The 57671-nt window shown below is 37.8% G+C and carries 45 protein-coding genes, 1 tRNA gene and 5 pseudogenes (1 of these 51 running past the window's edge); 26 read left to right on the top strand and 25 right to left on the bottom strand.

The window, feature by feature from the left end; all coding sequences use genetic code 11:
* The 4 genes from A6E06_RS14285 to aspT form a co-directional block, all read right to left on the bottom strand.
* On the bottom strand, positions 1-635 hold the 5' portion of the coding sequence (locus tag A6E06_RS14285) for a BamA/TamA family outer membrane protein (RefSeq protein ID WP_065591073.1). The gene continues 541 nt to the left of window position 1, outside the view; the window shows 635 of its 1176 coding nt (coding positions 1-635); its start codon is at positions 633-635; the stop codon falls past the left edge of the window.
* A gap of 230 nt (positions 636-865) precedes the next feature.
* A complete protein-coding gene (locus A6E06_RS14290) occupies positions 866-1780 on the bottom strand; it encodes a LysR family transcriptional regulator (RefSeq protein WP_065591318.1) in 915 nt (304 codons plus the stop codon).
* A gap of 137 nt (positions 1781-1917) precedes the next feature.
* On the bottom strand, positions 1918-3102 hold the full coding sequence (locus tag A6E06_RS14295) for a patatin-like phospholipase family protein (protein ID WP_065591072.1): 1185 nt from the start codon (positions 3100-3102) through the stop codon (positions 1918-1920).
* A gap of 41 nt (positions 3103-3143) precedes the next feature.
* Positions 3144-4859 (bottom strand): aspartate-alanine antiporter, encoded by a 1716-nt coding sequence (gene aspT / locus A6E06_RS14300; protein WP_065591071.1) that lies wholly within the window; start codon positions 4857-4859, stop codon positions 3144-3146.
* Positions 4860-5255: 396 nt separating this feature from the next.
* Between aspT and A6E06_RS14305 the strand changes: the two genes are divergently transcribed.
* From A6E06_RS14305 to A6E06_RS14335, 7 genes are all read left to right on the top strand, one after another.
* Positions 5256-5468, top strand: a complete 213-nt coding sequence (locus tag A6E06_RS14305) for a DUF1656 domain-containing protein (protein WP_083190343.1) — start codon at positions 5256-5258, stop codon at positions 5466-5468.
* A gap of 10 nt (positions 5469-5478) precedes the next feature.
* Entirely contained in the window at positions 5479-6357 is an 879-nt protein-coding gene (locus A6E06_RS14310; protein WP_065591070.1) for an HlyD family secretion protein, read from the top strand.
* 10 nt (positions 6358-6367) lie between these two features.
* Positions 6368-7735: an FUSC family protein gene (locus tag A6E06_RS14315; RefSeq protein WP_065591069.1), complete on the top strand. Its 1368-nt coding sequence runs from the start codon at positions 6368-6370 to the stop codon at positions 7733-7735.
* Positions 7736-7868: 133 nt separating this feature from the next.
* Positions 7869-9515 carry a porin family protein gene (locus tag A6E06_RS14320; protein WP_255312100.1) on the top strand — a complete coding sequence of 549 codons (1647 nt, stop codon included), beginning with the start codon at positions 7869-7871 and terminating at the stop codon, positions 9513-9515.
* A gap of 724 nt (positions 9516-10239) precedes the next feature.
* The gene (locus tag A6E06_RS14325) at positions 10240-11634 is read left to right on the top strand and encodes a glutamate decarboxylase (protein WP_065591068.1); all 1395 of its coding nucleotides are present in this window, start codon (positions 10240-10242) and stop codon (positions 11632-11634) included.
* Between the two features lie 241 nt (positions 11635-11875).
* Positions 11876-13600, top strand: a complete 1725-nt coding sequence (locus tag A6E06_RS14330; protein WP_369688358.1) for an aspartate:alanine exchanger family transporter — start codon at positions 11876-11878, stop codon at positions 13598-13600.
* Positions 13601-13664: 64 nt separating this feature from the next.
* Entirely contained in the window at positions 13665-14303 is a 639-nt protein-coding gene (locus tag A6E06_RS14335; RefSeq protein WP_065591066.1) for a hypothetical protein, read from the top strand.
* A gap of 502 nt (positions 14304-14805) precedes the next feature.
* Here A6E06_RS14335 and A6E06_RS14340 read toward each other — a convergent pair.
* The 8 genes and pseudogenes from A6E06_RS14340 to A6E06_RS14370 all read right to left on the bottom strand — a co-directional run bounded on the left by A6E06_RS14340 (position 14806) and on the right by A6E06_RS14370 (position 26449).
* A complete protein-coding gene (locus A6E06_RS14340) occupies positions 14806-15468 on the bottom strand; it encodes a DUF3299 domain-containing protein (protein WP_065591065.1) in 663 nt (220 codons plus the stop codon).
* 9 nt (positions 15469-15477) lie between these two features.
* A complete protein-coding gene (locus A6E06_RS14345; RefSeq protein WP_065591064.1) occupies positions 15478-16821 on the bottom strand; it encodes an FtsX-like permease family protein in 1344 nt (447 codons plus the stop codon).
* A gap of 2 nt (positions 16822-16823) precedes the next feature.
* A complete protein-coding gene (locus A6E06_RS14350; protein ID WP_065591063.1) occupies positions 16824-17513 on the bottom strand; it encodes an ABC transporter ATP-binding protein in 690 nt (229 codons plus the stop codon).
* A gap of 540 nt (positions 17514-18053) precedes the next feature.
* Positions 18054-18230, bottom strand: a pseudogene (locus A6E06_RS20150) (integrase arm-type DNA-binding domain-containing protein); the annotation flags it as partial.
* 698 nt (positions 18231-18928) lie between these two features.
* Positions 18929-20731: a hypothetical protein gene (locus A6E06_RS14355; RefSeq protein ID WP_065591062.1), complete on the bottom strand. Its 1803-nt coding sequence runs from the start codon at positions 20729-20731 to the stop codon at positions 18929-18931.
* Complete coding sequence (locus tag A6E06_RS14360) at positions 20721-23090, bottom strand: polysaccharide lyase 8 family protein (protein ID WP_083190344.1); 2370 nt, start codon at positions 23088-23090, stop codon at positions 20721-20723. Before A6E06_RS14360 ends, A6E06_RS14355 begins: the two co-directional genes overlap by 11 nt.
* A 5-nt stretch (positions 23091-23095) precedes the next feature.
* Positions 23096-25483: a polysaccharide lyase 8 family protein gene (locus A6E06_RS14365; protein ID WP_065591060.1), complete on the bottom strand. Its 2388-nt coding sequence runs from the start codon at positions 25481-25483 to the stop codon at positions 23096-23098.
* Between the two features lie 9 nt (positions 25484-25492).
* Positions 25493-26449, bottom strand: a complete 957-nt coding sequence (locus A6E06_RS14370; RefSeq protein WP_065591059.1) for a hypothetical protein — start codon at positions 26447-26449, stop codon at positions 25493-25495.
* Positions 26450-26871: 422 nt separating this feature from the next.
* Between A6E06_RS14370 and A6E06_RS14375 the strand changes: the two genes are divergently transcribed.
* The 12 genes and pseudogenes from A6E06_RS14375 to A6E06_RS14430 all read left to right on the top strand — a co-directional run bounded on the left by A6E06_RS14375 (position 26872) and on the right by A6E06_RS14430 (position 36516).
* Positions 26872-27669, top strand: coding sequence for a DeoR/GlpR family DNA-binding transcription regulator (locus A6E06_RS14375; RefSeq protein WP_065591058.1), 798 nt, complete (start codon positions 26872-26874; stop codon positions 27667-27669).
* A gap of 20 nt (positions 27670-27689) precedes the next feature.
* On the top strand, positions 27690-28178 hold the full coding sequence (locus A6E06_RS14380) for a PTS sugar transporter subunit IIB (protein ID WP_065591057.1): 489 nt from the start codon (positions 27690-27692) through the stop codon (positions 28176-28178).
* An 11-nt stretch (positions 28179-28189) separates the two neighbouring features.
* The gene (gene agaW, locus A6E06_RS14385) at positions 28190-28960 is read left to right on the top strand and encodes a PTS N-acetylgalactosamine transporter subunit IIC (RefSeq protein ID WP_065591056.1); all 771 of its coding nucleotides are present in this window, start codon (positions 28190-28192) and stop codon (positions 28958-28960) included.
* The gene (locus A6E06_RS14390) at positions 28950-29852 is read left to right on the top strand and encodes a PTS system mannose/fructose/sorbose family transporter subunit IID (protein WP_065591055.1); all 903 of its coding nucleotides are present in this window, start codon (positions 28950-28952) and stop codon (positions 29850-29852) included. The genes agaW and A6E06_RS14390 overlap by 11 nt, the downstream gene beginning before the upstream one ends.
* A gap of 9 nt (positions 29853-29861) precedes the next feature.
* Entirely contained in the window at positions 29862-30302 is a 441-nt protein-coding gene (gene agaF, locus A6E06_RS14395; RefSeq protein WP_065591054.1) for a PTS galactosamine/N-acetylgalactosamine transporter subunit IIA, read from the top strand.
* A gap of 17 nt (positions 30303-30319) precedes the next feature.
* Complete coding sequence (locus A6E06_RS14400) at positions 30320-31360, top strand: glycoside hydrolase family 105 protein (RefSeq protein WP_065591053.1); 1041 nt, start codon at positions 30320-30322, stop codon at positions 31358-31360.
* 9 nt (positions 31361-31369) lie between these two features.
* Positions 31370-32131 (top strand): 2-dehydro-3-deoxy-D-gluconate 5-dehydrogenase KduD, encoded by a 762-nt coding sequence (gene kduD / locus A6E06_RS14405; protein WP_065591052.1) that lies wholly within the window; start codon positions 31370-31372, stop codon positions 32129-32131.
* Positions 32131-32666: pseudogene (locus tag A6E06_RS14410) on the top strand (YgjV family protein). Before kduD ends, A6E06_RS14410 begins: the two are co-directional and overlap by 1 nt.
* On the top strand, positions 32663-33307 hold the full coding sequence (locus A6E06_RS14415) for an RpiB/LacA/LacB family sugar-phosphate isomerase (RefSeq protein ID WP_065591051.1): 645 nt from the start codon (positions 32663-32665) through the stop codon (positions 33305-33307). The pseudogene A6E06_RS14410 and the gene A6E06_RS14415 overlap by 4 nt, the downstream one beginning before the upstream one ends.
* Before the next feature lie 59 nt (positions 33308-33366).
* Positions 33367-34290 carry a sugar kinase gene (locus tag A6E06_RS14420; protein ID WP_065591050.1) on the top strand — a complete coding sequence of 308 codons (924 nt, stop codon included), beginning with the start codon at positions 33367-33369 and terminating at the stop codon, positions 34288-34290.
* 8 nt (positions 34291-34298) lie between these two features.
* A complete protein-coding gene (eda, locus tag A6E06_RS14425; protein ID WP_065591049.1) occupies positions 34299-34913 on the top strand; it encodes a bifunctional 4-hydroxy-2-oxoglutarate aldolase/2-dehydro-3-deoxy-phosphogluconate aldolase in 615 nt (204 codons plus the stop codon).
* 85 nt (positions 34914-34998) lie between these two features.
* Positions 34999-36516 carry a DUF2264 domain-containing protein gene (locus tag A6E06_RS14430; RefSeq protein ID WP_065591048.1) on the top strand — a complete coding sequence of 506 codons (1518 nt, stop codon included), beginning with the start codon at positions 34999-35001 and terminating at the stop codon, positions 36514-36516.
* Between the two features lie 136 nt (positions 36517-36652).
* Here the strand turns inward: A6E06_RS14430 and A6E06_RS14435 are convergent, their stop codons facing one another.
* The 4 genes from A6E06_RS14435 to A6E06_RS14450 are packed head-to-tail and all read right to left on the bottom strand — an operon-like array spanning position 36653 to position 43090.
* Positions 36653-37498: a hypothetical protein gene (locus tag A6E06_RS14435; RefSeq protein ID WP_065591047.1), complete on the bottom strand. Its 846-nt coding sequence runs from the start codon at positions 37496-37498 to the stop codon at positions 36653-36655.
* Positions 37495-38793, bottom strand: coding sequence for a hypothetical protein (locus A6E06_RS14440; RefSeq protein ID WP_065591046.1), 1299 nt, complete (start codon positions 38791-38793; stop codon positions 37495-37497). The genes A6E06_RS14435 and A6E06_RS14440 overlap by 4 nt, the downstream gene beginning before the upstream one ends.
* Complete coding sequence (locus A6E06_RS14445; protein ID WP_065591045.1) at positions 38793-39431, bottom strand: hypothetical protein; 639 nt, start codon at positions 39429-39431, stop codon at positions 38793-38795. The genes A6E06_RS14440 and A6E06_RS14445 overlap by 1 nt, the downstream gene beginning before the upstream one ends.
* Positions 39428-43090 carry an ATP-binding protein gene (locus A6E06_RS14450; protein WP_065591044.1) on the bottom strand — a complete coding sequence of 1221 codons (3663 nt, stop codon included), beginning with the start codon at positions 43088-43090 and terminating at the stop codon, positions 39428-39430. Before A6E06_RS14450 ends, A6E06_RS14445 begins: the two co-directional genes overlap by 4 nt.
* Before the next feature lie 218 nt (positions 43091-43308).
* On the opposite strand from A6E06_RS14450, the gene A6E06_RS14455 reads away from it, so the two are divergent.
* Positions 43309-44160 (top strand): WYL domain-containing protein, encoded by an 852-nt coding sequence (locus A6E06_RS14455; RefSeq protein WP_065591043.1) that lies wholly within the window; start codon positions 43309-43311, stop codon positions 44158-44160.
* Between the two features lie 116 nt (positions 44161-44276).
* Here A6E06_RS14455 and A6E06_RS14460 read toward each other — a convergent pair whose 3' ends face one another.
* The 3 genes and pseudogenes from A6E06_RS14460 to pnuC form a co-directional block, all read right to left on the bottom strand.
* On the bottom strand, positions 44277-44960 hold the full coding sequence (locus tag A6E06_RS14460) for a Crp/Fnr family transcriptional regulator (RefSeq protein ID WP_065591042.1): 684 nt from the start codon (positions 44958-44960) through the stop codon (positions 44277-44279).
* A gap of 130 nt (positions 44961-45090) precedes the next feature.
* A pseudogene (locus tag A6E06_RS20230) lies at positions 45091-45372 on the bottom strand (nucleoside phosphorylase); the annotation flags it as partial.
* A gap of 9 nt (positions 45373-45381) precedes the next feature.
* A pseudogene (gene pnuC / locus A6E06_RS20235) lies at positions 45382-45717 on the bottom strand (nicotinamide riboside transporter PnuC); the annotation flags it as partial.
* A 251-nt stretch (positions 45718-45968) separates the two neighbouring features.
* Between pnuC and A6E06_RS20005 the strand changes: the two are divergent.
* Both A6E06_RS20005 and A6E06_RS19650 read left to right on the top strand, forming a co-directional pair.
* Positions 45969-46115 (top strand): JAB domain-containing protein, encoded by a 147-nt coding sequence (locus A6E06_RS20005; RefSeq protein WP_176703501.1) that lies wholly within the window; start codon positions 45969-45971, stop codon positions 46113-46115.
* Positions 46115-46417: a DUF2787 family protein gene (locus tag A6E06_RS19650; RefSeq protein WP_083190346.1), complete on the top strand. Its 303-nt coding sequence runs from the start codon at positions 46115-46117 to the stop codon at positions 46415-46417. Before A6E06_RS20005 ends, A6E06_RS19650 begins: the two co-directional genes overlap by 1 nt.
* On the opposite strand, the pseudogene A6E06_RS14470 reads toward A6E06_RS19650, so the two are convergent.
* Positions 46345-47291 (bottom strand): annotated as a pseudogene (locus tag A6E06_RS14470) (tyrosine-type recombinase/integrase). The gene A6E06_RS19650 and the pseudogene A6E06_RS14470 sit on opposite strands and share 73 nt — an antisense overlap.
* 173 nt (positions 47292-47464) lie before the next feature.
* Positions 47465-47541 (bottom strand) — tRNA-Val (locus A6E06_RS14475).
* Between the two features lie 198 nt (positions 47542-47739).
* On the opposite strand from A6E06_RS14475, the gene A6E06_RS14480 reads away from it, so the two are divergent.
* A complete protein-coding gene (locus A6E06_RS14480; RefSeq protein ID WP_065591041.1) occupies positions 47740-49293 on the top strand; it encodes a diguanylate cyclase in 1554 nt (517 codons plus the stop codon).
* A 167-nt stretch (positions 49294-49460) separates the two neighbouring features.
* Here the strand turns inward: A6E06_RS14480 and A6E06_RS14485 are convergent, their stop codons facing one another.
* Entirely contained in the window at positions 49461-50309 is an 849-nt protein-coding gene (locus tag A6E06_RS14485) for a S1 RNA-binding domain-containing protein (protein ID WP_065591040.1), read from the bottom strand.
* 89 nt (positions 50310-50398) lie between these two features.
* On the opposite strand from A6E06_RS14485, the gene A6E06_RS14490 reads away from it, so the two are divergent.
* Positions 50399-51754: a hypothetical protein gene (locus tag A6E06_RS14490; protein WP_065591039.1), complete on the top strand. Its 1356-nt coding sequence runs from the start codon at positions 50399-50401 to the stop codon at positions 51752-51754.
* 95 nt (positions 51755-51849) lie between these two features.
* On the opposite strand, the gene A6E06_RS14495 is transcribed toward A6E06_RS14490, so the two are convergent.
* The gene (locus A6E06_RS14495; RefSeq protein ID WP_065591038.1) at positions 51850-52734 is read right to left on the bottom strand and encodes a putative PEP-binding protein; all 885 of its coding nucleotides are present in this window, start codon (positions 52732-52734) and stop codon (positions 51850-51852) included.
* 208 nt (positions 52735-52942) lie between these two features.
* Here A6E06_RS14495 and A6E06_RS14500 point away from each other — a divergent pair, with 208 nt between their 5' ends.
* Both A6E06_RS14500 and A6E06_RS14505 read left to right on the top strand, forming a co-directional pair.
* Complete coding sequence (locus A6E06_RS14500) at positions 52943-53995, top strand: 3-deoxy-7-phosphoheptulonate synthase (RefSeq protein ID WP_065591037.1); 1053 nt, start codon at positions 52943-52945, stop codon at positions 53993-53995.
* A gap of 16 nt (positions 53996-54011) precedes the next feature.
* Positions 54012-54494, top strand: coding sequence for a YajQ family cyclic di-GMP-binding protein (locus A6E06_RS14505; RefSeq protein ID WP_065591036.1), 483 nt, complete (start codon positions 54012-54014; stop codon positions 54492-54494).
* Between the two features lie 170 nt (positions 54495-54664).
* On the opposite strand, the gene A6E06_RS14510 is transcribed toward A6E06_RS14505, so the two are convergent.
* Both A6E06_RS14510 and A6E06_RS14515 read right to left on the bottom strand, forming a co-directional pair.
* On the bottom strand, positions 54665-56446 hold the full coding sequence (locus A6E06_RS14510) for a M3 family oligoendopeptidase (RefSeq protein ID WP_065591035.1): 1782 nt from the start codon (positions 56444-56446) through the stop codon (positions 54665-54667).
* Between the two features lie 87 nt (positions 56447-56533).
* Positions 56534-57538: a succinylglutamate desuccinylase gene (locus A6E06_RS14515; protein ID WP_065591034.1), complete on the bottom strand. Its 1005-nt coding sequence runs from the start codon at positions 57536-57538 to the stop codon at positions 56534-56536.
* Between the last annotated feature and the right edge of the window lie 133 nt (positions 57539-57671).

Below are 57671 nucleotides of genomic sequence, written 5' to 3' on the forward strand. Positions count from 1 at the left end.
GTAAGAGAATCGTTTCCCAAGGTAAGTCCCATTAGTTTATCAACCCATTTCTTATCTGAATGTACCGAGCTCTTCATTGCGACTTGTTTTATGCCTAGCATTAAAGGTGTACGTGCGATCCTAAATTGTAGTTTTTGCAACATACCAATACCCTTTGTTTCTGTACCGAACTGCAACGTTTGTCTAGCCCCTCCCAATGAGAACTCTTTATATATTGCTAAATTAGCCTGACCTAAGCCGATGCCACCGGTATAACGAATGGAATCGCTTAGCCAAGAATGCCGGTGTCCAGCAAAGGCAAGCCACGTACCATTTTGGGTTCCCGCAGCCCCCACCAGTGTAATAGCAGCGGGCATTAGCTGGGCCCCACCATCGAGGGAGTTCATCGCGAGTGTTTTACGCTTCTCTTTTTCTTCTTCTGTTTCATGCATAAACATCCCCATCAACCCACCACCGATACCAACCGCAGGCTCTGTTATCAAAATAGGAACAGGTAAAAAACCAAAACTATTCTCAGCAATATAATGCCCCATATCAAAGCGCAAATCCGTTGGGTCTGAAAATGAAGCGTAAGTGGGTGCATTCCATGCCAGCGTTAGCACAGCAAGGGAGTTTAATAACGTATTTTTTCTCATTGAGCACTCTTTAAAAGTAAGTGTTAATGCAATACATGAGCGACACTTAGTAAAAAAGAGGCTCAATCATGAATAACACTGATTTTAAAGGAGCGAGAGAAAAAGCTTAACTCACAGAAAGAGGACTGAACCCTACCAATCATGCAAAGGTAGTGGAGTAAGGAGTATAAAAAACGATAATAAAAAGAAAGCAATAAATATACCTGTATTTATTGCTTTGAAGGTGCGGATTAATGAGGGTTTTGAATGGTGTCCAAATGTGCAATGTAGCGCTCAATTGCTTCTACAATCGAATTTTTAATCGTTTTAATCTGTTTTGAGTGTGGGCACCATAATGCGATACCAAACTTTACCCCTCTTTTCATTTCATCCGCAAACAGTGGCTCCACGTCACTCGCGGTGTATTCTGATTCGGTAAGGACTTTAGGCAATAACGCCCAGCCCAATCCTTCTTGTACTAATTTGATGACCAGAGTAAGTTGATCGATGACTTCATGGTTAGGCGAAAAGACTATTTTCTCGCTTAGTCCCTCATCAATAAATGACTTTAATACAAATTGACGCGATGTTTTCAACGCAGCAAATACCTCATCCGCTGGTAGTTCAGCCAAGTCAGATCCCTTTTTCACAAAAGGTAGAAACTCCAAATTGCCCAAAAAAGTGGCATCAAAGCTATGCATAGCACTACTTTCATGGATATTCACCAAACCAAAATGATAAATATTATCCATGATCCCCTGCTTTATCTCGGCTTTATTTCGCACTAAAAAGTTAACGCGCATCATGGGAAAATCATTCGCAAGTTGAATACGTATTTGAGATAGCATGCGTTGGGGCAAAATACTCGGGTAGGCTATGGTAATATTTTCTAACCCACCATAGGATAAACTCAATGCTGCTTTATCGAAAACACGTGCCTGCTCTATGGTTTGTCTCGCATAGTGATACAAAAATTTACCGTCGTCTGTTACGTTAACAGTACGGCCAACACGTTCAAAAAGTTCGACAGCTAATTGGTCTTCTAAATTAGTGATAACTTGACCAATCGTTGTGCGGTGCTTATTTAATTTAACCGCAGCTTTACTGAAAGAAAGCTGTTCATATACAGCAACAAAAGCTTGAAGTTGTTCGAGGCTAAACTGCATATTCTCATGTTCTTTTAATATAAAGTTATACATCAAAGTATATCATTAAGAATCTAAAAAACTAGTTCACTTATCCAGCGTGTACATTGTTCACTTATCAATGCACCGCATTCATTCTGCGAACGTTGAATGACTGATTAGCGTGGGTATATGCTCTGAGAGCCTTCTTTCCATACATTACCCCTGATTGCTTTCGCATAACCATACTCATACAAGGCATTCATATAGTGTAAATCGAACATATCCTGAGTCGATTTTTTTCCTTGAAAATCCTCTTCTATTTGAGTAAAAAAGAGATCTAGATGTTCTACTTCACTAAAATATAACATCCTATATAAATCACCCATACTTTGCTGAACCACCATTGAATCGACACTTCTTTTTAACAGTTCAACACCTTTATCTTGCGTTGAATGGTATCGCGCAGTAAAGACACCATTACGTATCACATCTACCCTAGGCGTGGTCGTTAATCCCAATGCAATATTGATTTTACTGTAATCAAGATGGCCTGGCTTAAAGAAAACTTGTGCCGACATACCACCATCAACATGCAACTCTTCGAATGTATCACCTTGATAATTCACATCAATAAATTGCGGTGGAAACACCCCTGGAATAGATGCACTTGCCGTCAGAACTTGATGAATCAAGTGTACTTTATTAGGGAGGTCGCTTTGTGCAATGGCACCGATATTCCAAATAACTAATTCATCAGAATCAAAATGCGATGTGCCAATAAATAAACGTCGACCTGCACGGTGTTCTACAGCCATTTTTTCAATTATTTGCTCAGTATAAACCTGCTCAATAAAACGGAACATATCATTACCGTCGCTGAATGCATCCTTAATCAAGGCATTTATAATATTGCCACTACCAAGCACCATACTGTCATCCATTCCTAAAGTGACGGCTTTTAAGTGAGATATTTCATCTCCCCCTATAAATACAAATGGCGCCATCAATGCCCCTGCACTGATACCCGTTACTACCGTGTATTCATTGAGCCGGCCACTATCATGCAAGCCATTTATAATGCCCGCGCCATACGCACCATTAGCACCGCCACCCGATAACGCTAAAATATTAAACCTATCCCCTTTGACCTTTAACGGGGTCGAGTTATCTTCCTTAGATAGTAAAAAATCGACACCTCCATCTGGCCATATTCGAAACGGTTCTGCTTTCTTGTCTTGTTGAGTCTCAATAGAGACCGCTCTGTAATTTTCTTTTGTCACACGTTTTTCAAGTGTATGCGTAGAACTACACGCCGTTAGCAATAGCGCTAAAATAGTAATGCCATAATGTTTACTTTCCATAAATTTCTCTTTTTATGCCCAATAACTAATAAAGTAGCTCGTTACATAGTCGCATTAACAGTAATAACAGCGACGATAATAGGCCCTAATAATGTGAGTAAAATGGTGGACACCGCATAGGTAGCGGTGAATGAAAATACCGGTGTTGCATTACCGGCTTTTTCCATCAGAGCAGCAAAACCAGGATTTGCACTGCGTCCACCGACGATACAACCTAATGCTTCGATTGGGTTTTTAATGTTCAATACATAATATGAGAAGAAGAAAGAGAGAATTTGTGGAATAAGCGTAACCATAGCCCCTAAAAACAACAGTGAGGTACCATGCGCTTTGATGCTAGCAAGTGCTTGAGGGCCGGCTTCAAGACCAACAATACCTACAAACATAGCAAGGCCAAAATCACGAATGAAGTTAGATGCCACCATCGGAAATGCACCAATGTTGAAATGGTGGTGGCGAAGCCATCCGAGCACTAAGCCGACTATCAAACACCCAGGGCCCGTGCCTATCGAGACGGGAATGCCTGCAATACTAAAATTAATAAGACCAATGAATAACCCTAACGACATCCCTAAACCAAAGATAAAAAAATCGGTGGTCAAAGCGGAATCCAACCGTTTACCAATGTTTTTTTCAACACGGTTAATATCTTCAGCTGAGCCCGTTAACGCGATAACATCATTTTTTTTAAAAATTAAGTGCGGGGAAACTTCAACAGGCGTGCCTTCGCGTAAGTAATCCGTGATGTAAATACCACGGTAAGTACCTTCATTAGAAAAATCTTTTATTTGCTGTAGTGATTGTCCAATAAATTGACGATGACTAGCAATTAACTGGCGAGTCTCTTCTATACCCACAAACCCCTCAGGGATAGCGACTTCACTTCCAAATATATTATCTTCTAATTGGTACACCGCATCTTGATGACCGGTGATGATAATCACATCACCCTTCTCAAGACGTTGGCGACCATCACTTACTGGCACTTTGCCAACACGTTCAATCAATTCAATACGTACATCAATAGTAGGTTTGTTAATTTCATCGAGTGACTTACCAAGTGCAATACTTTTTGAATTCACTTCGTAAGCACGCGAAACCAAATTAATGACGGCATTAACCTCACCTGGTGCAAGCTCTGCTTTACCGTTCGACACTTTACCAGCAAGCTTAATTGCTTCAGCACGGATATCCCATTTCATGAAAGCCGGAATAATCCAAGTCACCATAAAAATAGGGCCCAATGCACCAAACACATAAGTGACCGCATAACCGACCGCCATATGAGTTTGCATCAACTGCTTTGCCTCTGTAGTTAACCCGTCAAGCTGACTTATCGCATCGCCCGCAGTACCAATGATGGCAGATTGGCTTAGCCCACCAGCGGCAAGTCCAGCAGCGGTGCCTTGATCAAGATCAAATAACCAAGCAACCGCAATAACACACACTAAACCAGTGACTGTCATGACAACCGCTGACAGGAGAATATTGATGGTTTTAACATTGAAAGCGTTAAAGAAATGTGCACCTCCTTGATACCCCACCGCATAAATAAACAGTGCAAAGAAGAGGCTTTTCATACCAGGATCGAAACTGACACCAAATTGCCCAATAATCACGCCTATTAATAATGTGCCCGCAACCCCACCAAGAACAAAGCGCCCAATGGTAATTTTGCCGACTAAGTAGCCGAGTGAAAGCGTAATAAATAGTGCAATAAAGGGGGACACACTAAATAGTTGATGAACAATATCCATAGTTTTATCACTTCAAAATTTTAATTAATCTTTTATTCACAACAAAATGGCGACGGAAAAGTACGTTTTGTCACGCCTCTTAACTTAATCATTTCATCAAGTTACCTTAAAAAATGGGACTAAATAGTATTAACCCATCATCAGAAAGTAACGCCATCATAGTGGGATAAAGCAATAATCATAAATCACATATGATGGATCGAACCCTCATTGCAATAAGCAAATTAACTATCAGTTTCATACTTTGTAAAATATTTGATGAAATGAAGTACAGAAAAGAACAACACTCCCTTAAGTATCTATCAAGGCTTGATGGATAAGATCCATCATAAGCGATTTCCGACATCGCTTATCCTTCTATATTGTGACGGCACAATAATGACTAGGTAAAATATAGTGACTAACTCTATCCCCCACGAACTCATATTTGGTGAGATTTATATCCCCCCCTTATTACTGGTGGTCGCGTTAGCTTACCTGCTGACCAGTATTGTTAGTGCAATTAGTGTCAGGTTTGATTTCTACAAATATATTGCCGTTCCTGCGATTGCAGAATTGAGTTTACTTATTATTTTCACAGGCCTCATTGGCCGCTTAATTATTATTTAAAGGACAAAAAATGCGCAGACGTTACTTAAACACATTCATTCTTGTTTTACTCGCAGGGGGATCGTTGTACTCCTTCTATCAAAACGACAACATCAATCCCTGGACTCGGGATGCACAAGTACGCGCGTCAATTGTAAAAATAACCCCGCGTGTTACAGGTCAAGTATCAGCCATCCATATCGATGACAATTCACACGTAAAACAAGGCGAATTATTATTTGAAATTGATGACAGAATGTATAGAGCAAATTTAAACCAAGCCATCGCAGCTGTAAATCAAACCAACGCATTGGTCGCTAAGGCTAAAAATGAACAAACAAGAGCAGTACGCTTAGAAAAATTAACACCCGGAGCAGTACCAGCATTAACACTCAATAACTTAGCAGTTGCCGTAGAAACAGCTACAGCAAACCGAGATGCAGCCACCGCAAATCAACAAGCCGTCGAATTAAACTTAGATTTTACAAAAGTGTATGCACCTGTAGATGGCTACATTACTAATTTAAATTTACGTATTGGTGCTCAAGTCATCGCAAATCAACCCGTTGTTGCTTTAATTGATGAGAATAGTTTTTGGATTGAAGGCTTCTTTAAAGAAAATGATCTACAGGGGGTTGCTGCGAATGATAAAGCGTATGTGACGCTGTTGATGAACGACAAATACACACTATCTGGTAAGGTTCTCAGCATTGGTTTTGGTATTGCTAAACTAGATGGAAGCACAGGCAACGACCTGCTTCCGACTGTAAATCCAAACTTTCAATGGATCCGTTTAGCACAGAGAATCCCAGTAAAAATCAAACTCAATAATGTGCCCAAAGAGATCCAATTACGTGTTGGTATGACGGCGTCAGTGCAAATTACCAAACAACAAAAAACGTTTAATTAAGGCTATCATTATGTTGCATCAATCGACTAAAGAAGCAATTAAGGTTGGGTTAGCAGTCGCACTGTCCATTACAGCTGCATTTTGGTTGGGGTGGGATAAAGCCTATTGGGCAGTTATTACCGTGTTTATGATAGCAGCAACAGAGAGTTATTCTCATGCAATAGCTAAAAGCAGAAACCGTATTCTCGGCACTTTAGTGGGTAGTGTTTATGCGATATTCTTGCTAGGCAGTTTTGCACAAAATTATATTTTATTTATTACTTTCTACACTCTTTTTTTGGCGTTTTGTGTTTTTATGTCGTCACACAAAAAGTTTGGATATGCCTTTACCATGGCATTTACAGTAAATGTTATCGTCGCTTGTTCTGGAGGATTTAATGGCGATTATTCCTTTAGTTTAGCAATATTACGCATTCAAGAAACACTGCTTGGCGTGCTTTCCTACAGTTTTATTTTCCGTTTTATCTGGCCAATAAAGACCGAAGATATCTTTTTTGACCTATTTTCAAGCGTTACTCACAAGATAAAAAAGACAATAGCACTTCAAGGCAATAATTCTGAAGAACAAGACACTTTGGTAGTAGATCAAAACCCTGAACTCTTAGAGCAATTACAAAAGTTACATGAAATGTTAAATCTTCCTTTGCTCGATAGCCCAAGGCTTGCGCATGAAAGAAAGTATTGGAGATTCTCACTTAATAGCATAGAAAAACTTAATTCATTATTGCAGGATAAAACACAAGGTAAAAATATAGATGAATCAGATCTTGATAAAGGCGTATCCTTATTTTCAGAAAGCTTGCTATCTCCCAAAAGTAGTTACACTGAACTACAGCAATGGTACACCTATGAAAACAAGAAGGATCATGTAACATTAAATGTGCAAAACCACTTTAATATACCGTTAAGACAACGTCTAAAGAATGTGTTTAAAGCAGTAAGCGTTCTCGTGACATGTTTAATCATGTGGATATATTTCCCAATACCGGGTGGCTATATTATGCCATTGATTGCCTCTATTTATGCGAATGTATTGGCAGAACATTCAAATAAGGTTGTCAATCTTTCTGCGTTAGCCATGGTAGCTGGATGTATAATATTTACTGCACAATATGTATTCTTGATGCCTACACTCACTGAAATATGGCAACTTGCAGGGCTCTACGCACTTAACGCCTTTTTTATATGGAAAGGCTGTAGCACACCATCATTAGCACCACTTCGATTATTAGGTGGTAACTTCCTCGTGATATTAACCATGGGGGCACTGCAACTCACCCCAAGTTACCAAGTTGAAAGCTCTTTACTTATGATCCCACTATTTTATATTTGTTTAGCAGTGACCTACTTTTACAACAAACTCTATCAAGTAAACTAATCAGCACCTGTTTAAATAATTGAGGATGCCATCCATCATAAGCGATTAACCCAATCCCCTTTTTCTCAATAAAATTCACTCATTACATAAATCAAAGACGTTATTAAGATTGACTAAGTGAGTGAAATAAAAAATGAAAAACTTTACCGCACAAATAAAGAAAGGAGTTAAACCGTCAGTTCATATTGGGTTCCTATTGGTCATCGCAATGTTTAATCATGCGATGGCGGCTTCAGTCACAGAGGGCGAGGCTATTTTTATACAGCACGGTATTAATGACGATATCCCAAGGCTTGGCTTAAGCTCTTTAACCAAAGGAGAGCAATTAGTTGAGCATGTCAATCGTCGCATTCAAGTAGGCAATGAAGTACGTGAATCAGAGATATTTATTATTCAAACGACAGATACGAAAGGTAATATAAATTTACGCATTAAGTATGATGAAGCTAAGCTTGCTGAAAGTGAAGATGTCATCACCGAAATTGAAAAGATTACCCGTACTGAATATCAACTGCGCGATTACGCACAAAGCTATGACCCTACTTCGGTCGAAGCCAAAAAGCTTGATGCAGAGCATACTGAAATCAGTTTCAATTATTCTAAATATGGACTACCGCAAGAGATCGCTTATTTTCGTTTTATGAATGTAAAGATCATCGTAAAAGATAAACAGCCGGTCAGCATGGTAATCAGTAACTCACAACCATTTAAATATGGCGATTATAACGTTGACCATTATCAGCAAAAAATAACCTTCAAAACATTGCAAACAGGCAAAATAATCACGGAAAAAAAACACATTGAGGCCAAAGGAAAATTTAAGCGAACATCAGATTTTACGTTAGCAATGACAATAACACCTATCTCTTATTATGATGAAGATGGTGAAATCAACGTACTTAATGAAGCTTATTTAAAGCAAGTATCTGACCCTCGAATGCGAGACAAACAAGTCACTGTGCATGATTTCTTCCCGATAATGGGTGATATGGTGCGTCGTAAAGGGATTGATATTCCTAAAGCTTATGGTATTTCAATCGCCTCTCGTAGCCAAAATATGAATTTTGGATTTACAGACTTTAATGTCATGGGGGCAGACTTAAATGCCATATTTAATGCAGCGGGTTCAACTGCGTCGGTGACCGCAGAAAGTTTAACAGTGCGTGGCGACCTTAATATTCTACCGTTTTGGAATGTCTATGCGTTACTTGGAAAAATTAATGTTGATGCAAATATCGATGCCCAATATACCGGATCTATTGGCCAAGGTATTAAAGACAAACTTAACGATAAATTGACTGGATTAGGGGATGCTTTTTGCGATGAAATTTCAGCCTTGTGTAATCAAACAAAAATCGGAGTACCGATTCATCTCGAGTATGATGTGTTAGGGCTTGGCACTACCCTTTCCGTCGGTTATCAAGAATACTTTGCATCCGTCTCCGCCACATATTCTCAAACGAGACTAAAAGGCACGAATACTTGGGGTGATGGCATTTTATCAATCCAACCCATGTTAGGGTATCAACTAGTTAATTACCGTACACAATTATTCATTGGTGCAGAGTACCAAGGCTTAAAACCGCGATTTACAGGTGAGCTGGAAGGCATCGACATTAACGGTGAAACCTTTTCTTATGATGTGGGTGTAAACCTTAATAAATGGGCATTTCTAGTGGGTTTCAACAAACAAATTGGCAAAAGTTACAATGCGACTTTACTGCTGAATAAAGGTGAAACACGAAGCTCTGCCACCTTAAATTTAGGCTACCGTTTCTAATACTCTATTATTACGAATTAAGCTCGGAACCATTATAAACTGATTTTTTAGTACTCTTTAAAAGGAGGGGAAACGATTAAAAGAATGTTTCCCAAAATGCAGGTATTAGTCTAAATCCGATAAACAGAATATTTAAAAATAAAGAGAACGTTTTATCAACTTTGTAGACAAATTTCTTGAATAAACTGAGGGGATAATAATTGAAAAGTATAAAACCCTCAGTTTTAAGCTCTTCAACGCGTAGCGATTTAATCATAAAAATAGCCAGCCCTTTATCTAATCTTTATTAAAATAACACCTCAGAAATCCTTATTCTGTCGTTATAAAAAACATTCATCAATGAACAATTAGCTACCAGTATATATCACCGAATTAATAAGCCCTCCCACATAATAACACTCATAACAAACAACGAAAAACTAGTGTATTCATCAACCTAAAACAGCATAAATCCTTTAGTTGTAAGTATCTGAGATAGCGCTCGACTGTGCCTCAGATGGCTGATTCAAATAGGTTATAACCCCAACCTATTTGAAGGGTTAGATCCTTCTTAAGCGATTAACGCCCTACGGTTTTCATTGATAATATTCACAACATGTTCAGACAGCAAGATAACGACAACCTTTATCAACAGATACATACAACAAACTATTCATTATATAACGATTAATCTTTTTATTATGAATGATTAAACAATACAATTTTCATTAAACTGGAGTAATACATGCCTCTTCATTCCAAAAATACAGTACGCGATAATATGCTAGACGATGTTTACGCATCAGAAGACTTATCACTATCAATGCCTAAATATAAAATGCCTGAAAATGAGCATGAACCACGCCATGCTTACCAAGTAGTGCACGATGAATTAATGATGGATGGTAACTCTCGTCAAAATTTAGCTACCTTTTGCCAAACATGGGTTGAAGATGAAATTCATCAATTAATGGATGAATGTCTAGATAAAAATATGATCGACAAAGATGAGTACCCACAAACTGCTGAAATAGAAGCGCGCTGTACACACATACTTGCAGATCTTTGGAATTCACCAGATGCTGAAAATACACTAGGCTGTTCAACAACGGGCTCTAGTGAAGCTGCAATGTTAGGTGGTATGGCACTTAAATGGGCTTGGCGCGAAAAAATGAAAGCACTAGGTAAACCAACTGATAAACCTAACATGGTTTGTGGTCCAGTTCAGGTATGTTGGCATAAATTTGCACGCTACTGGGATATTGAATTACGTGAAATCCCAATGGAAGGCGATCGTCTGATCATGACAGCTGAAGAAGTGATTAAACGTTGTGATGAAAACACCATTGGCGTAGTACCAACACTGGGTGTGACTTTTACTTGTCAATATGAACCAGTAAAAGAAGTTCATGATGCACTTGACCAACTTCAAAAAGACACTGGACTTGATATTCCAATGCATATCGATGGCGCAAGTGGTGCATTCCTAGCCCCATTCTGTGAACCAGAACTTGAGTGGGATTTCCGTTTACCACGTGTTAAATCGATTAATGCTTCAGGTCATAAATTTGGTTTAGCTCCTTTGGGTGTGGGTTGGATTGTTTGGCGTGATGCGAGTGCTCTACATGAAGATCTAATCTTTAATGTTAATTACTTAGGTGGTGATATGCCATGTTTCGCATTGAACTTCTCACGTCCTGGTGGACAGATTGTTGCACAATATTATAACTTTTTACGCCTAGGTAAAGAAGGCTACCGTAAAATCCACAATGCCTGTTACGACACTGCACGTTACTTATCTGATGAGATAGAAAAGCTAGGCCTATTCGATATTATTTACAATGGTCGTGGTGGTATTCCAGCATTAAGTTGGTCTCTAAAAGAAGATATTGACCCAGGCTTTAACCTGTTTGATTTATCGGATCGTATTCGTTCACGTGGTTGGCAAATTGCGGCTTACACAATGCCGCCTAAACGAGAAGATCTCGCTATTATGCGAATCCTAGTACGTCATGGTTTCAGCCGTGACCAAGCAGATTTATTAGTTGAAGATTTAAAACGTTGCATCGATTTCTTTGCTAAGAACCCTATTGTTCACAATAGTAATGCTATTGAATCTGCTGGCTTTAACCACGGTTAACCCCCCTCTTTTTTATCAAGTATTGAGAGTAGGTTGATATTCAACCGACTCTCACATCAAACATATTTCTATCCCGGAGATAATTATGAAAATCACAAAATCGGAGAGCATCTTTACCCCCCTTGCTTCTCTGAAAAACAAATTTGGCTTAAGCCTCCTTATTTTTGTATTAATGGCACTGTTATCTGCTGGTGTAATCGCAGCAGATAGCAGTGCAATTACACAGGACGTCAGTGGCCCAATTGCCTTCCTTTTTACCTATGTTGCAAATAATTCTTTTGTCTTTCTATTTCTATCAATAGCGATCGGTTATCCCTTAGGACAAATCACCATCAAAGGCGTTAATTTAGGCTCTACGGCGGGTACATTGTTAGTCGGTATTGCTATCGCGCTAACCGCATTTTCAGTTTACGGGTTAAATATTGATGCGCCTGGACTTGTGTCAGACATTTTCCTAATGATGTTTATGTACGCTATTGGCATGAAAGTAGGCCCTCAATTTTTCTCAGGGCTAAAAAGCGGTGGTATCGACTTCATCGTTATTGGTCTTATTGTTGTCTTTAGTAACTTCTTAATTGTATTTTTTGGTGCAAAATTACTCGACATGGCACCAGGTTATGCAGCCGGTATTATTTCAGGTAGTTACACCGTAACTGCTGTAATGGGCGTTGCGCAATCGGCACTGTCATCAGGTGCTGTTAACTTACCAGACGGTATGACCATAGACCAAGTTAGCGCAAATATGGCAGCGGGTTATGCAATCACTTATATCTTATCAAGCATATTTATCATCTTACTTATTAAATACTTGCCAGCAATGTCAGGCCGAGATCCTGTAAAAGCGGGTAAAGAAGCGGAAGCTATGTTTGGCGGTGGTGATAGTTCAGAACCCTTACCAGGCACCAGCGGTTTCTCTAATACAGGTCGACTGCCTTTAGATATCCGTGCCTATAACGTAGAACACAAAGAACTGATTGGTAAAAGTGTCATCGACCTATTTCATCAATTTCCACATGCGGCGATCTTAAAAGTAGTGCGTGGTGATGAAGTGATCGATGCTTCGGATAACCCAACATTAAAAATGGGTGACGTTATTGGTGTTCGTGGTAATTATCATGTCCTTATCGAAGGTGGTGATGAAACGGTTGGTACTGAAGTTGATGAGCCTAGAGCGCGTAATGTTGACCTTGAAGTTGCAGATATTCACATTGGTAAATCAGACTATATCGGAAAAACAATTGAAGAAGCGAGTAAAGAAATCGGATTTGGAGTACATCTTAAAGCACTCTTTAGACAGGGTACTCAAATTGCAACACTACCAAAAACAGTACTAGAAACAGGTGATGTACTTCGTTTAGCTGGCTCTGATTGGTGTATTAAGCAAACTGCAACAAAACTTAATAGTGTACCGATTGTTGAAAGTACGGTAACAGAAACAATGTACCTTGCAATCTCACTGCTCATCGGTTTTGTTTGTGGGCATGCAAGTGTTAACTTAGGCGGTATTCCTTTCGCACTAGGTACATCAGCAGGTTGTATGCTAACTGGTATCTTATTCTCTTACTTTAGAACACGTAACCCAAGCTTTGGTGGGCCAATGAGTGAAGGCGCTCGTAGTTTCTTACAAGACATTGGTTTAAGTTTATTTGTTGCAGTATTAGCCGCTTCCGTTGGCCCTAAAATATTATCCTCGTTCCAAGGTACTGTTGTTATCAAAATAGCAGGGCTAGGTCTGTTGGCAGCATTATTACCGCCATTACTTGCTTGGATATATGGTTTAGTGTTCCGCAGAATGAACCCCGCAATTCTAGCTGGCGCTTGTGCTGGAGCACGTAATAGTACACCTGCAATGAAAGGAGCTCAGGATGCATGTCAAAGTGACTTACCAGCTGTCGGATACCCTGTTCCTTATGCTCTAACCTCAATGATTGTATTGATATTAGGCTACCTAAGTATGGTGCTATAACTGATGAAAGCCTTAGATGAAGTGTAAACAATTACATCAATAAGATAGTAATAAGGAATATAAAATGACACCATCTAAGCGCGTCCATTCCATTAACATAGCGGTCAACGTGATGCGTTCACGTTTGACCGTTATTGGTTTTAACATTGCCGTTGCCTCTTTCCAAATAAATCGCCTTTACGGTACATCAAAAGGCATCGATGTAGCACAACAAGCAAGTCCACATATTTCCCTCTTATTAGCTATCGCCCTCTCTATGGCGGCGATGGTTAGTTATATCTATTCTAGTGAATACGATCAAGCTGGCACCTGCACTTCCTGGCATCTTATTGCAGGTGATTTATTAATGTATTGCGGGCTTGCATCCACTTTATCTGGTTTTTTTATCCCAATTGAGCTTATTTTAAGCGTAATGGCAGAGGAAAAACAGGCGTTATCGATACACTTTTCGTCCTTGAAAAATTTAATGTTATTTGTCGGCAGTATCAGCTGGTTTTTAGCCACTTACATAGGACCACTGCATGCAATATCTCATTCACCTTTTCCGAAGAGAACCAATATGGCACTCGCTTTCGGTTATTTTATACTGTTAAGTAGCTTAGGTGTTATTACTGCAACGGCGATGGCAATTGATATGAATGATGCAACAAGCATTTCTATCAACCAGTGGTTAATTGAGTTTTTACAACCAATACGCTGGTAAATATATTTCTTATATTTGTTTATATATCAGCACATCCAGAGAGACTCCTAGGTCGTTAACAGTAACGGCATCCAGAAAGGTATAACTTAATTCGATTGCAAACAACAAAAATATTACAATATTACAATATTATCAATTACTTAACTAGGTGTTGATAAATAAGATTAGCTACAGTATTTGCTACAACCGTTAGAAAGTTACCTTCAAAAAAATTGGCAGAGGTTGCATTAAAATTTTCGACGTATACATGGATTTATGGAGATAATAATATTAAGAGGATATCAACGACGGAAGTCTTACTATTTTCAAAGGTATTAACGAATGATGAAGGGTTATTCAATAAAGAGCACGGGAATAAAAGCAATAAACGCATACACAAATTAAAAAAGCCCTCACTAGCGAGTAGTGAAGGCGATCATAGAAAGGTATTTAACTTTTTTGCGAAAAGGCGATTAGTTGATGCTACTTCACACTCCCTTTCAAACAGCCAACAATCAGGCCGTTAATATTTACTCACATAAGGCTCAACGATTGTATCTTCTAAGCTATATGCCATTTCAATTTGTTTCTGACCATCAACCAAATATAGGTCCTTTTCTTGTGACGTTAAGCGTAATGTTCCGGTAACGCTGACCGCTTCATAAGGCGCTCCGACTGCAAACGGTGTCTTAGTTTTAACTAAGATAATTTGATTTGCATCGGGTACCCCTTCATGCGAACAAGCTCCAAACGTTGGCACTAACAAAAATTCTGAAACCAATCCATCTTCGTAAGTAAGTGCAAGCATATAACCAGCCATTTTAATTGTCTGATCAGCAAATAATCCATTCGTTGAACTCATCGCTTGTTGGCGTTTTTCCATAATAACTAAACGCTGTTCAAAGAGATATTCGATATCAATACTATCTGCTACAAGGCTTTCTTTTGCATCATCAGCTATTTTTAACCTAGCTTCAGACACTTTTTCTGGCGACTCTTTCTGCATCTCTATCACACGCGCAAGCACCGATAAATTATAAATTTGATCCTCTGTTAACGCTTTAAAAGGATCACTATAAGGTTCAACAACTCCTTGTAAATCTTTCCAAGTCACCGCGATAGGCGATGCCGCTTGTACAGCAGAAACGCTGCATAATAAAAATAAACTTAATAATAATTTTTTCATGTGGATACCTTAAAATTTAATACTCATACCATCAGATAATGACGTCTTGTAAATTAACAAACCAGGAATGATTGCAATGACAATTGCACTCACCTGAACACTTAACAGAATCAAACCATCATTTAAATTAAGCCCAGAAATGTCTAAATAAAATCCGAAGTGATTTGCAAGTGGTGCCTGTAATAAAAATAACAAACCGTATAGAAGAATGATGCCAAGTAAAATACCCGATAAACAAACGACTGCGGCTTCTCCTATAATTAGGGAGAAGATATGAACTGGTCTTGCCCCCATTGAACGTAAAATGGCCATTTCACGACGTCGCTCATTAAGGCTCATTAAAATGATGCTTAACATGCCTAATAAGCCAACTAACACAACAAACCCAGAAACAATATTTAAAGCAACTTCCGCTATTGAGAAAAATGCCCACAACTCTTGCAATGCAACTGTCGGGATAATTGCCGATAAAGGTTCTCCGTCATAGTTGTTCACATAATTTTGCATTCCTAATACAACATGTTTCGACTTAAGCCCAACGAAAACAGCATTGATATTCTCTGGTTTAATTTCCATCAAACGTGCAACGCGTTGCTCTTGTGACTCATGGTGCTGATGTCCTTCATGCTCTGCATGTTCATGGTCACTTTCTGAGTGCTGTTCAGCACGAGTATCGATACTATTTTCTGAACTAAGTACACCAAAGTGGCCATCGCTATCAGCATGCATCGCTTCCATCGCTTCCAATGAAATAACTAGCGTTTGATCAATGGCGGTAAACGAAGGAGCAAGCACAGCACCAATATGGAAAGTTATGTTGTCATGATCGTGGCCTTCTATTTCACCGCCACCGTGTGTCATGATTATTTCATCACCAACTTGGTACCCAAGCTTATTAGCGACATCAGAGCCAATGACAGCAGAAAACATATCATTTGAAATATTCCCCGACTGAACGACTAATGACTGTTTATTCGCATAGCTAAAATGCTCAAAGAAAGACAATTCAGTTCCTAATACGGTATAACCTTTGTGAGAATCACCCATCGAAATTGGCACCGCCCACTCAACAGCAGAAGATTTTCTAATATCTTCGAACGAATCGTATTTAATGGTGTTGGTTGTATTACCAATATGAAAAACGGTACTCAATAAAAGTGGCGAAGAAGCCCCTCTTGCACCAACAATTAAATCAGTGCCTGAAATGCTTTTCATAAAACTTATTTTTGTTTCATCTTTTAATGTCTGCACGCCTAGAATCAACGTAATGCTAATGGCAATCGAAAACAGGGTGATTAAAAAAGTTAATTTACGATTGAATAAGCTTTTAAGCGCTAAAGAAAAGATAGCCATAATTACTTCTCCTGCTTAATCTGGTTAATGTCGGTTAAGTTAATGTGATTAAAAAAATGCTTTTTTAGGCTGGTATCATGACTGACAAATATCAGCGTAATATTTTCTTTCTCACATTCATTGAATAAAGTATTAATAAACGCATCTCGATGCCCTGAATCTAATGCTGATGTCGGCTCATCAGCAATGATAATTTCAGGTGAGCCTAACATCGCGCGAGCGGCTGCCACACGCTGTTGCTGACCAACACTTAACTCATTGACGCTACGCTGAAACAGCGCTTGATCGTTTAAACCTAAGGCCTTCAATAGACGTATAGCCTCAATATTCAAGTTTCCACTACGCTGTAATGCTTTTTGTTTTCTTATCGCAGAGAATGAACAAGGTAATATGATGTTATCAATGACGCTTAAGTAGGGAATTAAATTAAATTGCTGGAAAATAAAACCGATATGATCGGCTCTAAAACTGTCCTTTTGACTCGGAGAAAGATCCCTTAAATTCTGCCCAAGGATATTAATATCGCCTTTTTTCGGGCATAACACACCAGCAAATAAATTTAATAACGTACTTTTCCCACTGCCACTTGGACCTTCAATAAATAGATGCTGTCCAGCTTGAATATTTAAACGAAGCCCTTCAATAACATAACTTTTTTCCCAATAAAAACAGAGGTTGTTAATTTCTATCATTAATATCTACCTTAACGTTTTTTAGGTGTTTAAGAACGGCTTAATAAGTCGCGTTGTTAATCGCGTTTACATCTAATAGCAATTCCTTGATGTGGCAGATATTAAAGGTAAAATGCTAAAGCGTTAACTCTCTTAAAGAGGACGAAACCCTTCACAATCTAGCAACTATCATTTTTGTTTTTTATTAGATTATTCTTCAATTACAATACGCAATCCTTCTTCTAAAAAAGCGCCTGCTAGCACAACAGAGTCTTCACCAATAACGATAGCGTTTACAAAGATATAAGGGATACCTGTAGATAATGTTTAGGCTATTCTATTGCTGAGTACCCGTCACTATTTAAGGCTAAAATGGCGATGTATGAATGTATGAATGTATGAATACTACAGAATGAACTTAAATATAAAACCAGTGTAAAGTAAGAGTTCTAGTGGCTAAGCGGTTCTTGCCATGCTTTCTAAGTCAGTTTGTGCCCGAAGCGCCCTAGAAACTATAAATTAATAGCCAATATTACGTAGTCACAACACTACCGTTTCTAACTTACCTTGAGTAAGATTAGCTCGCTTCTTAGTGATTGGTCGCTGGTAATTAAATATCCAAAACTTACTACCGATTGGCTTTACTCGAAGTGCAAGACCATTACCATCACTTAAGTTATATTCTTAATCTTTTAGTTTAACTTGAGCTGCCGTTAAGAACTGTGCTTTTATAGCCATTTGAGCCTCTGAAGTAACCTCGAAAATACGTGATTGAAAAAAGGTTACGAACCGTGTTACTTCAAATCATAGATGTTACAAAACAGAAATAGACAAAAAGCAGCTAGATAATAGATTAGACAGGAATTACAGGCACAAAAAAGCCCACACTAGGTGGGCTCTTTCGTATAATGTGGTCGCTACTGGACTCGATTGTATAACCTATCCATTTGATTTGAAAATAATTATTTAAAGTAGACTTTAAAAGTGTTACTTAGATAAGTTTGTAGTTAATATTAGAAACATTAGTAACGCTACACTATAACTAATTCTATGATTATGATTATGATTATGATTATGATTATGATTGGAATTTATACCAGATCTTCATGATAATCAGCTTTCGGATATCACTTTTTCAATTAACTTTGAAATCCCTTTCTGTACTTCAAGCATGCTTTTTGCTGTCATATAAGCTGGTATTGTTCCTACTTTATTTATATCATACCAAATAATATCTTAAGCCATACTGGACTCAACTATACAACCTATCAATTTAACTACTAACAAATTTAAATCCGCTATTGCTTAATTAGTTCACTATTACATGATACTTATATCATTAACTAAATATTTTAATTCACTCAGATCTAACACTAGGTTTAACGTCAATAGAAATGAGTAAGTTGTACTTCCTAAGAAAGAAGTACAACCCGCAACTATTTCCAACCAATCGCAATATTTTTAAAGCGAATAATCTGATTTTCTTTACCACCAACAGTATGGCGGTAAGAATCAAAGTTAGTAGTAAAACTAACAGTATCTACAAGTTCAGGCTCGACAAGTTGATGCAATACGGTATTAAATTCTTCTCCGTTAAACTTGTTAGGATCCGTTCTAAAATACGTATTATCAGCTAGAACATAATCAATATTACCCAACCCATTACCATCAAACGATATAGTTTGAATGGTTGGATGCCAAATCCCTTTACTCGTATATGATTTACCAATATCTAACCAACTTAAATCTTTATGTGGTGGGTTGCTAAATTTAGCCGCAAAGCGTTTATATTTACTGGTTGAATAACGATGATCTGAGATGACATCCGTTCCGTTAACTAAGCTAATATTTGGCAAGAAAATTAAGTCATTATTAGTTGATGAATCCTTATCTAAAAACACATCATAAGCAATACAGGCTCCAGAAAGAGAGGTATCCGACATAGGGAATGGAACTTTCAAGCTAGAACCATTTTCTGCATCATTAACTGAACCTTGCCCTGCCATATACGTTACTTCAAGAGCTAGTTCTCCACCAAAATCAACAACAGCCATATTACTACGATTCGTATCATAATCAGAAGGTAAACCATTATTATCACCTATCTGCTTTTCAATACCATCAATAAGCGCCTGTCCAGTTAATCCCTTAAGTTTAGAAAGATCTAGATTTCTTGCTTGATTAAATCCTTTCTCAGTACAAGCATTTACTGGTGTGGGTTCAACTGGAACATCTGGCAATGTCACTACTTCATCATTCCAAGCAATAGCTAAATCTTTAATTTGAATAACTTGTTCTTGTAGGGCGCTATCTTGATCTGCACCGTGTTTATAATGACGGTAGAATTCAAATAACGTTGTTAGTTTGTAATTATGAGTGTTATTTATTAAAATCCTATCACTAAACGACCCTGCTTTGGGTGTGATTTGTACTGTGTCGTGCAGAACGGAAATTGACCCATTATCTAATGGCACCCCTGCAAAAAAATCATTCGTTTTAATATTTAATTGAACAATATTCCACGTTTGATTATTGGCTTTTAATGGCTTGCCAAGTTTTTGAAGCTGTTGATTAAATAGATCTTTATTTCCATCCATAAATCTTGTATTCACATAACCATAACGATCAGTAGATAGTTTATAAGTGAATCCACTACCTTCTGCACTTGGCTTGTTTTCAACTAATGGGTCACCACTTGTAAAACCCCCTAAGAAAATATAATCCGGTGATTTAGAAGGACTACCAAAGCCAAGAGATGTACCTAATTTAAACTTATAAGACATTGATGCTTCTTTAACTAAACCATTTGGTAGTTCAATCAGAAAACTAAATCCATTAGTCACTGCATTAGAGCTTGATGGCACACCCACTACACCTTTGTCTATTCTAGTTTCAAGTACATATTTATCACCATTTTGAACTACATTTAAATTTGTTACATCCCATGCATGAGATGTTCCCATCCCCCACTTTGGTGTAATCTTAAACTGACCTGACTTCACGGTTAAGTTAGCATTGAGTTGATCCTCAATTCCTGAAACAAGATCGATTCCACTAAGGCCAGCAAGCTCTTCTAGGTTAGGTACTATTATATTTTTAAAATCACCAATAATTGGTTTGCTACTATCAATCGGAGGTAACGTTGGTATTTTTGGTTTATCTGAACTTTCATTACCGCAACCAGCTAGAGCAAGAGATATACCCATAGCTAAAATATATTTATTCTTATTACTGTTCATTAGTTTTTCCCTTTAATGAAAAAGTATAGGTGTCGCCATATAAATCATTAAGATCAACAGTTAATTTTCTGTCATTTATATAAACGCGATCATGTACATCATCACTTATTACAAATGATGTATTTAACACAAACTTTATTGGTTGCTGCGAGTGCATAGGATCTGAAACTGAAATTTTCATTTCATCTCCTTTTTTCTTTATCATAATAGATAAAGGGGTCAACGCAGTAACCATACCCGCAGAACCTGGTTTCCAAAAATTAGCTGTTAATATATTTAATTTTTTATGATTAACGGCATGTGCAATTGCGTCATTTCGTATAATTTCAATTGCTGATGTCGAACCTTCTTTATTACTAGCGTTTGGAATAATCATATATTGATAACTATCATCGATCATTTCATGATTTATAGATGCAGTCACAAAACAATTAGATAAGGATCCATAACCAGAACCAATATCAGACCAATTACCTTTGTTTTCTTTAATTTCAATTGTTGTGTTATTACTACCTAATACAACATAAGAAATTGGATTAATTTGATTTGTAACTTTTATATCTAAATTTTTAAGTTCTCCTACAAAATTAGGATTGCTAATATAATTAACGTTATTTATTTCAATTTCAGATCCGCATTCTATTTTTCTATTTTCAATAATAGTCCTTGCATTACTGCTACTATTATTTTTAATATTAGACCCTAAGGCAACAATTTCATCATCAAACATAAACCACGATTTTTTAGCTTTTAAAAGATCGCTATAGTTTGTAAAATCAAACCCCGCAACACCGTAACCTTCTAAAGAAGTACCTCCTGACCATTCAATTAGAACTTGTCGTCCATCACGTTGCTCGCTTTTCTGGCCCGAGCAGTTCTCTCTTACCTCTTCAAGAACTGTTGTTCCGGCTAATTGATAGGGGTCTACAACCGCAAAATAACCAGTATAGTGATCACGTTGACCATTATATAAATAGTTCATTCCATCAGATGTATACCACCCCTTTAAATTTTCACCATTAACGCATTCATAGTTACCGACACGGTTTGAGTGCATTGCAATCCCAAATGACCAAGTATCACGATGGTGTACAACCCTATCCATTGCTGGAAATTGATGATGTTCTTTGTGGCGATTCAACAATAAAACGCTATCATCATTCACTATGTTCTGTGCTAATTGATATGTATTAATTGAAGTGACAGAACCAAAATAATCAAGGAAAGTATCATTCAATATTTGAGTTTTAATTAAGGATTTTAGTTTATCTTTATCATTCTCTTTTGCTGATTCAACATACAATAACATTGACTCAATAACAGAATGTCCGATCTTATGATTTTGTCCAGAAACCCTCGATATTGCACGACCGTTAACAAAATCCATCATACGCCCATCAATCATTAAAGGTGAAAATGAATTAAAAATAATAGGATAAATATTATAAAACTTATTAAAAAAAGACATATCGGTCTCTTCAATAGCCCCTAACATCATCCCTAACCCTTTAATTAATTCATTTCCATACGTCCCCGTATATGGAATATCTTTGTGCTGTAAAAATGAATCATCGATATAAAAACCGTCACTATTATCAACGTAATCGATAACAGGAATAATGGCAGCAATAGCAGCTTTAAATTCATTTTCATTATTCTCTAAAACACTACGAATTAATACAACTCGTGCATTATCAATTCTATTTGCTCCAGTTGTTTCAAAAGGTTTTGGACTACTTGAACTTCCAGCCCCCAGTCCTTCACTAAAATGTGTAGGGTTCGGAACAAAATATCGAGTGGCATTAATGTATTGCTTTAATAGTTCATTATTAACATTACTTCCCATTAACAATAAAATATCATTTATATTTTTAGGAATACCAACTTGCCAATTCCACCAATTACCAAACTCTTGTACATCAGTTTTGTAATATTGTTGATTTAATAATTCCAAACTTTCAATAATGATACTATTTAAATCAGCATTTCCTTTAAATTCCCCTCCAGGTAAATTATATACACGAGCCATAGACAACAATCGTTGGTATGTTTTGTGTAATTGATTACCCAATTCATTATTAGGAACATCAAGACGTATATCTGACCACAAACCAGTTCTAGATAAAGTGTGGTCTGCCAACCACACTTTAGTTTGAGAATTAAGCTTGTTAACTACTGTATGTAGCTCGTCATCAAACGGTAGTGATGAATCGCCAATAAAATAACTATTCCACTGTGTACGAAAATCAATAAATTGAATTTCAGATTTTAATGGTTCATTTTTTTCATCTGAACCACCACAACCGGTTAACACACCAACAATTAATGCGATGGTAGTATATTTAAACGATTTCATCATTTATCTTACTTAATGCGTTTTAATGTAAACGTATAACTTGAACCAGCTAAATCAGATAGATCCGCTGAAATTTTATTACTATTTAACGTTATACGACTTTCAATATCAGTCATAATTTCAAACTGACCATCAATAACAAACTTAGTGTTAAACCAACTACGTGTAGGGTCAGATACTGAAATAGTAACTAAACCATTAGTCTCTTTAGTTATAATAGACATGGAAGAGTCCGATTCAATATGACCAGCTTTACCATCATCAAAAAAGTTAGCTGCAAAAATACCCAGTTTGTTATGCATTACTGCTTGAACATCGCTTGTATTAGACACTATGGTTATTGCAGGTATAACTATTGTTTCTTGTTCTGGAATAATTGCATAAGCATATGTACCAAGATCTCCTTTATGCACGATTGTAGCTTCAACAAAACATGCCTCTACAGAACCTTTATTATTACCAATATCAGACCAATCACCAGAACGACATTTTTTAGAAATTGTTATTGGTTGCTCGTCTAAACTCACGTATTGCAGCGGAGCTTTTGAATCACTGTATTTAATTGATAATCGATCTAATTTACCAACAAACTCATTATCTAGGCCTAACACGCTACCATTAACTTTAACGACTGACTCTGAATCAATTTTACGGTTTTCAATCGTAGTAATCGCTTTATTATCGCTTGAATTTTCAATAGCAGACCCTAAAGCAATAATTTCATCATCAAACATGAACCAGGATTTTTTAGCCTTCAGATCACGATTAAAATTAACAAAATCCATACCAGTGACACCGTAACCTTCTAATGCCGCACCACCAGTCCATCCCATTGAACGGTTGCGGCCATCTCGCTGAGTTGAAAGCTGACCAGTACAAATATCTCTTTCAACTAAAAGAGTCGTCGTACCTGCCAACTTATATGGGTCAACTGTTACCCAATAGCCATTTTGATAATGATCTTGCTCATTATACAAATACGTCATTCCATCTGCTGTATGCCAACCTTTTAGGTTTTCATTATTTATACATTCGTAGTTACCAACTCGTTTTGAATGCATTGCAATACCAAAAGACCAATTATTGCGGTGGTGAACAGCTCGATCCATTTCTGCAAATTGTTTATGGAATACAGGCTTATTCACCGTTATATCTTTGGACTTCATCAATGCATGAGCAATTTGATATGAGCTTAAAATGCCAGATCTTTCTAGTCCATTATTTGAATTCACTAATTGAGATTTAATAAAAACTTCGAGTTGCTGTTTATATTCTGGTGGTGCGCCGTCTAAATAGAGCATCATTGCACTTAGAATCGACTGCCCCACTTTATCATTTTGACCATATAAGCGAGAAATAGCACGGCCATTAACCATATCCATCATGCGCCCATCAACCATTAATGGAGCGAAAGATTCTAATAGTAATGGATATATTTTTTGTAAATTAGGATCTGTTGCTTGATATCGTGTATTAGATACCACTCCTAATAACATACCTAAACCTTCGATCATTACCTGTCCATACGTACCACTATAAGGTAAATCTTTATGCTGAATATAAGAGCCGTCCTTATAAAAACCATCGCCCTCTTCTACATAAGGAATGACAGTTGATAGCGCTTCAATTGCCTCTTTGATTTCACTTTCATTATTTTCAAGTAGCCCTCGGATCAGGACAACCTGAGCATTATCGGTACGATTTCCACCTGTAGATTCCCACATTAGAGGCGCACTCGAATACGGAGCTCCATAACCTTCACTTAGATGGGTTGCTCGAGGTACAAAATAACGAGTCGCATCAATATAATTGGCTATAATTTCATAGGGGATATCATCATATAAAATGACTAGTGTATTATTAACAACACGGCTAATTCCTAGCTCCCATTGCCACCAATTACCATACTCTGCAGTACCTACCTGATAATAATGCTCGTTTAGAAACGCCAAACTATCAATGACCATTTCACGTAATTTTGAATCACCTTCAAGCTCTCCGCCTTTTAACTTATATGCACGAGCAAGCGTAAAAATGTGCTGATAAGTCCTATATAACTGAGATCCTAATTGTAAACGACCTTCTGAACTGTCATTATCAAGAGAAACATCTGCCCACAAGCCTTCTTTATTAAGCTGTAAATTTTTAAGTAACTCTAACGCTTCATTATTAATAACGGTAACTTCAGCACTTAACTTTGCATTCATTGGTAAATTAGGATCACCTAAGAAATACGAAGCCCAACGAGTTCGCATCGCAGAAAATGTCTCTTCTTGTGAAGATATATTTATTTGTTGATCCTTGTCATGCGATGTAATTGCCAAAACTGGAGTACTTAACGCACCAAAAATGATAGACATTGACACAGCAAGAACGGATAGATTTAAATTTTTCAAAATATGTCCTTAAAATACGTATTGCATACCAAGCTTTGCAAAGAATTTATTGCGATAAGGCAATGCTTTTACAGTGCCACTTCCACCATCGTAATAACTGTTTTTCTCTTCTTGCCAATACGTTTCATAAATCAAATTCAACTTACCGGAAATCCCCACATTTCCGTAAACACCTGCTCGAGAGTAGTTTTTATCAAGTTCTATCCCCCAGCGTTCAGGGTCATAGTGAGAACGTTCTATAATATTTCGACCCAGACCAATCCGCACAAATGGATTTATAGTTACACGCCCAACCTTTTGGGTATAAACCAAACGAAATTGCCAATAATCAATGTCATAGTTATTTTCAAAGCTATCGAACTCAGTATAAAAGTGTGGCTTTATTGATGAGGTCGTATTAATACGATGAATTAAACCAAATTCATATTCATAACCCCAATCAACATAGTCTTCTGCTTGTGAATCCATCGAACGTTTACCGCGAGCTTGCCCAAGATAGACATGACCATTAGTAAATAATTGATTTGTTGGATTAATAAAATAATCTACTTGTGGATAGGCACGATATTCAACCTCATAACGATCAATATCATATCCGTTGTAGCGAACGCCTACACCAGAACGAAAACGCCATGCACCAAATCTGTCTGATCGCGTGTAATGCATTTCTGCACGCTCTGTCATTGATGTAATTTCATTAGGAAATAAATCAGCATTTATATATTCTTTTTTAAAATATCGTCCCCAGACATTCCATTCATTGTTGTTTGGTGAATGTGAAAAGCGAATATAAGGAACATAAGCAGTCAATTGCTCATACAAATGTTCCTTTCCAGAATCATCTATTTCATTGAAATATTCTTCATATTCCGATCCGACCTCAAACCATGTTCGAGCTGATAGCGGCAATGCAATTGCGGTAGCTGCCAATCCAAGAATGACAACAGTGCAAGCATTAATTCTCATAGTGTTTACCTCTAAATAATACGATCAAGTAAAAATCCCTGACGCTTTCTTTTTTTTCATTATATTCATAAAATTTTTACTTTCTTTCACTTTGATCACAATTTAAGAAACTAAAAGAAAAAAGAATTAAATTACTGTATCATTAAATGATGCTGTATATAGCTTGCTCTATGTCAGTAAACATTATGATTATTCGCCAGGAATTGAGCTAATCAGCAAAATATTGAGTCACACCTCAATGATTTCTACTCATTTAGTGTTAGTAATGAGGCGTTACTGGTATATATCCAGCAGGAAATCATTCAAATATATGATACAAATCACGTATCAATAATGAGAGTGTGAGCTTCATCAAGCTTATTGTAAAAATCAATTGCCGAAATTATCGTCCTACGCCAGACTACAAATGAAAGTGAAAACAAATGAAAATTACATTAAATAGTGATACAACAAAACCGTCATTAGAGAGACGACTCGAAATAGTTAATCTTGTCGGATTAAGAGGAAAATTACATGTTGACGAGCTATCAACCATTTTCCATGTGACAGGAGCCACAATTAGAGCTGACTTAAGATTTCTTGAAAAGAATGGATTTCTAATCAGAGCTCATGGATATGCACTAGTTAACAAAGCTGTACTTTCTCAACTATCTGATAGTAATAAGAAGGCTCAGCAAACCGTTGATTCAAGACTAGATTTCTTTGGTCAAACAGTCGCGAAGTTGCTACAAGAAAATGATTCTATTTTCATCAATAGCAATAAGTTAATTAGACAGTCAATGAGAGCAGTAAAAGACTGGCGTCATTCAAAGGTAGTTAGTAATGATTTGAACTTAGTAAGAACCTTACATGTTCAAAACATACACTTATTTATGACGGGTGGTCGCGTTAACCTTGATCTAATGAAGTTCACAGGTTCACAAATGATAAAAAATGTGAAGAGCCATAGATTTAGCAAGTCATTCATCTTTATTGATGGGTTTAGCTCTTCACAAGGCGTATTTGCTAACAGTGAATCAGACGCTGAGTTAATCAAGACACTACGTGACATATCTGAACAAATTATTGTGATTGCCACTTCAGAATGTTTTGAAAACCATAGCCAATTTTGGGTTTTTGACACGAGCTCAATTGATGCGGTCATCACTGATGAAAATGTGTCTATGGAAGTTTTAGATAATTTAAAATCTAATAACGTAACAATTTTTAAACCAACTTAACTTACTTAAAGGAAAAACAAATGGCTAATATCGTTTTAGCTCGTATTGATGAACGCCTAATTCACGGTCAAATCCGATTACAATGGGGCAAACATTCAGGTGCGAATACTATCATTGTTGCAAATGATGAAATTGCAGGGCTTGAGCCGCTTCAAGGTCCATTCAAAGCTTCTGCCGGTAGTGATTTTGCTGTTCTATTTCGAACTATTCAGCAAACAATAGATAACCTACCTAAAGCAGGGCCAGATCGTAAAATTTTAGTTCTTTGTAAAGATCCAATAGATTTTGCCCGCATCGTTCAAGGTGGTATCAAACTACCTCATATTAACATTGGTAATATGCATTTTCATGAAGGTCGCATTCAAGTTAACAAATATATAAATGTTAACGAAAAAGACATGGAAGCATTTGAAATCCTTAAAGAACATGGTAGCTCGTGCACTGTTCAACACATGCCAGAAAGTGAAAAAGAATGTATTTTCTCACTAACTAAAAACCTAAATATTTAAGGCGAATTAAAATGTTAATGGAAGCTATTTTAGTCGGTATATGGGCCGCATTATGTGGTATTGATAAATTTGATATCTTTACTGGTATTCACAGACCGCTCGTCACAGGTACTGTTGTTGGTTTAATTCTTGGGGACTTACAAACAGGATTAATTGCGGGTGCTACATTTGAACTCGCTTGGTTAGGTCTAGTATCAAATGCTGGCGTTCAACCACCAGATACAACCATCGGCGCAATCGTTGGTACCATGTTCGCAATTAAATTAAACATGACACCTGAAGCTGCTATTGGTATGTCGATCCCTTTTGCTCTTGCAATGCAAACTGCCGTTATTTTCTTATTCACATCTTGTGCACCAATGATGCAAAAAGCGGATCAGTACGCATCTGAACTTAACTTAAAAGGATTAGACAAACTACTTTATTTAGGATTAAGCGCTCGAGCTTTGCTTTACGGCATTGTTGGTTTTAGTGCGATTTTCTTTGGCGTGTCAGGGGCTGAGTTTATTCAAGAATATCTACCAGAAAGTATTGTTAAAGGTATGGCGATTGCCGGTGGCATGATGCCAGCAGTAGGTTTCGCGATGCTACTTCGAACCATGTTCAACATTCAAATATTACCTTACTTCTTTTTAGGATTTATTTGTGCAACTTATTTCGATCTTCCAATTTTAGCTGTCGCTGTAATCTTCACATGTATTGCAGTCCTTGATTATTTAAATAGTAATAAATCAGATTCAAACAATGCTTCTAACACAAAAGGATTTGACGATGAGCTCTAATATTAATATGGATTTGAACGATAACTTCTACCAAGGTCAATCACCTAATAAAGTAAACACTGATACCGAAGTAGATATGAACCATGACACTTATCATGACCAGACAACTAAAAAAGTCATAACTAAGAATGATTTATGGAAAATTGGTTTTCGTGGATTATTAATGGAAGGTAACTTTAACTATAACCGTATGCAAGCGGGTGGTTTCTGTTATTCAATAAGTCCTGCATTAAAAAAGATCCACTCTAACCCAGAGGATCTTAAAAAAGCATTGAAGAACAATCTACAATTTTACAATGCTAACCCAAAAATGTTTACCCTTCCCCTTGGCTTAGCTATTGCAATGGAAGAAAACAAAGAAAAGCCATCGACTATTGCTTCAGTTAAAGCAGCAACCATGGGGTCAGTATCTGGTGTAGGTGATGCATTGGATCACTCTGTTATGCTACCTCTAACATTAGCTATCGGTTGTTCTATTGCTCTACAAGGCAATCCTTTAGGTGTTTTAGTATTCTTTGTTTTATACCAAGCATACCGTATTCCTATGTATTTCTGGTTACTGTTCTTGGGTTATAACGCAGGAGTTTCAGCGTTAGAAAAATTATCAGACCAAGCAGAGAAATTAGGCCGTGCAGCTAATATCGTTGGTTTAGGTGTTATTGGTTCAATGGTAGCAAAATTCGTTAAAGTGAAAACGGATATTGTTCTTGAGGCTGGTGCTGCATCTATCAGCTTACAAACTGGTATGTTCGATAAGATAATGCCAAACATATTACCAATGCTACTGGTTTGGTTAATGTACTACTTTGTTAAAAAAGGTAAATCTCCAACAGTTTTAATTTTTGGTACTTTATTTGCCGGTGTTGGCGGTCATTTACTTGGTATTTTTTAAGGATTAAAGATGATTGGTATTATTGTTTCTGGACACATAAATTTCGCGTCGGGTATGAAATCAGCAGTTGATGCCATTGTTGGTGAACAAAGTTCTATCGAGTTCATTGACTTTGTTTCATCAATTACTACTGAAGAGCTTGAACGTAAAATGATCAACGCTGTTGAGAGAGTAAATAATGGTCAAGGCGTTTTATTTCTGACTGATGTTATCGGGGGTTCTCCTTGTAACCGAGCTGTAGCTATCATGCTCTCTAGAAATGACGTTAAGGTTATTGGGGGTTGTAATCTGCCAATGATTACAAATGCATGTTTTGAACGTGATGATGTGTCATTAGAAGAACTGTCTGAGATCGTCCTAGAGATAGGTCGCTCAACAATGAATGATATGCACCTTGTTATCCAAGAACAAGAAGCAAATACAAGTGACGAATTTAAAGACGCTCTTTAATTACTCAAGGATTGGAAATGAACAAGGAACACATTCAAGACTTAATGAAAAAAGTCTATCAATGGCAGCATACGAACCGTACCCGCTTTGTTATTCGAAGTACTGGTAAAAAACGTTTTCTACGTGCAACAGATTGGGAACGTGGCGTATTTTGGTTATCTGTGGCTGATGCCTGGAAAGAAACCAATGATCAAGACTACCTTGATGGTTTAATGGACTACACACTCAATACAGGATTTAGACCAGGTCATTTACCTCGTTTTGCTGATGACCATGTCTGTATTCAAGCTTATTTACCACTCTACCCTTTGATGGATACGCCTGAAATCATTGAGTATGCAACAAATGCATTCGATATCATGATCAATGACCCTAAAAATGGCCGTAATGACTGGTGGTGGTGTGACTCATTATTTATGGCACCTCCTGCATTTACTGGTATTTCTGCGATTACAGGTGATAAAAAATACATCGATTATATGGATACTGCATTCTGGGATGCTGTTGATAATCTGTATGACCCTGAAACTGGTTTGTATTATCGAGATCATCGATATATTCCAAATGATGAGCAAACCGAGCTTCGAGAAAAGAACGGTGAAAAAATATTTTGGTCACGGGGTATTGGTTGGGTTCTAACAGCAATCCCTAGAATTCTAGAACATATGCCACAAGATTACCCTACTCGCGGGCAATACATTGCAATGTTCACTGCGCTAGCTGAAGAAGTCATTAAATATCAGCAAGAGGATGGATTCTGGCGCACTAGTTTACTTGACCCAGAGAATTACCCATCGCCAGAAAGCAGTGCAACCTCTTTGTTTGTCTGTGGCCTAGCATGGGGAGTTGAAAAAGGTTTATTAGATAAATCTATTTACTTACCAATCATCACTAAATCGTGGGAAGCATTAGAAACCTGTGTTCACGACAACGGCATGATTGGATGGGTTCAACTACCCGCTTACAACCCACGAGATGTTGAATTTGAACACAACATTGATTATGGCGCAGGTGCATTTTTACTTGCAGCTACACAAGTTATGAAAATTTTAAAATAAGGTTATCCCATGATTCTTGATTCATTTAATTTAAGCGGCAAAGTAGCAATCGTAACGGGTTGTGATACTGGCCTTGGTCAAGGTATGGCTCTAGGTCTTGCTGAAGCTGGCTGTGACATTATCGGTGTTAACATCACTGAACCAACTGATACTATTAGTAAAATCGAAGCTATCGGTCGTAAGTTTTTTAATATTCGTGCTAATTTAATGGCAATGGACTCTATTGATTCTATCGTAGAACAAGCGGTTGCTGAGTTCGGCCGCATTGATATTCTAGTAAACAATGCTGGCATTATTCGCCGTAATGATGCAATTGATTTCACAGAAAACGATTGGGATGATGTAATGAACATCAACATTAAGACGACTTTCTTCTTATCTCAAGCAGTTGCAAAACAATTCATAGCTCAAGGTGAAGGTGGTAAAATTATTAACATCGCATCAATGCTATCTTTCCAAGGTGGAGTTCGTGTTCCATCATATACAGCATCAAAAAGTGCGGTTATGGGTGTCACTCGTGCGATAGCTAATGAATGGGGTCAATACGGTGTCAATGTTAACGCTATTGCCCCTGGATATATGGCGACCAATAATACACAAGCATTACGTGAAGATGCAGAACGCAACAAGGCTATCCTTGAGCGTATCCCAGCAAATCGTTGGGGAACACCTGAAGATCTACAAGGAGCTTGTGTATTCTTAGCCTCAAAAGCATCTGATTATATCAATGGCTATACAATTGCTGTAGATGGCGGTTGGCTGTCTCGTTGATGGATCCCAGTTTGGTTGATATTTTCTCATTTGCCCAGCTATTAGGTCTTCTTAGTTTCATTTTAGGCATTGCCGCATTCTATCAAAAAAATGATAAACGATTGAAGATCCTTATGTTGGCTTTAAACATCAACCATATGTTTCATTATCTATTACTAGGCTCGACAGTATCGGCTCTCAGCTCCTGGCTATCGGCAATGAGAACCACAACAGCAATTTTTATTCGAAATGGTTTATCGCATTTGCTTTTGTATGTACCAGCTTGCTATTTGGCATTTTAACGACCGATTACATGTGGCAACTATTCCCTATAATAGGAACTGTAATTGGTAGTTACGCGATATTTATGCTCGACGGAATAAAAATGCGCTGTTGGTTTTTTATCGGCGCTACATGTTGGCTAATTAACAATATTTTAATTGGTTCAATTGGTGGTGTTCTTTTAGAAATTACGGCGATGTCAGTAAACATAATCACCATCATTCGATTGCATAAAGACGATCGAATTTTAAACAAAAATTTGGAATTAAAATGAAAATTGCATTAACTATGGAAAATAGCCAAGCGGCTAAAAACTCAATCGTTTTAAATGAATTACTTACAGTAACAGCACAAAGTAACGATGAAGTATTTAACGTCGGCATGTCTGATGATCAAGATCACCACCTGACTTATATTCACCTTGGCATCCAAGCTTCTATTCTTTTAGCTTCTAAAGCGGTTGATTTTGTATTTACTGGCTGTGGTACTGGTCAAGGTGCAATGATGAGTTGTAATGCTCATCATAACGTTGTTTGTGGTCTTGCTATTGAACCATCTGATGCGTTCTTATTTACTCAAATCAACAATGGTAATGCACTTGCTCTTGCATTTGCTAAAGGGTTTGGTTGGGCTGCAGAATTAAACATCCGTAATATTTTTGAAAAAGTATTATTATCTGGCTGTGAACGTGGCCAAGGCTACCCTATTGAACGCGCACTTCCACAACAACAAAATGCAGCTATTTTGAATCAAGTTAAACTTGCTGTCGCTAAAGACAATTATATTGACGCACTAAAGTCTATGGATCCTGAATTAGTTAAAACTGCAGTTATGGGTGAACGTTTTCAAGCGTGTTTATTTAACAATGCTGAAAACCAAGAAATCGTTGATTATGTTCGTTCTATCCTAAACTAATATCAATTAGCAACCTAGGCCGATCTTAATGATCGGTCTTTTGTATAAATAGGAATTTTATGGATATTACAAACATAGCTATTATTGGTGAATGCATGGTTGAGTTAAAAGAAATCAATGGTGTTGTAACTCAAGGTTTTGGTGGTGATACTCTCAATACAGCAATCTACCTTTCTCGTGCACTAGAAACACATAATACGACTGTCTCCTACCTCACTTGTGTTGGTAAAGATAATTTTACAAAAAGAATGGTAGATAATTGGAAGAAAGAAGACATCTGCACAGATATGGTAAGAACTTCTACCGATAAAAATAACGGTATTTACTCAATCAAAACAGATAGTGAAGGAGAACGAACCTTTAATTACTGGCGTAATGATTCCGCTGCAAAATATTGGATCACTTGTGAAAACGCCTCTCAAATCACAGCAGATTTATTAACCCACCAACTTGTTTATTTAAGTGGAATTAGTCTTGCAATCCTTACTTCTGAATGTAGAGATACACTCTTTTCTATCCTTGAAAATTGTAAATCTAAAGGTATAAAAATTGCCTTTGATAATAACTACCGCCCTACTCTTTGGAATAACCAATCAGAAGCCCAGTCTGCTTATACAAAAATGTTATCTTTAACTGATATCGCCTTCTTAACTTTTGATGATGAGCAGTTATTATGGGGAGATGATACCGCAGACCAAGCAATGCATCGTACAATCGATTTAGGTGTGTCTGAGATCATTATCAAACGTGGTAAGGATGATTGTATTGTTTACTCTTCTGATAACACCTCTTTTATTCCATCAGTAAAAGTAACCAATGTCATTGATACTACAGCTGCTGGGGACTCCTTTAGTGCAGGTTACCTATCTAAGCGAGTATTAGGCTGTAGCGGCTCTGAATCGGCGGTTGCTGGTCATAAACTTGCAAGCACAGTTATTCAATACCACGGGGCCATTATCCCTAAATCTGTTATGCCAATCTGAGGTTCAAAATGAATTTAAACGAAAAACTAGCAAAAATTAAAGTGGTTCCTGTTGTTACAATCAAAGATGCATCTAAAGCAGCAATGATTGCAAAAGTTCTTGTCGAAAATGATTTACCTTGTGCAGAAATTACTTTTAGAACAGAAGACGCTGCACAAGCGATTAAGAATATGCGTGAAGCTTATCCTGATATGCTAATCGGAGCTGGTACTGTTATTCGTAAAGAGCACGTTGATTTAGCGATTGAATCTGGCGTCGATTTTCTAGTTAGCCCTAGCATTAACCCTGAAATAGTGAAATACAGTCAAGAGCGTAATATCGAAATAATTGCAGGTGTAAACTCTCCTTATCTAGTAGAGAAAGCAATACAATTAGGTTTACACACCGTTAAATTCTTTCCTGCTGAGCCATCAGGTGGTGTGGAAATGCTAAAAGCATTATCCGCTGTATACCCTGTTCAGTTTATGCCAACAGGAGGGATTAATCTTAATAATATTAATAACTATTTATCCATTCCTAGTGTTGTTGCTTGTGGTGGTAGTTGGATGATACCAAATGAGTTAATAGATAATAATGAATGGGACAAATTAGCAGCTCTTGTAAAATCTGTCTCGGAGCTTTAATTATTTATGAAAAGCCGTTCATTGATTGAATGGCTTTTTAATTCATAGAGTAAATAACTAGAACAATAAAAAGGCTGTACAAATCATGTCCCCTACTCCCCAAAGAAAACCGTTTTCATTTGAGCCTAAACAAATACAAGAAACAGAACGACCATTTATCGCTTATGAACATCCAACCATAATAACTTACGCTAACTCAATTAAAGAAAATATTATTAGATATAAAAATAAGAAATCAAAATATACGAAACACGATAATTATATAAAAGATCTATTTTCAAACGACACCACTGATTTAAAGACGCAATGTAATGCCATAGTAAGTTATATATCAGAATCATTCATACATTATTCTGTGTGGGATTTCAGTCATGCCTACTATCCAGGAAGACCTAGCCAACAAACTGCAAAAATTGATGCAATAGAAGGTACAAGTAGAACATTACCAACGCTTGCTGCATGGCTACACGCAAATGGTAAAGAAAATACTAATATTATAGGGCTTAATAAAAAACCAATAAATGTACCAGACGTTCTTCGCCACGCTTTTCTTGCAGGGACAAACCCACATCACAAAGGATTCTGGGGACAGCTTCATGATTACGATCAGAAAACGTGTGAAAGTGCAGATCTAGCTTTAGCTCTATGGATGAGTAAAGAATGGGTATGGAACTATTTTTCTAATGCTGAAAAGGAACAAATCACGACTTGGTTTAAACAAGTTAATCACTGTAAAACAGTAGATAACAATTGGCATTTATTTGTTCTAACAGTACAACTCGTTTTAAAAAACCTTACGGGTGATAATCATATTCAATATAAAAAATATGAACGAATCAAAGAGTTTTATGTTGGTGATGGGTGGTTTCGTGATGGCGCTAAAGGCAATTATGATTACTATAATGCATGGGCGTTTCATTACAGTTTGTATTGGTTTACAAAAATAGACCCAGAATTTGATGCTGATTTTATTCGAAGTTCGTTATCAGGTTTAGTGGCTAATTATCGCTATTTCTTTACGGCCAAAGGGCTTCCATTTTTTGGTAGAAGCGTTTGTTATAGGTTAGCAGCAACCGCTCCTTTATTAACTGCTGTAGATTTACAAAGTTCAGCGATATCAATTGGAGAAGCGAAGAGAGCCTTTAGCACCAATTTGAAATATTTCATTTCCAACGGAGCATTACAAGCAGGAATACCTACTCAAGGAATATTTGGTGATGATTCTAGGTTAATCGATAACTACAGTGGGCCAGCAAGTAGCTTGTGGTCTTTAAGGGCATTAAATATCGCCCTGTTTTGTGGAGATAATACTAATCTTTGGCAAGCAGAAGAAACACCGCTAGCGATTGAAAAAGAAAATTTTGAATTTGATATCCCATCCATAAACATGAAAGTTATCGGGATATTTGATACCCAAGAAGTTATTACCATATTTAAAAATGAATATACACAAGAACAATCACCACTAACTCGGCGTTTACTTACATCAGAACCATGGAGATTATGGTTTGAAACTATAACGGGTCGAGCTAATAGACAAAAAAATAACTTATTAAGAAAAGGGATTACATGTTATTCATCTAAAATGAATAGTTTTTTTTAATAATTTATTTTTCCTTTTTGGATGAGTTAATAAAATGCATGGGGATAAAGATGCCACACTAACTGTGGCATTTAAAAATAACAGATCTTTGCTGCTTAATTAATTCGTGATACTTACCTTTAGAGCAATATCGTTACTAGATTTTGTATAACCTCACGCTTATACCGTTTGCCATAATTGATTCTTGGGTTATCCCTTTTTCTACACTAGACATTAATAACTTTAGCTTAGGCGGAATGAGTGCTGATACTTGCTCCCAGTTTTGGTACTGATTATTAAATAGATTCGAGCGTCCATGGTCTTTAAGTGTTTCTTTTGATAAATCAGGAATGAGTATATAACCAGCCCCCGATGCGAAGGCTAAAGAAATACCTTTAGGATCGGTATCAAACCAAGCAACCAGTTCTATCTCTGGAAAAGCGAGTGCAATCTCTTTTGATATAACCCCTCCTTCTTTATCTCCTCGATAAACTATCAAAGGATTTGAACCCATATCGGATTGTACCAATCTAAATTTTGAAAATGCTTCGTAGTTTTCAACAATCACGATTTGATTGTGGTCGATACTTTTCAAACAACTTAGAGAGATTTCAATATTCATGCCCTCTTCTAAATCGTATTTCCTGCCATTTATATTCGTTGATAAAAGCCCATAAACTTTAATTATCTTCTCTTTGACAGGTCTTGAACTTAGCTTCTCGTTTGGAAAGAACTGAGCCATATCCGTTCGAGAATTCGGGATGGGATCAGTTAAAAGATCAAAACCTGACTGTTCTTTAATCACCTTCCTAATTTGACGTATATCTCTAGACGTTAGCTGTAACTTTTCACCACTGGTAATTCCAACACTAAAGTCGCGGTGAAAAATCTCAAAAACGCCACTCAGCACTACATTGGTACCGTCTTTAACCTTCGCTGGAGAAAAAAGTTGTTTAAGCCGATTTAAATCACTACTGGTTATATTCTCAATAATTCTACTCACAGTTTCCTCGCTATAGACACATCTTCTAAGTGAAGGTTGCCATAACCTATATTGCTACCTGTTGCTAAATAGGTATAAGACCCGATAGGCTCGACGATAAAGCCTTTGCTATCTTCTGGAAGCATTGAAGTATGGAAATTAAGCACACTAAATAACCACACATCTTTAGCGCAAGTGAGTTGGTCAAGATCTTCTGGTAAGTCACCATTGATTTGCTCGTAATATTCCAAGGCGGAAATACTGATTTTTCCCTTCCCAATAAAGGCTTCAGCAAAAAAGGTATCGCAATGAGAATCAATGTCCGCTTCAATCAGCTCTTGTATTTCAACATCAAGTGTCAATTCTCGGCGCTCAGCTTCTTCAACAACCGGAAGTTCATCTTGTTCGACAGGTTGTGCCGTGATTTTCTCAACAATATCGGCCAATTCTGGCTCTTGGTCCATATCATCAGGATTTGGATGGTGCGCAAATTCAATCGGCTCTGAAAGCCAAAACGTCGGTATGCCATCGTGCTTTGCTATCTCATCGGGCAAAATCAAATCGTCACTTGGTGTCCAGTGTGGCTCTTGATCAATAAACCGATCAAAGGCGTTGATCAGGTCTTTATCACGCTCTCGGTTACGATACTTCAGCATCAAAGCTCGAAGTTGAATTAGGATAGAGCCGAGCTCTTGTTGGCAACTACGAATAGCTCTGTGCATTTCAGTACAAAACAAGGTGTTGAGCTCTGAGTTATCTCCAGCCGTTTCACTCAACAACTTAAAAGAAAAAGCTTTCATGCCACTAACAAGCTTTTCAGCTTGCTCTATAGCGACTTGGTTCTCTTTTTGCTTTTGGACGAGCGTATGACCATAACCAAAGTCATAACTGATACGGTTTCTTAGGCGACGACAAGACTCTTGCAAATCCATTGTAATTTCATAGACTACCCCTTCAAGGCTATTAAACCTATCTGCCTCTTGTTCGCTTTTGCCATTTAATTTAGCTTCCAGATATTCTTGTGCGAGGTTCTGAATTTCTGGAATGCGCTCAGCGTGTTGAGTCCCAAGAAACGAACTGGCTTCCGTTTCAAGGAAATAGTTCATCAGTGCTTCCATCTTAGGATGTACACGGTAGCCGCGGCTTGTCACGATAACAACGCGGGCTTCTTTTAACTTACGTAGGTCGTTGGCGTTCTCATGAGTTTCACGTATCGTGCCATTTTCAAAAACATGAGTTAATGTGTCCTTTGCTTGGCTGATTAAGCTAAGCATGTGGTTGACACCACCATGTTTCCCATTGTTTTGAGAGCTCATCAAAAGTCGAACTCCTCTTGGTTCTCGTTTGCTTTGTTAACTGCCTCAACAATCTTTTCATGCGTATCGATGAAATCGAGCACCTCGTAAACAAAGTCTAGTTTTCCGGTCATCACATAGAGCTGACGCTCTTTGTTTACTAAATGAGCCACCCCTTCTTTGATCAAAAATTCGATAACCACATTGAGTTTTTCAGTTGCACTGTCGCGCACTTTTTTTCGACTCACTTTTGGAAGTCGATAAATACTATCGAGTTTCTCCATCAAACTAGGAGACGATTGGATTTGCGCGCTCAAGACAGGCACACTTAACTCATCGCCACCAACCATCACAGCTTCAACTTGAGCAGCCTCACTGACTGTCGCTACAAACTTAACCACTGGTCGAATAATACCGTGTACATTGTTCATCAGCGCGGTCACCTGACGACGATTGTGATCGTCTACACTCTTATAAGTGACATAATAGGCGCTGGTTCGGCTCGTACACTGAAGCTCTCGGTTCATAAGAGTCAACGCTTGATTAATTTCTCGGCACGTACGGCCCTCTTTAAGCGTCTTGTAAGCTTCACGATCAGTTGCTGGGCAGATAAAACTACCACTAAGTAGAGACTCTAGGACTTGTGATACTGGCTTCATGCTTCTACTCCTGTGCTAGTTTCAGCGGCTTTGGCTAACGCGAGTTTACTTACTTTAGGTTTGTTGAAAATGTTCTTGTAAGGCGTTAAGTGGTACAGGTACTTAAATAAATTGGCTGTACGGTTATTACCATCGGGCTGAGCCGCAATAACATTGAAGTTGTGTGATCCCATCATCTTAAGCAGTTTGGCTTGGTTTTCTGCCGTCAGTTTACCAATCTCATCGGTTGGGTAAGTTATTGATAGTCGACTTGCTCCACGTTGTTGCGTCAGTAGCGCTAAATACAACATGGATTGAATAAGCAAGTTCGTGCCATTACTGGCTAAGTCACGCATATCTTTATCTGTTTTGGCGGTTTTACGCTGGTTGTTCTCGATAACTTCAAATTTGATGTCAAACAGCTCAGTGGGCTTCTTAACTTTCTCGGCACTAATATGATAAGTCAGTGTATCTAAAGCATTGTAAAACTCTTTAGTTGGTAGCTCAGCAGATCCCGTTTTATCCCACTCTTCATAAATCTCAGAGAAGTTAATAATATCTTCCCAACCTTGTAGTTTGGAAAGTGTACTTTCAACGTTAATGTCAATAGAACCAACCACCGAAAAAGTGTTATTGACCTTTACTTGTTCGGAAATATTGCGACCAAGTTTCTTAATATCACGATCGAAGCCAAGTAGCCGATGCTTGAAGTCAACGAGCATGCGCCCCATGTTGACCGCGCTTTCAATTGTTATACGGGTCACTTGAGGAATAATGTCATTCATGATGATTTCTAGTATATCTATTCGCTTAGAGTCACTAGCAACAATATCTTCTGTAATAGTGTTTCGGCTGCTTTCATTCCAGAAACGATACAGTTCCCCGTCACCAAGGTTGAGAGTGATAGTTTCCATTTGTTGTATATCTTTTTTACGTTGCTTAGTAAGTCTCTCTAACTCCGGGAGTTTGCTCTCCACATCATTCAATAGTGAATTTAAATCGCCGTTATAGTCGTTCTCTTCTTGGCTCCCTTCTTCGCCCTCAAACATCACGTAGTTAGTTAGGCGAGAGATTGCACTGTCAGCTCGCTGCTTGTGGTTCTTTAAGATAGATAGTTTTTCATCAAACTCTTTCTTGGTTCGATTAGCTTCGACTCTAAGCTCTATCAGTTTTGTTTCTAAAGATTTAACTTCTTGATGCACCGCTTCAAGTTCTTTTGCCTTAGTATTACGATCGTCACGCCTCTTAGGGTCATCCACTTCATAAACAGCAATCCATGTCTCATATTCTTTGATCTTATGAGACTTCGCTTTTAAGTTTTTGATCTGATTATCAAGAAATTCAATTTCTTCTTTATAGCGTTGATAGATTTCACCGCTAATACCTTGTTTGCTCAACCGCTGTTCATACTCCGTTTTGATACGCTGTTTGTTCTCGCCTAACGTCAAAGTACTTTTTTCCAGTAGTTCATCTATAGCGCCGATCGTGAGAGCAAGTGATGATTCAATATTGCCAATTTGAGTAAGCCTATCGTTGTTTAGCTCTAATTTTGCCTCTTTAAAACTCTCAAGCGCCAATGAGACTTCTCGCTCAATCTGGGATATGGCTTTCTCAATCGATTTGATGCTTATATTTATTTTTTCGATTAAGCCCTCTTTTGCACGAGCAATCTCTATTTTCTTATTGTTAAGGTTAACCTTAGTTTGAGCTAGGTCACCTTCAGCGTTGCGCAGCTCATTGCGTAGTCGTGACAACTCTAGACCTGACTGTTTAACAGCAGAGTTATTTTTTGAAATTTTCTTATTAAAATCGGTCTCTGTATCGTCAAGCTCATCGATAAGATCCATCAATCGAGCCTGCTCTTCAACATCAGCTTTGTTGGTGACACTACAATCAGCTAGGCTGCTCGTATCGATGTACAAGTCATACATAGAACCTGAATTTTCAGTCATTGACGGTGTGAGTGTCGTGTCCATCAAAAGCTCATCGGTAAGAACACGACCAAGTGGAGAGCTTTGCCATCCCTGTCGATTAGCTTCTAGGAACGAGAACAAGGTTCCTGAATCTGGGTCTAATCGGTTACTGACTACTTTGAATCTAGCTTCGGCATCGCGCTTGTTACGACGAGTGTCCTCTAAGCTTTCGAGTTGCTTTTCACGTTTAGTTTGTAAGTTGGCTCCTTCCTTCTCGCTCACAAGTGTCGTGTGTTTTAACGTATCGACTTCCTCTTGCAATCTGTCCTTCTCTAACTCCAATTGTTCTCTCTGTTCAATGAGAAGCTCATCAATATCAGGATTTTTTAGTCGCTGTTTTTGAGTGGCTAGATCAGCCTTACGCTTCATTAGAGTCGAAGATTTGTCAGTAGTGAAACTTGTATGATATTCGGTCAGTTCCTTTAACTGTGGCTGATACACAGCGTCTATCTTATCTTTCTTAACCTTGAATTCTTTTTCGGCATCAAGTTTTTGCTCTATTAGGTCAGACTTTTCTTTATTGAACTTACTAACAAGGCTTTGTTTGTCTTTCTCATACTTTGCTTTCGCATCATTGAACTTAATTTCAAGATCGGCGTAACTTTGTCTTTGATGTGTCACCTTATCTTCCATTTCTGGAAGTTGCTTAAGCTTAACCGACAGTTCTGGGTAACCATTATTTTCGTATGTTATAAGCTTGCTGTGATGAACGTCGATCTCAGACTCAATACTTGTAATAGAACGTTGAAGAGCATTCTGTCGAACCTCTTTATCGAGCTTTTTTTCATTAATTTCGCCAATCTTCCTATCGCTATTCTCAAGAAAGTCTGCGCGCATTAGATCTGTTTTCTTACGGGACTCATCAAGGTTTTCAGAGGCTTCACGAATGATTGTTAAGGCATTGGCGAGCTGAGTGGTTAAGTACGCGATCTGCTGATTGTTCGCAATAGCTTCAATGAATGCGTCTTTTTTATCTAGGAAAGCTGTTAGACCGCTGTAGTCATCGCACCATTGTTCAATTCTGTTCGCATCCACACCAAATTCTAGTGTGCTATTACCTTGTTCAAGAATATCAAGAAAAAGCGCCTTGGTGTCCGCCATGTTGAATTCACCCTGAATCAATGCGGCGGTGATTTTTTCGATATGACGAACATCATGACGGCCAGAGCACAAAGAATAACTTAGAAACTGATTGTTCAAAGTTCCTGCATTAATGTTTTGGATAATTTCGCGGTACTCTTTGACACTAGTAATACGGGACTCATAATCCAAACCGTTAACGGCCAGTTCTGCGGCCAATTTTGTACAGGCAATAGCGTATGGCTTTTCTTCGCTGTCTTGTTTAATGATCACTGATTGTTCAAACTGACCTTTAACGAAAAGGTAAACAATGCCACCTTTAGTACTGAGGTTTCGATAACAAATGACATGAGCAACTTGACCACGAGCAGTAATGTACTCGAAAACAATATAACTGTTGCTGTGTGGTAAGTACCATTCTACAAAGGGTTTATTAACATTCGATTTCCTGACGATCTGCGTGCCAGTCGCTCCATAAAAGAACGGAATAAGCCTTAATAATGATGTTTTTCCTTCTCCGTTACCGCCAGTGATCTGAGTGGGAGAATCAAAGTAATACTCTGAAAACATCTTGTTTTTCTGATAGGAATTTATTGCGATAACTTTGGTTAATCCGGCATACATCATCGTATTTATCTCGATCTTTGTTGTTTTTCTTGACTGAAAATCAACCAGTTTGAATTTGTGGCAACTAAATCAGGTTGCAGCTGCCATATAATTTATGCTCTCACAGAAATGGCTTCTGAATCTAATACGCCCTTCTCAATATCCATAATAAATATATGTACTTTATGGCTACATGTATATACTGTACACATCAACATGTAGCATTTGTGAGCAGGAACATGATTCAAGTAGATATTAAGTGGGACCAACAAGTAAGATTTCGATTAATTGAAATCATAGCCCAGTGGGAAGGTCGACTGACAACAAATCACCTATGTGACGCTTTTCATATAGGCCGCCAACAGGCTTCTAGAGATATCAATAAATACATTAGTCTTACAGGCCAAGATCAATTGATACTAGATAGGACAATTAAGGGTTACAGGCCAGCAGATAGCTTTAAGCCTCGGTTTACTCAAGGTACTGCTCATGAATACCTTATGATGCTTCATCAACAGTATAACCAAGAAGAAACATTTGAATTCTTTAATTGGGGGGAAGCTCAATCGACAGTATTGAATGTTCCTGAAAGGGCTATATCGCCAAAAATCGTTCGAAGTTTAATTGCTGCCGCAAGGGCTAATCTTCGTATCGATATTGATTACGTGTCTCTATCTACACCTGAAGTTCGAGGGCGTATAATTGCTCCTCATAGCTTGGTCTATGATGGTATTAGATGGCATGTGAGAGCATTTTGTGAAGATAGAAGTAGTTATCGTGACTTTGTATTAAGCCGTTTTAGAAACGAACCTGACTTAATGGATAGATCACTAAATACACGAGAATATGATGATGATTGGAATCACCAAGTTCAGTTAACGATTACACCTAATCCCTACTTATCTGAAAAACAACAATGTATCGTTGCTGACGATTATGCTATGGAAAATAAAGAGTTAAAAATCACAACTCGCAAAGCTTTAGTACATTATTACTTACGCCGAATGGGAACAACACAAGACAAAGGATTACTAAAAAAAGAACCGGAAGTTCATCAATTAACCGCACATTTCGACACAAATAGATATTAATAATGAAGTCGGTAATAAGTTTATCTAAAAAGAATTTATTATAATCAAGGTGTAAACACATTTCAGGACAAGCCAAAAACAAAAAAGCCCGCACCTTTCGATGCGAGCTTTATGTTCTATTCATGGCCTTCTAAAAAAGATCTCAATTCATCTTCATTAATAATGATTAAACCTTGATCACTTTTTTCAATGAGATTTTTATCTACCAGACTTTTAACTGCTCTTCGATATACTCTTTCAGACGTTCCAAATCGCTCGGCTTCTTGAAGTACTTTATCAAAACTCCCTAATGCCGCAGTTATACCACTTTTCTGCATTAATAGGTCATATCCAATATTATACGCAATAGGATGTAACAAACGGTTGGTATAAATATCCATAGAGTCTTGGTAATCTTCTGCTAGCGCTGCCGCAAAAAAGAACATCATCTCTGGCTGTTTATACAAGGCTTTAGTTAACGCTTTTAAGCAAATCGTATCTACTTGCAAATACTCATCAGCTGCGACTGTCCACTGACAAGGCGTTTGAGTGAAAAATTCCATTTCCCCAAAGATATGATAATCACAGTTAGCCTCACCAAGCTGAAATCGTCGCCCATTAAGAGCCAAAATACTCATAGACACACGACCACCAGGAACAATATAAATGTAATCTAGCGCCTCACCTTGACGAAGTATTTCTGTACCTATATCAACATAACCTGTACTTACTTGGCATTGATAAAGCAGCTCTTTAAATTTATTACTTTTACTGGCTAAGAATGAGTAAAAGCGACCAGAAGAATAAGGACTGATTTTCATAATGAACTCATCTAGAAACAATGGCTGCAACGATAATTAGATCCAACTCTAAACACAACTCTTTCTAGCCTTTTGCCCATAAGTTGTGCTTTAGATCGCTTTAATTCACTAAAGCACAATGTTACTTACTTTATGCTCCTTGCTTACATAGCGCTTCTAATGCGGTAATGGCCGCTAATCTTTCGCCATTCATCATTGCTGCATTATCATTAACATATTGATTAACGCCCTCTTTCACGTCTTGTTGGTAAAGAACGACATTATTAAGAATAGAAGCAACCTGTAATCCACGAAGTCTCCCTACAGTGAATAGTGCTGACGTTTCCATATCTGCACCTAAAATGCCTTTCTTATTCCAATACTGGCAGAGTTGCTCTTCTTCATCGGTATAAAAGCTATCGTGTGACCGAACCCCTGATATAGCAAGAAGTTTGGATTTACTTAACCAACGAACTTCAAGTGTTTCTCCACTAGAGTTAGGTTTTGTCCATGCATACCAGCCATAGATGTTGGCACAGAAAAAGAAGAGCTGAAGTAATAACAGGCCATAAAGTTGTATTTGAAAGAAAATGACTGCAAATAATGTAACGTTCAGTAAACCAAAAACGTAATTGATGGTTTTTTCTTGGCTTGCAAACCAAATACACAATAAACCAAAAATAGTACCAAAGCCCTCTACCCAACTCATGGCATACCCACCACCAATTGGAATATTGACTAGCGTATTATTTATATCTAATAGAGAAAATAGGTCCATGTTTTTTATCCTTTATTATTATCAGTGCCAGAATCATAAAACAGGATCATCTAGAATGAAGAGGACATTTGTCCCCTCACAATAGAGCGTTATCTGATTTTTATATACTAACTCTTAAATATACCACCTGGAGCACTCTCAATTTATTCTAGGTTATCAAGAATCCCAATTCGCGCATTCAAATTTCAGCAAATTCTCAAGCACATATCACCACCTTGAATATACACATATATCTTTCAAGGAAACCTATTATGCACCCTACTGATTACGTTACCACTTCACCTATGACGGCCTTACAAGTCTTTGAGAAAGCAGCTGAACTGCTAGATATTCGAGTGCTTGACAATGTGGTGGTTGGCTCACCTTGCGTCTCTTTTGCTGAACGAGGACTTATCTAATGAAAAGAGAAGTAGTTGTTCATGGTAAAGAGCTAGCATTACCTAAAAATTTGCATCGTCATCTTGAGGTGGTACTCGATAGCTTTTCTCTTCGTACTGACATCAATCGACTTTCAGTGAACTTTCGAAACACCAGCTATTACCATCGACGAGAAGGATTGCACCCTGTAGAAATGGGCTTTGAGCGAGATGACATTAATCGTCACATTTGGAAGCTGGTGTTTATAGATCAGCTACCAGTAGCCGCCTCTTCAATATGGTCACTCCACCACATCATTAGAATCTTACGTCGTTCAAGGTAGTCTGTGCGATAATAAGCACTTCGAACCTTATCTCTATCAACATGAGAGAGTGCCGCTTCAATAATATCCGCATCGAAGTTTTGTTCATTTAAGGTAGTACTAGCTAATGCTCGAAGGCCATGAGAAGTTTGTCTTCCCTTAAATCCCATTCGCACCAATGCTTTATTAGCTGTTTCTTTATTTATATGATTTTTATTGCTTTTACCAGCAGGGAAAAGGTATTCACTCTCGCCAGTGATAAAATCAATCGTTTCTAATAAGTCTAAGGTTTGCTTTGTTAATGGGACGGTATGTACCCTTCCCTTCTTCATTCGTTCAGCTGGGATAACCCAAAGCATTTTTTCTTTGTCTATTTCATCCCAGCGAGCACCAGCAGTCTCGGTAGGTCTTGTCATTGTATGAAGTTGCCATTCTAACAAACAGCGTGTGATAGGCTTAATAGATACCTAATTAATCGTTTTTAACAGTTCTGGTAGATCTTTAGGATCTAGCGATGTCTGGTTAGTAACTTTTGCAGTTTCAAACGCTTTCCCAATACCAGCAAGTCTATTATGTTCGATAACACCAGTATTCACAGCAAAGGTCATGATCTCATTTAAATTACGACACAATCGCCCTACCGTTTCTAACTTACCTTGGTTCGCAATTGGCTTAATGGTTTTTATGGCTTGTGGAGCGGTAATGTCACCAAGCAGGAATTTACCTGAGTAAGATTAGCTCGCTTTTTAGTGATTGGTCGCTGGTGATTAAATATCCAAAATTTACTACCGATTGACTTTATTCGAAGTGCAAGACCATTACCATCACTTAAGTTATATTCTTAATCTTTTAGTTTAACTTGAGCTGCCGTTAAGAACTGTGCTTTTATAGCCATTTGAACCTCTGAAGTAACCTCGAAAATACGTGATTGAAAAAAGGTTACGAACCGTGTTACTTCAAATCATAGATGTTACAAAACAGAAATAGACAAAAAGCAGCTAGATAATTGATTAGACAGGAATTGCAGGCACAAAAAAGCCCACACTAGGTGGGCTCTTTCGTATAATGTGGTGCCCGCTACTGGACTCGAACCAGTGACACCTTGCATGTCATGCAAGTACTCTAACCAACTGAGCTAAGCGGGCAAATCGTTAACCGGGAAGTAATTAACTTCTCCTTGAGAACGAGATGGATAATATCGAGTTCCTTTTTACTCTGCAAGTCTTTTTTTATTATTATCAACCGTTTGTCTATTTAATATTCAAAATGAGCAAAATCAGAACAACTTGCTTGAACGCTCCTTTTAAAATAGAATCGCACATACCGTTAAAAGGATTTATCTCATGTCACAATCTCGTTTTCACCATTGTAAATTATTACAGCCTATTTTAATTTTGTTACTTGTTGGCATCGCGATTACTTCATTAACATTCAGTATTCAAAGTTTTCAATCTGTCGAAAAAACGATACGTTCGTCTTCATTTCAAGCGTTCAATAACTCCATTGAAGCCAGCTATGACATTGTTGATACTGCCTTAAATGAATCAATAAAACGATACTTAAGGGGGATAGTAACAACGTCGGCTAAGTTCATTACTCAAATCCAAGAGTCTCCTTCGTTCACAGAAGAACAAAAAGAATCATTTATTCAAGAGTATATTAACTCTAATAGAATTGGAGATACTGGCTATTCTTATATATTAAACTCTAAAGGAAAATTAGTTTATCACCCTATTTTCCAAGGACGAAATGTCAGTGAATACCGTCATATTCAAGAACAAATTGATAATAATGACCATTTTGTTGAGTATTTATGGATAAACCCTGGCGAAAAGAAGCCACGTAAAAAACTTGCCTACTCTATTTATATAGAGGAGCTCGATTTTATTATCTCTGCCAGTGCTTATAAAGATGAGTTATTGCACTTCATAGACAAAACTATTCTTAAAGACAAGCTAAACAAATACCAATACGGTGATACTGGCTATGTGTATGTTATCAACCTAACTGGAGAGTTAATTCTTCACCCAAGCTATGAAGGCCAAAACATACGAAGCCTAATTGGTGAGCGTGCTGATGGTTTACTTAAAAAAATCCAACAATCAGCCACTCGTTATAGCTTACAAATGAATTTAGTTAATGGCATGTCAGAGACAACCTCACACGCTGCTAATGTCGAGGACTATAGCTACCAAATAACGTTGAATGACAGCACTTATCAAAAAGACGTACTTTATATCTATTACCCTTATTTAGATTGGGCAATTGTCTCTGGCATATCTCGAGATGAATTAAATCGTCCAACAAACACCCTATTATACAGCTTATCCGGGCTTCTCTTTAGCTTGATGGCTATCATTCTCATTTTATTAAGATTGCTTAACCGTCGACACAAAAAGTTGGCTCATATTCTTAATCGTGATTACTTAACTGGATTATTTAACCGCCGTACTTTCCACAACATGGTTTCTCCTCTTATTCGTAATCAAAATCAATCTTCTACTTTCTCCCCCTATTCTATTATCTTGCTGGATATCGATTTATTTAAACGAATTAATGATTCTTATGGGCATATCGTTGGAGATAAAATCATTACTATTGTAGGTAAAGCTATCTCACAATATCCCAACATATTAGCGGCAAGGTATGATGGCGAAGAGTTTATTATCTTTATCAATGAGAGTAATCCTAAACGTGTCATTCAGTTTACTGAAAAAGTACGTCAACAGATCGATAAATATAATACGTTGAATGAGAAAATAACACTGAGTGCCGGAATTACGACTATAAATAAGCCGAATGTATTATTAGATGATGTGATTGAACAAGCTGATAAAGCTTTATTCCACTCAAAAAATACAGGTCGAAATAAAATCACTCACTATAGAGAATTATAGAGAGAAAAATATAAGGTTCAGAAAGGGAAAACTGGACAAGTTATGACAGTGTACTACGCTCAATAAAGTAATGTTCTCCATTTTATTAGCGCAAGGCTCTCGAGCCATTTCCCTAAGCCCGTAACCAGGAATCGTTACGGGCTATTTTTTTAGGGAAATTATCTGTTTTATTCAGATTTAGCTGTTACTAGGTAGATTCCATCTTTTTCAATAGTAATTTTACCCGCTTTATATAAACCACCAATTGTCTTTTTAAACGTGCCTTTACTTGTTCTAAATTCAGTAAAGATCGCATCTGGAGATGATTTATCAGTTAGAGGTAAGAAGCCTTCTTTTTTCTCTAAGGTTGCGATAACTTTTTCACTTAAATCATCCATACGAGCTACGCCTGGGCGTTGTAGAGAAAGTGAGATTTTACCGTCTTCACGCATTTCTGCGATGAACGCTTTAAGTTGCTTACCAATGAAAAGCTTACCAAATACATCAGAATGGAAAATCAGACCCCAATGCTCGCCATTGATAACGGCTTTGTAGCCAAGATCTGTGCGTTCTGCAATTAAGATGTCAACTTGTTGGCCTCTCTCATAATTAGCAGGCGTGTTATCTAACCATTTGTTAAAACGAGTAGTACCGACAATACGGCTAGATGCTTTATCAATGTATACATAAACAAGGATATTTTGACCTTCATCTAAGCGGCCACGTTGCTCACTAAATGGAACTAATAAGTCTTTTTTAGCAATACCCCAATCAACGAATGCACCAATGCTGTTTGTGCCAATCACGTTCATTAAGCCGAACTGACCAACTTGTGCTTTTGGTGTTTCTGTTGAAGCTACCACTTCATTTTCTGAATCAAGATAAATAAACACATCAAGCGCTTCACCGACTGCTGTGCCTTCTGGAACAAAACGACTTGGAAGAAGAATAGAACCATAATCTCCGCCATCTAAAAAGACACCAAAATCTACAGTTTTTGTTACTTCTAATTTGTTGATTTGACCAATTTTAATCATTACTTCAATTCCTAAATAAAATACTCGGCGATTATACCTTAACTCTGATATGCTTGCTGTATGAATTACCATTTTTATAGGAATTTCCTGTGATTACAGTTGGTAAGAAAGATGGCTTATCACTAAAAATCTCACATATTGTTGAAGAATCTAAGCAGCATGAACTAGAGATGTATCTTTTTGTTCCGGGCGAGCTCGGCTTAAACAAAGAGATGGTTTCTGAATCTGAATTTTATTACAATTCGATTCAAAGCCAACGTACGTATTTCAGTGATAAAAACCACCTTCCTCTTGTACACTCTCGTCTTGCTCAACGTGGCCGTTTGTCTACCGAACAATATCGTTTAAGTTTGAGTCTATACGCTTATCAATATGCCCTTGCATTAGAAAAAGCAGTGCAGCAACTTAATGATACCTCTCGTAAAGAAATTACTCATCAAGAAGTTGATGATGCGATAGATCTTGCTGTCGACATTCTTAGAAAGTTACGACGTAACGTACCTTATGATGATACGTTAAAACGTTATTATGCCAACATAGACAACTATTTATCTTGGTATACAGAGCAACGCTTCCTATCGTTACTTGCTCATATGCCAAGAAACGAAGAATACAAGTTGGTTAAAGAACGCCTTGTTGATATTTGCGAACAAGAAGCACTCCATCGCCTTGATAAAAGCTATAACTCTGGTAAAGCTCGCGACGACATGACTCGAATGTCGAATAAAATGCGCCTATTACGTCGTTTGATCGAATTCCCTATCGTACTTAAAGAGAAAAACTTAGCTCTAGGTAAACACATTAAACGAGCGGTTAAAGGTGGTGCAACTGCGGTTGTTATGATTTTTGTTTCTTTAATGGTTATTCAAGCTCGCGGATTTTTGGGTGAGATCACCGCTTCGTTTATTTTTGCTGTTTCGTTTATTTATGCCATGCGTGAAGTGTTTAAGGATGATTTACGTGATGTTATGTGGCGTTGGATACGTAAAGGTCAACCAAAATGGCGTAAACGCTATCTTGACCCTACCACAAATACCTATGTTGGAAGAAAGTTAGAATGGCTTGATTACATGACGTTTTCAGAGTTGGATTCTGATATTCAGAAACTTCGCAAGCATCGCGTAGTGCAACGAGAAGAGGTTATTCTGTCATACAAGAGCCAAACAAAGATGGCAATCACGAAGTTTATGAGTGGTTATGAGCAAACCCGTGAAACCATGCTGATTGACTTACGCCCTATTGCTCGTTTAATGGAGAAAGGATCTCAAAAGATTTATCAATTAAACGATGGACAAGTGACAAAAGAATCCGTTGAAAAGCGTCACTTAATAAACTTAATTGTGCGTGAAACTATGGATGATTACAGTACACAGCTACATCGTTGGAAAATCATTGTTAACCGTTCAAAAATTATAGATATCGAAAAAATAGCAATCGATAAATAACCAACATTTACTTACTGATGATATACAACAACGCCTTTAGGTTTTTCATAACCTAAAGGCGTTTTTATTATCTCATGTTTATTAAACTTTAGATGTTATGCAGTAACAACAACCTCTGTTGCACTTAACTGGTCTAATAACTCTTGAACTTTAGGATTTTGAGCTAATTCGTCAATGGTTGTTACTACGGGTTTATTTGCTTTTTTCGCCGCTTGAATAGCTTGACCAACAAGGTGAAGTACCGCTTCGTTTTGTGGATCAAAATGATGTTCTAATGCTTCGTTTTGCTTATCCACACCTAATGTAAACTGCGTTAATGTATCTACATTTACAACCATACCATCAAAATATTGAAGCAGTTTATCAGCCATTAATGCTGCAGCTGGTACGTCACATACGAAATGTACTTTTAAACCATTTAAGCCACGTGGAAGACCATAAATTGCTAAGCGATCAATAATCGTCGCCGCATCACTTAGGTTTCGAACAAAAGGAACAACGATTTGAACGCTTGCGGATGTCCCTTCCATGACTTTTTTAATTACGGCACACTCTAAAGCAAACTGCTCTGCACTCTCATCAGATGCAAAACGAGTAACTCCACGAACGCCCATCATCGGGTTAACTTCTTTTGCTTCTAATTGGCCTATCAGTAAGCTTCCAAATGCGGCGCTGTCTGCATCTGAAAATGAAATTTTCACTTCTTTGGTTTCTTCAGTGATACTCGCTAAAATAACCTCAGTCAACGTATCGATAAAGTGTGTTTTACCATCTGAAGCGCTTTCTATAATAAGAGCAAGGCTTTGAGCATCAATATCACTCATTTTAGGCGCTTCGATCACGGCTTTTGGATGATAAAATAAATGCTCTTGAATTAACCCTGCAATAGATACATAAAGAGAGTCTGTTGAATCTGTTTTAGATTGGTAAGAAGGTAAACTCGCCATACGTGTTAGCGTTGATAAAATTGTGTCAGTCATGCTCGCTCCAATGAACCCATTGATTTGGTTTTATTATTAAATGTTATTTATGTTGAACATACCTATACATGAGCAACAACTCAAGCCTAAACGATACAATAATGCTACTTTTACGCCCACTTCTTTATCTGTATTAAGTTTTGGGTTTCATCCATTCTAATTTTCCGTTATCTTACTCTGGTGTATTAAAGAATTAACAGGCGAAACTATGCCATTTCAAACAGATGAACTTCGTACTCAGCCTTTAGGCCCTATGCCAACACCTGCTGAGCTAACGACTGCTCACCCTATTACCGATGATGTTGCTGAACATGTTGAGCAATCTCGCGCGCAGGTTGAAGCTATTTTAACTGGCAAAGATAAACGTCTTTTAGTCGTTGTTGGTCCATGCTCTGTACATGATACAGCAGCAGCACTGGATTACGCACAACGCTTAGCCAATATTCAAGACAAATATAAAGATGAACTTTTCATCGTTATGCGTACTTACTTTGAAAAACCACGCACTATTGTAGGTTGGAAAGGATTAATTACTGATCCTAACTTAGATGGTAGCTACGCACTGGAAGCCGGTTTACATAAAGCTCGTAAGCTTCTGCTTGATATCAACAAACTAGGTTTAGCTACCGCGACTGAGTTTTTAGATATGATCACTGGTCAATATATTTCAGATTTAATTACGTGGGGCGCTATTGGTGCTCGTACAACAGAATCTCAAATTCATCGTGAAATGGCGTCAGCTCTTTCTTGTCCTGTTGGCTTTAAAAACGGGACAAATGGCAACACTCAAATTGCGATGGACGCGATTCGTGCAGCTAAAGCGTCTCATTTCTTCTACTCGCCAGATAAACAAGGTCGCATGACGGTATATCGCACTGCGGGTAATCCATTTGGTCATGTCATCCTTCGTGGTGGTAATGATAAGCCAAATTTTGATATTGATTCAGTGACTGATGCTTGTCAGCGTTTAGAGGATGTTGGCTTACCACCTCACCTAATCGTCGATTTTAGCCATGCAAACTGTGAAAAACAGCATCGTCGCCAACTTGATGTAGCCAAAGATATTTGTGCTCAAATCGAATCTGGTAGCAATAAAGTCGTTGGTATTATGGCTGAAAGCTTCATTGTAGAAGGCAATCAACCAATGACGGATTTAACCAACTTAACTTACGGTAAATCAATTACTGATCCATGCCTAAGTTGGGAAGATACCGTGACTATGTTAGACATGTTATCAAATACAATTAAAACATCTCGTTAATTTAAGGATTTAAACTATGCCTGCTTTTGATATCGTTTCTGAAGTTGATAATGTTGAACTAAAAAATGCGGTCGATAACGCGACTCGTGAATTAGCTACTCGTTTCGATTTTCGTGGCGTTGATGCTAGCTTTGAATTAAAGGGCGAAAACATCAAGATTAAAGCGGAAGATGACTTCCAACTGTCTCAGTTAGTTGATATTTTACGTGGTAACCTTGCAAAGCGCGGTGTTGATGCTCGTTCTATGGATGTCAAAGATACCGTTCATTCTGGTAAGAACTTTTACCAAGATATCGACTTTAAACAAGGTGTTGACGCGCTTATCGCTAAGAAATTAGTAAAAGAAATCAAAGCATCAAAAATTAAAGTTCAAGCTGCAATTCAAGGTGAACAACTTCGTATTACAGGTAAAAACCGTGATGATCTTCAAGCGGCAATGGCGCTTGTACGTGAAGGTGACTTTGGTCAACCTTTCCAATTCACGAACTTCCGTGACTAATCAGTAATTATCTAAAAAACACTGCTGTTTGATAGATATAAAAAAAGCGCCTCTACTGTTTATCAGTAAGGCGCTTTTTTATTATCTGTTATTAATATCAATTCGATTAATTATCTGATCATTATTACTAGTTAAATCACTCATTAGTTACATTGGTATAAGTTTAGAAACTAGCCTATCAATCGCTCAAACTCATCAATTTGTTGGCTTACTCTGTCTAAGCTCTGTTGCCAAAACGTTTCTTTGGTTAAATCCATCTGCAAATGTTTTTCAACCACTTCTTCTGCTCGCATAGAGCCAGTATCACGCAGTAAACTCACATAATCACGATAGAAATGTTGACCTTTCGCTTCTCGTTGTGCATATACGCCAATACTAAATAAATAACCAAACAAATATGGGTAGTTATAAAAACTCACTTCCGGAATACTAAAGTGCAATTTACTTGCCCAGAATAGTGAGTCCGGCTCTGACATTGAATCCCCATACCATTCAGTCCAAGTCTTACTCATTAGATCAGACAGTTGTTCTGGCCCTAGTTCTTTATTTGATCGTTGCTCATAAAAGGCTTTTTCAAACTCATAGCGAACAGGAATATTAATGGTTAGTGCTAGTGCAGAAGATAACTCTTCCCATAGCATTTCAATTTTGTCTTCTTTGGTTTTAGCTTTAGCAAGCAGCGCATCACGTACGACATTTTCAGCAAAGATCGACGCGGTTTCTGCCAATGTCATTGGGTATTTAGTTTTACACAATGGCATGCCTCGCATCACCCAATTATGGAAGGCGTGACCTAGCTCATGCGCTAACGTCAATACATCGGACATGCTATTGCCCCATGTCATAAAGACCAGTGGCGTTCTAGAGTCAGCAAATTTAGTACAGTAAGCGCCAAGACGTTTTGTTTCTTGTGGCGCGGCATCGATCCAACCATTTTTTACCATCAAATCAACAAAATCGGCCATTTCTTGCGAAACACCTGCAAATGCGTCCTTAATGATATCAATCGCTTCATCAAAGCTATACTGAGAGGCTTCGCCAATAAGCGGAGGCATAGAAGCAAGTTGGTCCCAAGGGGTTAACTGCTCAGTCCCAAACATCTTAGCCATTAAGCGCCCTGCTTTTTGGCCTACTGCCCGATTCTTCTTCGCAACTGACATCATGCTATCTAGTGTGACTTGCTCAATACGGCTGCCGTGTAAGCTTGGCTCAAGAAAATGAAGATCATTCACTGAACTGCGTTTTTGATATTCAGTTAATCTCCAGCCTGCTAATGCATTTAGGATCGCCGAAAAACTTTCTTGATTTTGCTTCATAGCGAATTGAATCGCACACCAGGCAGACTCTCTACGAAGCGTATCACTGCCATAAAGTATACTTGCCGCTTGTGATAAACCTATAGTCTCCTTTGTGCCATCTGGAAGTTGCAGGGTCACTTTCATAGAGCCTGTTATGTTATCGTATAAACGACCCCACGCATTTTTACCATCGACACTCATAGCGGACAGTAATTGCTCTTCTTTTACACTTAACCGTGTTGCTACTAACTTTCTCTCTTCTTCTAATAAGAAGCGTTGTGCTTCAAGATCATCACTCAACGACAATACTGATTCAAACAACTCCGTTGGTGCATTCACAATCGCATCTAAATACGGGCTGAAGGCTTGTGAAAGATCCGAAGATAACTTAGTCATTTGGTTCACTAAGGCTTTGGCTTGTGCGTTTGAAGCGTCAACAGAAGCAATGCAATTTCCATAGCTCGCTACGGTTGCTAGCTGAACTGAAATTGATTCTTTCTCGATAATCGCTTGCTGTAAATTCGCAGCCTCAAGATTGACGTCAAAAAATGAGAATTCAGAAATACGAAGCTCAATATGAGCAATAGTGTCGATTAGCTTTGGATCATCAAGTGATAGAAAGGCAATAGAGAGATCCCAACTTGGTGCTGTCATGATTTTATGTCCTTTTATTTTGTTTCTATCATCATAACAAGTGAATCTATTTGGTAAAGCGAACAATTACTTAAGTTCATTTTTAAATCAATCTGTCTTTATTTTCTGAACCAATAGACACGCTCTATGCCCATTTTCTACGTTGGCATTAGGGAAGACAACGCTCTCACCACTAGCTTGAGCGGTATATTGCACATCACCATCGGTAGCGAGTACGTCGTTTTCAGTAAATGACGTGAAGTTAGCGAGATCACTAGGGAAATGAAACGTAAATTGGCTGCTTTGTTTCATAATGCTTCGCGTGACTTGGTATTCTATCAATGTCGAATCAGACGACGACTGCTCAAAATAATCAGCGTGACTGATCAGATCTCTTAATGCTTCGTTAAACTCAGAAAGTAAGGTTAAGTCGTTCTCCCCCATTTTTGATACTTTACCAAGCTCAACCGTTGCCGCATGTGCACCATAATATTCGGCACTGTACCAACTAAACGTGGATGCAGGAGTTTCAGAAAATAAACACGCTTCTATTTTACTGCGTGATAGGAAATCTAATAATGGCTCTGAGCGCTTATAATGTTGATTATATGGGTGTATTGCAAAGGTATAGTGCTGAGATGAACGAATAGCGCAATGTAGATCTAAATGCCATTTTTCTTTTGCATTATGCTTGGTAAAAAAGCTATCTACGCTTCGCATTAAACGATTGGCTAAGTCGATTTCAACAATGTCTTTATTTTCATCTTGGTGGTGGCTAAAAAGTCGATTTAGGTTGGTATCAATAAAACGAGTGTGTTGATGAGTTGCCGCGGGATGGCCATAGATAAATAAACAAGGCTGAGAAAGTGATAACCTCCCACTTTGTATGTCTTCAATAATCTGATCAAGCAACTCTATTGGTGAGGTTTCGTTACCATGAATACCGGATGAAAGCACAATGGCTCGATGAGGTTCAAAATCCAATTCAGGAACAAACTCCACTACGCCACGACTGTGTAAAATGACTTGAGTTCCGTTAGCAAGTTGCCAAGTCACTTCTTTCACTGAGGTAGATAAATCTAATGTATTTTGAATAAATGAAATATGATCCATTGGTACTTCTCTTCCTTGGTAATATATTCAACCAAAAAACTGTACCACTAGCAATACAATAAAATAACAAGATAACAACATTTGTGTGAGTTGAGCCATACTCTCTTATATTGATAAATACAAAAAAGCTGCA

This window comes from Aliivibrio sp. 1S175, assembly GCF_001690985.1.
In the GTDB taxonomy this organism is placed as follows: domain Bacteria; phylum Pseudomonadota; class Gammaproteobacteria; order Enterobacterales; family Vibrionaceae; genus Aliivibrio.

Excerpts from the sequence above, each read along its gene's own strand:
- A6E06_RS14375 (WP_065591058.1), top strand. The coding sequence starts at position 26,872 with ATGAAAATTACATTAAATAGTGATACAACAAAACCGTCATTAGAGAGA.
- A6E06_RS14325 (WP_065591068.1), top strand. The coding sequence starts at position 10,240 with ATGCCTCTTCATTCCAAAAATACAGTACGCGATAATATGCTAGACGAT.
- A6E06_RS14515 (WP_065591034.1), bottom strand. The coding sequence starts at position 57,538 with ATGGATCATATTTCATTTATTCAAAATACATTAGATTTATCTACCTCA.
- A6E06_RS14450 (WP_065591044.1), bottom strand. The coding sequence starts at position 43,090 with ATGATGTATGCCGGATTAACCAAAGTTATCGCAATAAATTCCTATCAG.
- A6E06_RS14340 (WP_065591065.1), bottom strand. The coding sequence starts at position 15,468 with ATGAAAAAATTATTATTAAGTTTATTTTTATTATGCAGCGTTTCTGCT.
- A6E06_RS14310 (WP_065591070.1), top strand. The coding sequence starts at position 5,479 with ATGCGCAGACGTTACTTAAACACATTCATTCTTGTTTTACTCGCAGGG.
- A6E06_RS14420 (WP_065591050.1), top strand. The coding sequence starts at position 33,367 with ATGGATATTACAAACATAGCTATTATTGGTGAATGCATGGTTGAGTTA.
- A6E06_RS14495 (WP_065591038.1), bottom strand. The coding sequence starts at position 52,734 with ATGACTGACACAATTTTATCAACGCTAACACGTATGGCGAGTTTACCT.
- A6E06_RS14455 (WP_065591043.1), top strand. The coding sequence starts at position 43,309 with ATGATTCAAGTAGATATTAAGTGGGACCAACAAGTAAGATTTCGATTA.
- A6E06_RS14320 (WP_255312100.1), top strand. The coding sequence starts at position 7,869 with ATGAAAAACTTTACCGCACAAATAAAGAAAGGAGTTAAACCGTCAGTT.
- A6E06_RS14415 (WP_065591051.1), top strand. The coding sequence starts at position 32,663 with ATGAAAATTGCATTAACTATGGAAAATAGCCAAGCGGCTAAAAACTCA.
- A6E06_RS14505 (WP_065591036.1), top strand. The coding sequence starts at position 54,012 with ATGCCTGCTTTTGATATCGTTTCTGAAGTTGATAATGTTGAACTAAAA.
- A6E06_RS14445 (WP_065591045.1), bottom strand. The coding sequence starts at position 39,431 with ATGAAGCCAGTATCACAAGTCCTAGAGTCTCTACTTAGTGGTAGTTTT.
- A6E06_RS14370 (WP_065591059.1), bottom strand. The coding sequence starts at position 26,449 with ATGAGAATTAATGCTTGCACTGTTGTCATTCTTGGATTGGCAGCTACC.
- A6E06_RS14500 (WP_065591037.1), top strand. The coding sequence starts at position 52,943 with ATGCCATTTCAAACAGATGAACTTCGTACTCAGCCTTTAGGCCCTATG.
- A6E06_RS14315 (WP_065591069.1), top strand. The coding sequence starts at position 6,368 with ATGTTGCATCAATCGACTAAAGAAGCAATTAAGGTTGGGTTAGCAGTC.
- A6E06_RS14510 (WP_065591035.1), bottom strand. The coding sequence starts at position 56,446 with ATGACAGCACCAAGTTGGGATCTCTCTATTGCCTTTCTATCACTTGAT.
- A6E06_RS14380 (WP_065591057.1), top strand. The coding sequence starts at position 27,690 with ATGGCTAATATCGTTTTAGCTCGTATTGATGAACGCCTAATTCACGGT.
- A6E06_RS14440 (WP_065591046.1), bottom strand. The coding sequence starts at position 38,793 with ATGAGCTCTCAAAACAATGGGAAACATGGTGGTGTCAACCACATGCTT.
- A6E06_RS14360 (WP_083190344.1), bottom strand. The coding sequence starts at position 23,090 with ATGATGAAATCGTTTAAATATACTACCATCGCATTAATTGTTGGTGTG.
- A6E06_RS14430 (WP_065591048.1), top strand. The coding sequence starts at position 34,999 with ATGTCCCCTACTCCCCAAAGAAAACCGTTTTCATTTGAGCCTAAACAA.
- agaF (WP_065591054.1), top strand. The coding sequence starts at position 29,862 with ATGATTGGTATTATTGTTTCTGGACACATAAATTTCGCGTCGGGTATG.
- agaW (WP_065591056.1), top strand. The coding sequence starts at position 28,190 with ATGTTAATGGAAGCTATTTTAGTCGGTATATGGGCCGCATTATGTGGT.
- A6E06_RS20005 (WP_176703501.1), top strand. The coding sequence starts at position 45,969 with ATGCACCCTACTGATTACGTTACCACTTCACCTATGACGGCCTTACAA.
- kduD (WP_065591052.1), top strand. The coding sequence starts at position 31,370 with ATGATTCTTGATTCATTTAATTTAAGCGGCAAAGTAGCAATCGTAACG.
- A6E06_RS14335 (WP_065591066.1), top strand. The coding sequence starts at position 13,665 with ATGACACCATCTAAGCGCGTCCATTCCATTAACATAGCGGTCAACGTG.
- A6E06_RS14460 (WP_065591042.1), bottom strand. The coding sequence starts at position 44,960 with ATGAAAATCAGTCCTTATTCTTCTGGTCGCTTTTACTCATTCTTAGCC.
- A6E06_RS14350 (WP_065591063.1), bottom strand. The coding sequence starts at position 17,513 with ATGATAGAAATTAACAACCTCTGTTTTTATTGGGAAAAAAGTTATGTT.
- A6E06_RS14400 (WP_065591053.1), top strand. The coding sequence starts at position 30,320 with ATGAACAAGGAACACATTCAAGACTTAATGAAAAAAGTCTATCAATGG.
- A6E06_RS19650 (WP_083190346.1), top strand. The coding sequence starts at position 46,115 with ATGAAAAGAGAAGTAGTTGTTCATGGTAAAGAGCTAGCATTACCTAAA.
- A6E06_RS14295 (WP_065591072.1), bottom strand. The coding sequence starts at position 3,102 with ATGGAAAGTAAACATTATGGCATTACTATTTTAGCGCTATTGCTAACG.
- eda (WP_065591049.1), top strand. The coding sequence starts at position 34,299 with ATGAATTTAAACGAAAAACTAGCAAAAATTAAAGTGGTTCCTGTTGTT.
- A6E06_RS14480 (WP_065591041.1), top strand. The coding sequence starts at position 47,740 with ATGTCACAATCTCGTTTTCACCATTGTAAATTATTACAGCCTATTTTA.
- A6E06_RS14485 (WP_065591040.1), bottom strand. The coding sequence starts at position 50,309 with ATGATTAAAATTGGTCAAATCAACAAATTAGAAGTAACAAAAACTGTA.
- A6E06_RS14390 (WP_065591055.1), top strand. The coding sequence starts at position 28,950 with ATGAGCTCTAATATTAATATGGATTTGAACGATAACTTCTACCAAGGT.
- A6E06_RS14345 (WP_065591064.1), bottom strand. The coding sequence starts at position 16,821 with ATGGCTATCTTTTCTTTAGCGCTTAAAAGCTTATTCAATCGTAAATTA.
- A6E06_RS14355 (WP_065591062.1), bottom strand. The coding sequence starts at position 20,731 with ATGAACAGTAATAAGAATAAATATATTTTAGCTATGGGTATATCTCTT.
- A6E06_RS14290 (WP_065591318.1), bottom strand. The coding sequence starts at position 1,780 with ATGCAGTTTAGCCTCGAACAACTTCAAGCTTTTGTTGCTGTATATGAA.
- aspT (WP_065591071.1), bottom strand. The coding sequence starts at position 4,859 with ATGGATATTGTTCATCAACTATTTAGTGTGTCCCCCTTTATTGCACTA.